Raw genomic sequence first — 57671 nt, 5'->3', positions numbered from 1 at the left:
TTTTCTGCAGGTGGTATTTTAGGTGATGTATTAAGTAACTCCCTGTTGCCTTATTTTTCTTTTGTGGGTAGCACGTTATTATTTGTCACGTTTTGTGGCTCTGGTTTTGTGCTATTAACCGGCTTCTCACTGCTAAAAGCGATTGATAAAATTGGTGAAAGCGCCATTTGTCTGATTGAATATAGCCTGAAACTTCCGTCGATAATCAAATATCATTTAGGCACTCATGTTGAGCGTAAAAGCGCCAGCAAACCTAACAACAAAGAGCAGAACACGCAAACAACCGCTAGTCAAAACGAGCGCGCTGACAAAGAGCATTTTATCGGTTTTGATGAGCCAGATGAAGTCAAGCAAGCATTAGACGCCATTAGTGACGCCGAGCATAGCGATGTATTTGCAAAAAGTGATGACGACAGTGCATTAAATAGCCGAGACAAGGAGCCTTATCTAGATATTGACGACTTAATGGGCGAACCATTAGCCATGAATGTCCAAGAACATGTTAGCGACGATGAAATTGCGGCCGCGTTTGAACCGGTCGAGAAAATTGTCGTTGATGAGCCCGCAACCCTGCATGATAAAATTTATCAGCAATTAGAAAACGACAAAGCCGCTGAGCCTAATTACCATGAGCTACCTTCATTAGATTTATTAGACCGTGCTGATCGGGCGAACAACCCAATCGACCAACAGCAGCTAGATCGTGTGTCTCGCCTCGTTGAAGCAAAACTTTTGGAGTTTGGAATCAAGGCAGATGTTGTCGGTGTTTTTCCAGGGCCGGTTATCACGCGCTTTGAATTGGATTTAGCCCCTGGCGTGAAAGCCAGTAAAATAACCAATTTATCAAAAGATTTAGCACGCTCGCTTTCAGCTAAAAGTGTGCGTGTGGTTGAGGTTATTGAAGGTAAGTCAGTTATTGGCATCGAATTACCCAATAAACATCGTGAAACCGTATTTTTTGCCGATGTTATCGCTTGTGAAAAATTTGCTAGCTCAAAGTCAAATCTCGCCATGGCAATAGGTAGTGATATTTCTGGCGAGCCTGTAATAGCGGATTTAGCTAAAATGCCGCATTTGCTTGTCGCAGGTACCACAGGCTCTGGTAAATCAGTAGCCGTCAACACCATGATAGTGAGTATTTTGTATAAATCATCGCCTGAAGATGTACGCATGATCATGATAGATCCCAAGCAAGTTGAATTATCAGTTTATGATGGCATCCCACACTTATTATCGGAAGTGGTAACCGATATGAAAGAGGCGGCTAACGCGCTGCGCTGGTGTGTAGGTGAAATGGAGCGACGCTATCAATTAATGTCAAAATTAGGCGTGCGCAATCTTAAAGGTTATAACGAGAAAGTGGCTAAAGCTATCAAAGCCGGTGAACCAATTATCGATCCGCTTTGGCAGCCCAACGATGCGTTTAGCCAAACGCCACCTATGTTAGAAAAATTGCCATCAATCGTTATTATCGTTGATGAATTCGCTGATATGATGATGATTGTGGGTAAAAAAGTGGAAGAGCTGATTGCCCGAATCGCACAAAAAGCCCGAGCAGCAGGTATTCATTTAATTTTAGCGACTCAGCGACCATCAGCTGATGTTATAACCGGTTTAATCAAGGCCAATATTCCGACTCGCATGGCACTAAGAGTGCAATCTCGTATCGAGTCTCGCATCATTTTAGATCAACAAGGCGCTGATCAATTATTAGGCATGGGTGATATGTTTTATTTGCCGCCAGGTGAGGCTGTTCCCGTGCGTGTACATGGTGCTTTTGTTGATGATCATGAGGTGCATGCTGTAGTTAGTGATTGGAAGTCAAGAGCCGAGCCTAACTATATCGAAGAAATCCTCTCAGGTGATAGCGAACAAGAAATATTGTTACCGGGTGAGCAAGCAGAAGCCAATGCAGAAGAAGAAATTGACCCGCTTTATGACGAAGCACTTGCTTTCATTAGTGAAACACGTCGAGTGTCTATTTCCAGTATTCAACGTAAATTTAGAATAGGGTATAATCGTTCAGCCCGTATCGTTGAACAAATGGAGTTGCAAGGGGTTGTTAGTCGACCAGGTAATAATGGTGCTCGTGAAGTGTTAGCACCACCGCCAATCAAGGAACATTAAGTTGAAACTATTCAAAAACGTCTCATTGTTAGCAACACTGATCAGCCTAGCACTATCCGCTAACAGTGTGGCGCAAACACCTAGCGCTGAACCAGCATCGTCAACTCAAGGGCTAAGCACAGCTCAGCCATTAATTGACGCTAAAATTGAACTCATGGTTAAGCTTGAAAAAGTCGCATTTTTTAGTGCTGACTTTAATCAACAAATTTTTGATCAAGAAGGTAATTCATTACAACAAGGAACAGGTAAATTTTCAGTCAGTAAACCTAATTTAATTCACTGGCAAACCCTTAGCCCAGATGAGTCTTTAATAGTCTCAGATGGCGAAAACCTTTGGTTTTATGATCCCTTTGTTGAGCAAGTTAGTGTTTATACCTTAGCTAGTGCTATTGCAAATACCCCAATACTGTTACTTAGCAGTAACGATCCGCAATTATGGCAAGACTATGCTGTTAGCAAAATAGCCAAAAATCGATATGCCATAGTGGCAAAGGGGCAAGATAGTCGTGTCAAAAGTCTTACGCTAAGCTTTGCAAACAGTGAGCACACACCTAAACTAATCGCTGTAGAAATGCTAGATACTACTGGCCAACTGAGCGTGATCAAACTGTTAAACCACGGCTCTGCGCCTAATCCAGCGCTATTTAGTTTTTCAGTCCCTGAAGGGGTTTATTTAGATGACCAGCGATAACGGTATGCTTGATTTAGGCTTTGACCAAGACGATCGTTTTAAACCGTTAGCAGCAAAATTAAGGCCTAAATCATTAGCAGAATATGAAGGTCAAGAGCATATTCTTGGGCAGGGCATGCCACTGCCATTAGCGATTGAACAAGGCAAAGTCCATTCACTCATTTTTTGGGGGCCACCAGGTACCGGAAAAACCACCATAGCAGAAATTATCGCTAATCACGCGAACGCCGATATAGAAAGAGTATCCGCGGTGACTTCTGGTATTAAAGACATACGACAAGCCATCGACAATGCTAAAAAGCGCGCTATTCACCAGCAGCGTCGAACGGTACTTTTTGTTGATGAAGTGCATCGTTTTAATAAAAGCCAGCAAGATGCTTTTTTGCCGCATATTGAAGATGGCACCATCATTTTTATCGGTGCCACCACAGAAAACCCTGCTTTTGAATTAAACCAAGCGATATTATCTCGCGCTCGAGTTTACACGCTGAAGAAATTGAGTAAAGCCAATTTAAGTAATGTTTTAGCACGGGCCCTTAGCTACCAAACTCAAACCGAACAACATGAAATTATTATTGACCAAGACACCAAAAAGCAATTGCTAGCATTAGCTAATGGTGATGCTCGTCGGTTATTAAATTTATTGGAAAATTGCTTAGAAATTACCCCAGTTGTTAACAAGCAACAAACGTTAACGAAAACCCAACTGATTCAAGTCGCGGGCAATAAAATTGCCCATTATGATAAGGGTGGCGATGCGTTTTATGATTTGATCAGCGCCTTTCACAAATCCGTGCGCGGCTCAGACCCTGACGCGGCACTTTATTGGTATGCACGAATTTTAACTGGCGGTGGTGACGCGCTTTATGTCGCTCGTCGACTGCTAGCCATTGCCAGTGAAGATATAGGTAATGCCGATCCAAGGGCAATGCAATTAGCGATTAATGCCTGGGATACCTTTCAACGAGTAGGGCCTAGTGAAGGCGAGCGGGCAATTGCACAAGCTGCAGTTTACATGGCACTCGCGCCAAAAAGTAATGCGGTTTATAGCGCATTTTCACAAGCCAAGGCTTTAGCTAAAGCGACATGTGAGCTTGATGTTCCGCTGCATTTAAAAAACTCAACCAGCGCGATTACTAAAGAGCTTGGCCATGGTAGCGAATACCGATACGCCCATGACGAAGCTGGCGCTTATGCGGCGGGTGAAAATTATTTTCCGGCAGAAATTGCCCACACAACCTTGTATCAACCTAGCGATCGCGGGCTAGAAAAACAACTAGGCGATAAGTTAAACTACTTAAAGCAATTAGATCAACAAAGCGATAATCGTCGATATGATTAATACCATGAGCACTTGGAGCATTTACCTTTTAATCGCCCTTGGCGGCGCTTTTGGTGCCAGCATGCGGTTTTATATTTCACAATTAATGCTAAATTGGCTCGGAAAAGGATTCCCTTTTGCAACGTTGGCGGTTAATATTTCCGGCTCCCTATTAATGGGAGCATTACATGGGTTAATTGAACAAGGTGTTATTGAGGTTGGCGTTTATCGGCCGCTAATTACCATTGGTTTTTTAGGCGCATTTACCACCTTTTCAACCTTTTCATTAGATACTTTATTGTTAATTCAACAAGGTGAAGTATTAAAGGCAACAATAAATATATTACTTAGTGTGACTCTATGCATTTTTGCAGCCGCATTAGGAATGTTTATTGTATCTATTTTTAACAAGTAAATAACAAAGAAAACACGTGACATATCATGCTTGATGCAAAACTACTTAGATCAGATATAGAAAACACGGCAACTGAGCTTGCCAAACGTGGATATACGTTAGACACAGCCCAATTAATTGAGCTGGAAGAGCAACGTAAAGCTATCCAAATGAAAACGCAAGATTTACAAAATCAGCGTAACACACGCTCTAAGTCGATTGGACAAGCTAAAGCGCGAGGTGAAGACATTCAACCTTTGTTGGCTGAAGTCAGTCAACTGGGCGATGCGCTAGAAGCCGCGAAAGAAGAACAAAATAAAATTTTAGCGCGTATCGATAGTATTGCCTCATCGATGCCGAACTTAATTCATCATTCAGTGCCAACAGGCTTGAGCGAAGACGATAACGTAGAAATAAAACGTTGGGGCATACCACGAGAGTTTGACTTTGAAATAAAAGATCATGTTGATGTTGCCAGTGCCTTAGATAAAGGCCTAGATTTCGAAAGCGGCGCCAAACTCGCCGGTACCCGCTTTGCGGTGATGCGTGGCCAAATTGCCAAGTTACATCGAGCACTAACACAGTTTATGTTAGATGTGCACAGTGAAGAGCATGGCTATCAAGAAATGTATGTACCGTATTTAGTTAATCATGACTCACTTTATGGCACCGGACAATTACCTAAATTTGGCGAAGATTTATTTCATACTGAGTTAAATAATAAAAAGCTATCATTAATACCCACCGCCGAAGTGCCGTTAACGAACTTGGTACGCGATGAAATTATTGACGAACAAGAGTTACCAATTAAAATGTGCGCTCATACGCCGTGCTTTCGCAGTGAAGCCGGTTCATACGGACGTGATATTCGTGGCTTAATTCGCCAACATCAATTTGATAAAGTTGAAATGGTGCAAATCGTAAAGCCTGAAGACTCCTTTAAAGCCTTAGAAGAGTTAACCGGTCATGCAGAAAAAATTCTTGAGCAGTTAGAGTTACCTTATCGAACTGTGGTTTTATGCTCAGGTGATATTGGCTTTAGTGCCACTAAAACTTTTGATATTGAAGTTTGGTTACCTGCACAAAATACTTATCGAGAAATTTCATCTTGTTCTAATATGGGTGATTTTCAAGCACGTCGAATGCAAGCAAGGTATCGCAACAGCACAAGTAATAAACCTGAATTAGTACATACCTTAAATGGCTCAGGTTTAGCGGTAGGGCGGACCTTAGTAGCGGTATTAGAAAACTATCAACAAGCCGATGGCAGTGTAAATGTGCCAACTGTTTTACAGCCGTATATGAAAGGTTGTACTAACATTCGTTAGGCTCTTGGGCTGAGTTTTCTGATTAAAGCCTAATGGCCTAATGTGAACACAGGTTTTAGGATAGAGCACACAGAAAAAAGCATCAACCATAGGTTGATGCTTTTTCATTTTTACCACTAGCTTAGAAGTTGCGTGGGCTATATCGGCAGTATTTATTCGGCTAGGCTTTTTTCTTAACTCTGCGTGATGCTAAGCCGAGTAAACCTAAGGCAAATATAGCAAGGGTTGTTGGCTCAGGTACCGTTTGTCCTGGGTTAGTAATCGAGCCAGCATTAGTACCGATAATTACTGCAATACCGCTATTATCTGTTGCCAGCACGGTTAAGCCGCCAATATTGCTAAAGCGATTATGGCGTGGGCCGCTGGTTAAATCTCCGTTGGTTAAGCCCGGAAATGCTGCCATGCCTGCCGCGGTTAGGTTTGCGCCAGTACCACCACCGTTGACAATAGTTAAACCTGGTAGTAGCGCATTCACCCAAGCGTAACCGTTTGACTGGCTAAACAAGCCGCCGCCGTTAGCCAAGAAGGTATCTATAATTCCGGCATTGGTGGTAAATAGGTTTCTTTCACTGACACTTGAACCGCCACTAACGTGACTGCCCGAGTCCATCATAATGATCCCGGTATTATTAATATTAACCGCACCGTTACCGGCAAAATAATCCGTTATTGCCGCATCACCGTCAATATTGGTAAAGCTCCAAGTTCCTGCCAAAGAAGAAAAACCAAACGCTGAAGTTGCCGCGTTTAAAGCGCTCCCTGAGCTGCCTAAATTAACCACGTTTAAATGGCCATTGGTTAACGATGCGGCGCTGGCTAAGTTTTCAAGTACCCGCTGCATAAACAACCAACCCGTCAAGTTAGCTGTAGCAGTGGCCCCGCCATGATCATCGGCGTCAGTACCAGCCAAAATTATTGGCCCACCTAAGGCTGTAAAGTTAAAGCCAAATAGAAAGGCTATCAGTAGATAAATATTTTTAAGTTTCATAGACAAGTTTCCATGTTAGTTAATTTCAAAAATATCAGTTAACGATAAAATAATGCATAGCGTTTTAGTGCCAAGGCGTCGTTTTATCCCAATGGTTATTGTTTTTAACTGCTGAATTATCAACGTAACGACAAAAATCTACGTACAACTAATAACTGACTGAGGTAGGTCAATGCATATACTGTACCTTTAATACAAAATCAACTTAATTCAAATGCTTATATTTTTTAGGATTATAAGCAACTTCCTAATTGTAAAAAAATCAGACACAATTACCCCGCTAGCGCACAATAAAATCTTGGCTTAGTCACGAAAACAGGCTATTAACCTTGTACAATTAAGTTATTGATAACGATTGCGGCTTTTATGAAGCTAAAAGCCAGTTTGTCGGGTCTTTATCATTATGATTAAACGTTTAAGGTGTTTTTATTTTGTTACGAAGTCTTAGTTTACAAGCGGTTGTTTTCTTTTTTATTTTTCATGCTATATCCATGCTCAGAGAAACCAGTATGCTCTCTAGTAGTAATGGCGAACTACCAATAATCCATCAACTTAGTACGTTAGATAATAAAACATTGAGTTTGCAGGCCAATGGGCAAAAAACGATTGTTTATTTCTTTGCTCCTTGGTGTCAAATTTGTCACATGAGTATCGGTAACTTGCAAAGCTTGTTTGAACGAAAGCCGCATATCAAAGTGATAGCGGTGGCGTTAGATTTTGTCGACCAAAATGAAGTGGCAGCATTCACTGAGCGTCACCAGTTAACATTTCCAGTTGCGTTAGGAAATGAGGCAGTAAAACAAGACTTTCAAGTGCAAGGTTATCCCAGTTATTATGTTTTAGATGAAGAAAATACTGTTATTAGTCGCTCTCTTGGCTATTCTTCTGAATTAGGCCTGTATTTAAGGAGCTTTTAGACTTCTGATCTTTTACGCGTTTGTGTACACTAGGGCTATCTTCACTAATTATGAGCAATAGCCCTTATGCAAATTTCCGCGAACTTTGACTCAGGTAATATCGAAGTTATCTCAGCGCAAGACCCAAGTAACATAGAGTTAGCCATTAAAAAAGATCATCAATCCGATTTCTATCAGTGGTTTCATTTTAAATTGCATAACACTGAACATCGCGAACATGTCATTCATCTAACCAACGCCGGTAAGTCTGCTTATGTAGAAGGCTGGCATAATTATCAGGCCGTTGCTTCACATGATCGTCAGCATTGGTTTCGTGTGCCTACCGAATTTGATGGTGAGAAACTTACCATTACTTTTACGCCAGAATGTGACGCGACTTACTTTGCTTATTTTGCGCCGTACAGTTATGAGCGCCATCAAGACTTAATTCATAGTGCACAGCTCGATATTGATTGTCAGTTGCAAGTGTTGGGACAAACACTTGATGGCCGTGATATGTCGTTATTAAAAGTGGGCGAAGCAGGACCTGGCAAGAAAGTTATTTGGATCACCGCACGCCAACACCCGGGCGAGTCTATGGCTGAGTGGTTTATGGAAGGGTTTATTGACCGCTTGCTTGATGAAGACGATGGTGTTGCGCGTTCACTTTTAAATAGTGCGGTATTTTACTTAGTGCCCAATATGAATCCTGATGGTTCAGTGCGAGGTCATTTACGCACTAATGCGGTTGGGGTTAACTTAAACCGAGAATGGCAAAACCCAAGCATGGAGCGCAGCCCAGAGGTTTATCTAGTGCGTGAAAAAATGTTAGCAACTGGTGTCGACATGCATTTAGATATTCACGGTGATGAAGCCTTGCCATTTAACTTTGTCGCCGGCACCGAAGGCGTACCTTCTTATAATGACCGTATTAAAGCCTTGGAAGAAAAGTTCAAAAATGTGTTACTTGCAATAACCCCTGAATTTCAAGACGACAAAGGTTATGACAAAGATGAGCCTGGTAAGGCCAACTTAACCGTCGCCGCTAACTGGGTTGGTGAGCAGTTTAAATGTTTGGCCTATACCGTAGAAATGCCATTTAAAGATAATGACTTACTGCCAGATTATAGTGTAGGTTGGTCTGACGAACGTAGTAGTTTATTTGGTCGAGACGTACTTAGCGCTATTTATCATGTGGTTGGTGACTTACGTTAACTAACCAAATTGCACAACATTTTAGCAACTAAAACGAACATAAAAATAATAATAATCAGGAGTCTAACGTGCAAGAAATTGTCAATACATTAAACGCGATAATCTGGAGCCCAGCATTAGTCTATCTATGCTTGGGCGCTGGATTATTTTTTTCTGTTATAACTCGGTTTGTGCAAATACGTCATTTTCGTGAAATGTGGCGCTTATTAATGACAGGCAAAAGTTCAGAGCAAGGTATTTCCTCGTTTCAAGCATTAGCAGTTTCGTTATCCGGTCGTGTTGGTACAGGCAATATTGCCGGTGTTGCCGCGGCAATTGGCTTTGGTGGCCCAGGTGCCGTATTTTGGATGTGGGTAGTGGCGTTTTTTGGTGCCGCAACTGCCTACATTGAGTCAACAAATGCACAAATTTACAAAGAAGAGCAAGAAGGTTTATATCGTGGTGGTCCAGCTTATTATATAGAAAAAGCTTTAGGACAGAAGTGGTATGCGTGGATCTTTGCTATTGCGACTATCATCGCCTGTGGCGCTTTATTGCCGACAGTACAGTCTAATAGTATTGGCGTTGCTGTTACCATGGTTTTTGGCAGTGGCAGTACACTAGATACCGCGCTTGGGCCGATTGAAATGACCAAGCTTTATACCGCGGTATTTATTGTCATGTTACTTGGCTTTATTATCTTTGGTGGTGTTAAGCGTATTGCCAACTTTACGCAGGTTGTGGTGCCATTTATGGCGCTTGCTTACATTATCATTGCTTGTGTCATGATCTTTTTGCATATTGACCGATTATTTGATGTTTTTATGCTGATCGTTACTGATGCATTTTCACCTATGGCCGGCGTTGGTGCTGCCATTGGTTGGGGTGTCAAGCGCGGTGTATACTCTAATGAAGCCGGTCAAGGTACAGGCCCACATGCGGCGGCGGCAGCAGAAGTTGCTCATCCTGCACAGCAGGGCTTAGTACAAGCATTTTCGGTATATATAGATACTTTATTTGTTTGTACCGCGACAGCTTTTATGATTTTAATTACTCAATCTTATAATGTAAGATTAGAAGGTGAAACTAGCTTTATAGTACAAAATATTGCCGGCGATATCGCCGCTAATAGCCCAGCCTTTACGCAAATTGCTGTTGAAAGCATGCTTACCGGTTTTGGTAAGCCTTTTATTGCTGTTGCATTATTCTTCTTCGCATTTACGACGATTTTAGCGTACTACTTTATTGCAGAAAATAATGTCTCCTACATAAAGCGCACCTTTAACTTTCCGGCGTTAACGTTTTTATTAAAAGTGTTGATCATGGTTGCAACCTTTTATGGCACAGTTAAAGCAGCGGATATTGCATGGGGAATGGGGGATATCGGTGTCGGCATGATGGCATGGTTAAATATTATTGGCATTATTGTTATATTCTTTATGGCTAAACCTGCGGTTAAAGCATTAAAAGACTATGAAAGTCAGAAGGATGCCGGTGTTGAGCACTACAGTTTCAATCCGAAAAGATTGGCGATAAAAAATGCTGATTTTTGGCAAAAACGTTTTGATCAAGAAAATCAAAAATAATTGTAATATACTGGCAAAAAACGCCCGCAAGGGCGTTTTTTTTAGGTAAAATATGACTGCAAAAATGAGGTAGAAAATGGCTGTTATTAATTGTCCAAGCTGTAAGAAAAAAATTTCAGATAAAGCAAAGTCCTGCTCGCATTGCCAATTAGACTTAACGGCGTTAGATGCCGATAAAATTGCTAACATAAAGCGAATAAATGCCGTAAAAAAATCACAGCAATTAATGACTCATTCGTTTATCGCTATGCTGTTGTTCTGTGGTGGCTTTTTATCGTTTTATTGGTTAGATGCCGAAACTGGAAGTTGGCAATATTTGACCTCAATAGCCAGTACCATACTTGGTTTTATTTTATATATAGTAACGCGCATCCGATTAATTTTAGCGAAACGTGGGCGCTAAGTGACAATTGTTGTTTAATCATTATTTAAAGAGACATTCATGGATATCATAGAGTTAGTCGAACACATGTCAGAAGACATGTATTTACGTTTAAAATGTGCGGCGGAAACCGGTAAGTGGCCTGAAGGTGTCGCGGTTGATAAAGCACAACAGTTATCGGCAGTACAAATTACTATGGCCTATCAAGCGAAACATTTAGAATCTGATCAAACGCTGTCTATTGGTCCCAATGGTGAAATGATCATGAAAACCAAAAGCGAATTACGCGCTGATTTCCCCGCAAAAAAAGACAGCAATGATATTGCTAGGTTTTCAGATCTATGATTTTTGCAAAATTATTTAAAAAGCCGTGGCAACATAAAGATAGTGCCGTTAGGGTAGAAGCGATAAGTAATAGTTTATCGCTTGGTGAGCCAGAGCATCGTTTTATTATTGAGCAGCTCGCAAAAAATGATGAACATGAAAATGTTCGACGAGCGGCACTAATCAAATTAGCAGACTTTCAAACTTGGTTGCTTCATAGTCAAGAAAACTCGATGGAAAAAGTGAGACGTTATGCCGAGCAAAAAGTTAGCGCCATTTTAACTGATCAAGATGAAATAACCTTGTCTATGCAGGAAAAGCTCAGTTACATTGCAGCACATCAGCATTATCACCGTTTTGAGCTCTGGTTGAAAAGCACGCAAGATCCAACACTAGTTATCGCCTTATTTGAAAAGTTAGCAGAAAAACCACAGCCAGATAACAGCAAACCTGTGCTTAAACCACAGTTATTAATTAATTTATTTGCTCAAAAACAACATGCTAAAGTGCAAGCTTATATCGTGGCTAAACTTAATGATATTGCAAGTTTAGAAAAGCTAAAGAAAAAAGCCTGTAATGAGCAAATAACGCAACAAATAACAGAAAAGTTGACGCAATTACAAGCTGTTATTGAGCGACCAATAAACCTGCGTAAACAAGTCAATTTAGTCTTGGCAAAGTTGCAAGCTTTAAAAGAGCAATCGGACTTTGTTGTTTATCAACAAAAGCGTGAGTTATTAATACAAGAATGGCAAACATTAAACGATAAGTTTGCGGTTTTTGATTCGACAGAACAAAACCGGTTTTCACAAAAGTATTGCAAAATACTGACGCAGTTAGAGCAATTGTTTGCAAGTAAAGCCGAGCAGCATGCACAAGCCGAAATAGCACAAGCGTTAGCGCAACAAAAACAGCACGCCATAGCGCATTTTCAAGGTGTACTGCAAGAGATAGATCAAGCACTAAGTACTAGTATTTTCGAAAATGAGCGTATCGACGAGCAACAATACTTAGCCGTATTTAAGCAACTCGCCCAAGAAATAGCCGACTCGCCATTAAGCCTTAAACAGCAAGAAGACTTGCAAGGCAAAGTTGCACAGCAACAGCAAAAGTTACAGCAGCTGCCCTTGATAGCGGAATCTGTTGCCGAGGCTACGCAGCTGATATCTAAAGTATCGCAATTAGCCTTACCAACAACGCTTATTGAGATGAACGAGCGTTTACCTATTTACCAGCAATGGCTGAGCGATTGGCAAGCAGCAGAAAAGAAGTCGGCAGGGGCTTTACCTGAATCAATTAAAAGCGCCGCGCAAGAGATTGAAAAAAACTGGCAAAGTGCATTAAAACCTTTACAAACTGCCCAAAAACAAGAGTTTTCTGTGACACAGAAAAAACTAAGCGCTACCAGAAGGTTAATAGCCGCTGGTAAGTTTAATGCGGCATTTGGCGTTTTTAAAAAGGCTAAACAACTGTTTAACGCGCTATCTGAGCAACAGCAGCAACGCTTGCAAAAAGATTATCATAGCTTAAATGAAAAAATTGCTGAGTTAGCGGATTGGGAACATTATATCGCGACCCCGCGTAAGCAAAAACTATTAACAGATATTCAAGCGATTGTTGATACACCCTTAGATAACCCGAATGAGCAGGCAGAGAAAGTTAAGCAATACCGAAAACTTTGGAATAGCTTAGGGCATGCAGAAGATGACGCTGAACAAGCGTTAAATACCCAGTTTAATGCATTGTGTGAAACGGCATTTGCCCCTTGCCGTGTTTATTTTGCTGAGCAAGAAAAACTACGCGAACAACATTTAGGCTTGCGTCGTCAACTGGTCTCACAAGCACAAGAGCTTGCCGATGGCTTAGCGGTTAATGATGCTGAAAACACGGTAATAGATCATAAACAATTAGCGCACTCCTACCATGATCTTATCAAGCAATGGCAACAGGCAGGGCAAGTTGATAGAAGCGTTTATCAAGCGATAAATACTGAGTTTAATGCGATATTAGCACCGGTAAAATCATTGGTTTATGGATTTTACCAAGAAAATAAAACGGCAAAACAAACCTTGATAACCAGTGCTGAAGCTTTACTTAGCAACGAGGATATTTACGCTGCCATTAATCAGGTTAAAAACCTGCAAGCACAGTGGCGAGAGTTAGGCTATGCTGGTGCAAAATATGAAAACAAACTTTGGCAAAAGTTTCGTAAAATAAACGACCAAATTTTTGCTAAGCGCGCGCAGCAAACTGCTAAAGAAGAAGCCTTATTATTAGCAAAAACAGCTGAGTTGACAGCTAAATTTGATCAGCTACTTGAGCAATTTTCAGTGGCTAAGCAACTGGACGAGCTACAAGCGTTTGCGCAGCAATTACAGACATTAGCGTCCGATGTTTCAGCTCAAAAGCCGGCTATGGTGGCATTAGAAAAACAAATAAGCGCTAAGAAAAGTGAGCTTACCAAAAAAATAACCCAGGCAAAGCAAGCAGGTGAAAAACAGCAATGGCAACTTGTCTTTGCTTTGTTATCAGCAAGTGCAGTTAATGGTCAATGCGTTACCGCGCAAAATCAGTTTTTGCAATTAAATGCATTTTGGCAGAAGAAGCTTAAAGAGTTAGCCAGCAAAAATAGCCTTGTTAGCCGCGACCAAGCGACGATAGCACTTGAAGTATTAGCTGGTATACCTTCACCCGTTGAATTACAGCAACAACGCATGGCAGTGCAGGTAGAGCTAATGCAAAGTCGAATGTCTTCAGGTGCGGATATTGATTTAACGAAAGAGTTCAACCAGTGGTTATTATTAGGCAAGTTGTCTGAACAAGACTTACCCTTACTTGAACGAATAAAGCCTATATTTTTATAGTTTTTTAGTTTTATGCCCTGAAAGCGAGTTAAGTTAGCTTTCAGGGCTATGACTTGTTAGCTTTTTTCGCGCAGCAAACTATTACTCTGTGCTTAATTCACCGCGTAAGTTTAGCTCAAGCAGTTGTCGAACTTTTGCTTGGCTGTAATTCTTACTTAATAAATAATGTAGCTTAGTCAGCGTTGCTTCAAGGGTCATATCATGGCCGCTGATCACGCCAATTTTGCTTAAGGCATGGCCGGTGGCATAGCCGGTCATATTTACCGTGCCTTTAACACATTGACTGCAATTGACAATCACTATCCCTTCATCATTTGCTTGTTTTAAACACTCAAGCAATGCTTTATTTTGTGGAGCATTGCCAACCCCATAACTGCGAATGATAAGTGCCTTTACCGGCTGTTTAATAATATTTTTAATCAGCTCTACAGATATGCCAGGGTATAAATGCACTACGCCAATGGGCTGCGGCGTGATTTGTGCTAACGATAATGGCGTAGATATCGGCTGAGCAACTTTACCTTGATTTAACCTAATGTTAATACCCGCCTCAAGTAATGGTGGTAAGTTTGGAGAATCAAAAGCATTGAATCCATCTGCATAGGCTTTAATACAGCGATTACCACGGAACAGTTTATTGTTAAAATATAAGCCAACTTCATGAATGGGATAATTTGCCGCAATATAGAGTGAATTTAGCAGATTTTCCTTACCATCTGAACGTAATTGGCTAAAGGGTATTTGCGAGCCAGTAACAATAACCGGCTTGCCTAAGTTTTCTAACATGAAAGATAAGGCAGAGCTAGTGTAAGCCATAGTATCTGTGCCATGTAACACTACAAATCCATCATATTGATCATAATGTTGTTGAATGTCATTGGCAATTTGTTGCCAATCGGCGGGTGACATATTGGAAGAGTCAATTAAGGGATGATATTCATTGATCGTAAACTCAGGCATTTCTTGGCGATGAAAGTCAGGTGTTTGCATGATGGCATCGGTTAAATGCTGTTTCTGAGGCACATAACCGTTTTCACTTGGCTTCATGCCTATGGTTCCGCCGGTATACGCGATATAAATACGTTTTTTCATAGTAAAATCTTATTGTTCAAGTGGCATCAGCTGCCAGGCTATAGCAAGCCTAAATGGAGAAATCGCGCAAGATTGTAACATATTGCTATTGTGAAAATGAGTCTCTGACGTCGCAATCTAGCATAATAAAGCCTCGATAAATTGAGGCTTGATAAGTCACGCTATGAATACGCTAGGTTATTCGATTTCACAGGTAAGGCAAAATGAGTAAATTCCTTGCGGATCATTTAATTGTGCCAGTTGATTAAGTTCAAGTGAAAGTTTTGCAATTACACGGCTTAAACTATTGTCCGTATAGCCTGTATTGTCATCGGGCGTCGCAAACCATAACGATGCTTGACCAAATAAACTTTGTAGAAATAAAGCCCGTGGGCTTTTTTCTCTTTCAATTAATAGCGTGTCGTAACTGTCTAAATTTGCCAAATTCGCAGCGGCTAGAATCGCACTGTCAAGGTCCCCTAATGCATCCACTAAGCCAAGCTCAACCGCTTTGGCGCCAGACCATACCCGTCCTTGAGCGATAGCATCCACTTGGCTGATACTCATATTGCGATTACTGGCAACAAGCTCGAGAAAGTCTTGGTAACCGCGCTCAATATTTAATTGTACAAGCTTAGCCATGCCAGGGCTTAATGCACGAGTTACGCCAAACCCTGAAATATCCGTTGTACCAACACCATCAGTGTATATACCCAGTTTACTTAAAGTGTTTTCAAAGGTCATAAAGAAACCAAAGATGCCAATAGAGCCGGTAATGGTACTAGGGGCCGCGTAAATCTTATTGGCAGCAGCAGATATCCAGTAACCACCGGACGCGGCATAGCTACCCATTGAGGCGATAACGGGTTTACCGGCAGCCTTTAATAGCTCTACCTCTTGGCGTATCACGTCAGAGGCATAAGCGCTGCCGCCAGGACTATCAACACGCAACACGACAGCTTTAACCGCCCGGTTTTCACGCGCTTTGCGCAGTAACTTTGCGGTGCTACTGCCGCCAATGTTACCGGCTTTTTGTTCGCCATCTAAGATAATGCCTTTCGCTACAATGACGGCTACTTTATCGGCTGCGGTATTTTGTGGCTGCTCTTGGTTTATAAGCGTTAAATAGTCGTTAAAAGTTACCTTTTTATCCTGCCAATTACTCACATCTAAATGTTTATTTAACGCTAAGGTCATTTCATATTGAGTTTTTAAGGCATCGACCCAATTATTTGCTAACGCATATTCAGCTATGCTGCCATTTGCAGCGGTTAGCTTGGCAACTAAAGCGTCAATACTTTCATCAAAATTGTCGGTAGAAAAGCGGCGCTGTGCAGCAACATCTGTCTTGTATTGGTGCCATAAGTCATTGAGCCACAATTGATTTGCTTCTTTCGCTGCCGCTGACATGTCGTCACGAATATAAGGCTCTACCGCCGACTTATAGGTGCCTACGCGAAAAACATGTTGGCTAATTGAGAGTTTTTCTAAGGCCGATTTAAAGTAAAGTTGAAAGCGACCATAGCCATCGAGTAGTAGCCAGCCCTTAGGGTTTAGCCAAATTTCATCGGCAAAACTCGCTAAATAATATTGGTTTTGATTGAAAGACTCACCAATGGCAATCACTTTTTTGCCTGTTTGTTTAAATTCGGTGAGCTGCTTGGCAATATCGCGTAACTTAGTCAACCCAGAGCCTTTGAGGTTTTTCAAATCGAGTACTATTGTGTTGATCCTATCATCATCGCGCGCTTGCTCGATAACGGCAAGAATATCGGCCAATAACACCTCTGTTGTTTGTTCTGGTTGCGCCATAGCTTCACTCATAAAGGCATCTACCGGATCGATTTCGCGTTTTTGTTCGACAATATCACCTTTAATATCTAATACTAGAGCTGAGTTTTGCTGCACAAGAATATTGTCGCCGTCGCTGTTAAGCGCGATAATGATTATTGCAACAACAAAAAACACTAAGTTAATGATGATTTTACGCGTGGTATTGAGAACGCTAAATATGCCTGAGCTAATTCGTGCGAAAGTGGTCTTATTTTCTTTCATAAACCTTATCTATTGCTTGTGCAGAAAGTTAACCCTATGCTACTGAAATTTCGTCGCTTTAAGTAGTCGTAAATGTAAATATTTTTGTCATTCAAATGTAACAGCGCAAATGTTACCGTAGCGTAAGCTGAAAGAAGTTAGCGATAAATAGGTTCTGTTATAACTAAGGGGAGTACTTGATAGGGCAAATTTTTTATCCGTACCTGAAATAGTGATATTTTTTAATGATAATTTTTTATAAATGTTTATGATCACAAAGAGATAGTGTGCTAATTAGCACTTTGTACGCGTTATCAATATCAGTTACGCGTTACCAAATAGTAAAATAAACTTAAAAGGAATGAATGAATTTATGAACGTATTGGAGTTTTTACATAGCCGTCAGTCTAACCCGCACTTACAAGGTCAGGCCCCTAATGAGGAGAGCATCAATGCGATTCTCAAGGCGGGTATGCGTGCCCCAGATCATGGCGGTTTAACACCGTGGCGATTTACCGTGGTAAAAGGTGAGGGCTTAAATAAACTCAGTAAAGCGTTTAAGTCAGCTGCGATCAGTGATGGCAGTGACGAAATAAAAATAGCGAAAGCGGAAAGAATGCCGTTTCGTGCGCCATTAATTATAATTGTCAGCACTAAATTCCACCAACACATTAAGGTGCCTAAACAAGAGCAAGTAATTGCCGCAGGTTGTGCCACTCATGCCATGCAAATGGCGGCCACGAGTCTTGGCTTAGGTGCTATGTGGCGTACAGGCGAAATGAGCTACCATCCCTTAGTAAAAGAGCGCTTAGGTATCGAATTGCATGAAGAGATCGTGGGTTTTTTATATATCGGCGAAAAAGCGAAAGAGTTGCCATTAAAAGCCGATAAAAATTTGGCTGAATATGTCAGCTATTTGTAAGTTTGGTGAAATGTCTAAACAGAAAAAAACCCTCTAAAAGAGGGTTTTTTTCGTCTAACTTAAAACGAGGCGTTGTTTGGTGTTCTAGGGAAAGGTATTACGTCGCGGACGTTTTGCATGCCTGTTGCATACGCTACAAGGCGCTCAAATCCTAAACCAAAGCCTGAGTGAGGCACAGTGCCGTAGCGTCGTAAATCACGGTACCAGCTATAATCATCGGCATCTAAGTTCATTTCAGCTAGTCGCTTATCTAATATTTCTAAACGTTCTTCACGTTGACTACCACCAATAATCTCACCGATACCTGGCGCTAAAATGTCCATAGCGGCCACGGTTTTACCATCATCATTTAACCGCATATAAAATGATTTAATGTCTTTAGGGTAGTTTTGTAAAACAACTGGGCCGTTAAAGTGCTCTTCAGCTAAGTAACGCTCATGCTCTGAGTTTAAATCCACGCCCCAAGACACTTTGTTTTCAAACTTTTTACCACTGTTTTCTAGAATGGTAATGGCATCAGTATAATCTAAACGTACAAAATCATTATTGATCACAGATTTCAGACGCTCGATAACCGTTTTGTCGACACGTTGCTCAAAGAAAGCTAAATCATCTGGGCGCTCATCAAGTACGGCTTGTAAAACATATTTCAGCATTTCTTCTGCTAGATCAGCGGCATCGCTTAGATCGGCAAAGGCGATTTCTGGCTCAATCATCCAAAATTCCGCTAAGTGGCGTGAAGTATTTGAGTTCTCTGCACGAAAAGTCGGGCCAAAGGTATAGACTTTGGAAAGTGCACAACAATATGTCTCAACGTTTAGCTGACCAGAGACGGTTAAAAACGTTTCTTTGCCAAAAAAGTCTTGGTTGTAGTCAACTTTACCTTGTTCATTGCGTGGTAAGTTTTCCATATCTAGGGTACTAACACGGAACATTTCACCTGCACCTTCACAATCACTGCCGGTAATTAAAGGTGTTGCAATCCATAAATAGCCTTTGCTATGTAAAAAGCGATGTACGGCTTGTGCTAAGGTATTGCGTACACGCGTAACTGCGCCACCAATATTAGTTCGAGGACGTAAATGCGCTTGCTCACGCAAGTATTCAATACTATGACGCTTTGCGGCCATAGGGTATGTATCAGGATCTTCTACTAAACCTAATACTTCAACCTGTTCGGCTTGAACTTCAAACGATTGTCCTTTGCCAGGAGATTGCACCAAAGTGCCGGTGACTTTGACCGCAGCACCTGTGGTTAATTTTAATACGTCAGTCTGATAATTCGCTAAATTATTCGGCGCAATTGCTTGAATAGCATCAAAACATGAACCGTCATGTATGGCTAAAAATGAAATACCTGCTTTGGAATCGCGACGCGTGCGGATCCAACCATGGATAGTTATTGATTCATCTACAGGATATTTTCCTGCTAAGATATCAGTAATTGCAATGACTGACATTTAGAAACCTCTTTGCTGTCAAAAATGTTCTCAAATTTTAAGGAGTGTTATGTTACCTTGCTCGTTAGGTTTAACAAGTAAAAGTTACGCAATACAGGCTATATTGAAATAAAAAACAGCAAAAAAATGGCATGATTAACTGCAAAAGGTGGTACTAAGCATGAATAGTGTAAAAAAAGAACGAAGAAATGCTGCAGATATCTGGACCTACATCCTCAGAGTGTTAGCAATCGTTGGCTGGGGATTATTTATATTTGCTTTAATTGTGGCGTATTATGCGGCTCCTGAAACTGACTATGGCTTGCTACGTTATCACGGTATTGAGATCAGAAAGTTTTGGTTAACACCATTGACTGGCTATCTATACATAGTTTTATGGTTAAGCGCCCTTAGTAGTTATTTTTGTTTAATTTTGGATAAGTATCGTAGTCGCCGAAAAAGCGACGGCAAGCACTTTAATATTCTATTACTATTAGTGATCACCGTTGCTTGGGTAAGCTTTATTTTAGTACAAATTTCAGAAGCCAATGTTGGTTAAACACTGATAACAGAACGTAGCCCGTTATTGAAAACAAGCATCGTCGCTTAATACGGTTTTGATTGCCGCAGACAATTGCCTGAGCTGTTCAAGATCAGTAATAAATGGCGGCATTATGTAAATAAGCTTGCCAAATGGCCGTATCCAAACCCCTAATTCAACAAAGCGCTTTTGAATCGCGGCCATATCCACCGGCGTTTTACTTTCAACTACACCAATCGCCCCTAGCACGCGTACGTCAAAAACTCGGGTATGGCTTTTAAGAGGTAGTAGCATGTGTTTAAGCGCCTGCTCAATATCAGCGACTTGTTGTTGCCACTCATTGCGCATTAAGATGTTAAGGCTGGCATTTGCCACTGCACAAGCTAACGGATTTCCCATAAAAGTAGGGCCATGCATAAAGCAATTTGCTTCACCTCGACTAATGGTGTTTGCGACATCGTCAGTACACAAAGTGGCCGCTAATGTCATATAGCCACCGGTTAAGGTTTTGCCAAGACATATAATGTCGGGACTGATATCGGCCCATTCACAGGCAAACAGTTTACCCGTTCTGCCTAAACCCGTGGCAATTTCATCAGCAATCATAAGTACATCATATTGATCGCACAACGCACGGCAGGTTTTTAAGTAATTGGGGTGATAGATGCGCATACCACCGGCACCTTGAACAATAGGCTCTATGATAAAGGCTGCTATTTCATGATGATGTTTGGCAAACATGGCTGCTAACTGTGCGCAATCGTCTTGTTGCCAAGTTGCGCCAAACGCCGTTTTTGGCGCGGGTGCAAATAGATTTTTCATTAGCACAGGTTCAAAAAGTTGGTGCATACCATTGACGGGATCACACACCGACATGGCTGCAAAGGTATCGCCATGATAGCCGTTTTTAACGGTAAGTATTTTATGCTTTTCAGTATTATTTTTACTGTGCCAGTATTGGATAGCCATTTTTAACGCAACTTCAACGGCAACTGAGCCACTATCACTTAAAAAAACTTTATTTAACCCACAAGGTGTCATTGCCACTAACTTTTGCGCAAGCTCAACCGCGGGTTGATGCGTTAAACCACCAAACATAACGTGAGAAAATTTTTCACTTTGCTTAATTAAAGCGCGATTTAATTCGGGATGATTATAACCATGCAATACTGACCACCATGACGACATACCGTCGATCAGTTTTTCGCCACTACTGAGCGTTATGTGAACGCCTGCAGCGGAGTCAACTAAGTATGAAGGTAGCGGATTTGTCATTGAAGTATAGGGGTGCCAAACATGATTTTTATCATATTCGAGTATTTCTGTTTGATTTTTATTCATATGTAAAGTTTTCTTGGGTGAATTAGTTGACATCCAACGGCTCGCGCATAGACTACTCGTTAACATGACCAGATGCAATTTCAAAACGAGTGAATAACTATGAGCCAACAAACTACATCGGCACAACAAACTACGGCTAATAGCCTTGCCAGTTCAAGTCAACATCGGCTGGGTGAAGTTCGCCATAATTGGCAGGCGCATGAAGTAAAAGCGCTGTTTGATATGCCGTTTAATGACTTAATGTTTAAAGCGCAAACCATTCACCGTGCCAACTTTAACCCAAACGAAGTGCAAGTGAGCACTTTATTGTCAATTAAAACCGGTGCTTGCCCAGAAGATTGTAAATACTGCTCTCAAAGTTCGCGTTATAAAACGGATATTGATAAAGAACGCTTGATGGAAGTGGAAAAAGTGCTTACGGCAGCGAAAGCGGCGAAAGCACAAGGTTCAACCCGTTTTTGTATGGGCGCTGGCTGGCGCAACCCTAAAGCCAGAGATATGCCGTTGGTGGTTGAAATGGTGAAAGGCGTAAAAGCACTGGGTCTTGAAACCTGTATGACACTGGGCATGCTATCGGCAGAGCAAGCAGATGAACTCCAGGCTGCCGGCTTAGATTACTACAATCACAACCTTGATACCTCGCCGGAGCATTATAATCAAATTATCACCACCCGCACGTATCAAGATCGGTTAGATACATTATCTAACGTTCGCAGCTCAGGTATGAAAGTATGCAGTGGCGGTATCGTTGGGCTAGGGGAAGAAAGTAAAGATCGGGCATCACTGTTAGCGCAGTTAGCCAACCTATCACCACAACCTGAAAGTGTCCCAATTAACATGCTAGTGAAAATTGAGGGTACGCCATTATCAGACGTCGCTGACTTAGATCATTTTGAATTTATTCGCTGTATTGCGGTGGCTCGAATTATGATGCCAAAAAGTCACGTTCGGTTATCGGCTGGCCGCGATGCCATGAATGAGCAAATGCAAGCTATGTGCTTTTTAGCGGGCGCAAATTCAATTTTTTATGGCTGCAAATTATTAACAACCGGCAATCCAGAAGCAAATAAAGACATGCAGTTGTTTGAGCGCTTAGGTATTAATACTGAAACGGTCGCTAGTAACACAGAGAATGAGCAACAGTTACATACCGCCGTAAGCGAGCAACAACATAGCGATTTATTTTATAACGCTGCCAATTAATACCTATGGCGTTTGAGTACTTAAGCCAAGAGGTTGCACAGCAACAGCTGCGCAACCGTTATCGTGCACGCCAATGCGTTGCTGAACAAAGTGGTCGCTATGTTAGCGTTAATGAGCAACGTTATTTAAACTTTTCCTCGAATGATTATTTAGGTTTGAATCATCATTCGGCTATTGGGCAAGCGTTACTCGAAGGAGCACAACGTTTTGGCACTTGTGCGAGCGGTTCAAGCCTAATTACTGGTTATTCCTATGCACATCAAGCATTAGAAAATGATATTTGTGCTTGGCTTAATCAGCCGCGCTGTTTACTGTTTGCCAGTGGCTTCACCGCGAATATTGCCATAATGCATGCCTTAGGTCATAAAACCAGTCGACTTTATTTAGACAAATTAAGCCATGCCTCAATGATAGACGGTGCGATGAGCAGCGATGCAAGTGTTAAGCGCTTTTTGCATAATGATATTGCGCAACTCAAACATTTGATCAGCCAAGCACAACAAAGTAAACCAGCTAACAGTAATGAACTCAATCATGTTATAGCATCGGAAGGGGTGTTTAGCATGGATGGCGATCAAGCCGCGATTGCTGATCTAGCGCAAGTTGCCAAACAATGTCATGGGCTATTATATTTAGATGATGCGCACAGTATTGGTGTTGTAGGTGAATATGGCCAAGGCAGCTCTAGCCTAGCTGAACTCGATGTAGTGATGGCAACCTTTGGTAAAAGTTTGGCAACCAGTGGTGCTTTTGTCGCGTGCAGTCAAACGTTGGCAGAGTATTTAATCAACTTTTCTCGGCATTACATTTATTCTACCGCGATATCGCCAGCGCTTGCTTGGGCAACACGAGCCAGTATTAAAATTGCCCAAACCGAGCATTGGCGGCGTGAGAAAATTAACGAATTAAGTAATATTCTGGCGTCAAAATTAACCGATAAAGTTAAGTTACTTGATACTACTTCATCAATTCACGCCATAGTGATAGGTGATGAGTCAACGGCATTACAGGTAGCTGAGAAACTACGAGCAAAGGGGATTTGGTTGACAGCCATTCGCCCGCCAACGGTTCCAAAAAACAGTTCGCGGTTACGCGTTACCGTAACCGCCAGTCATGAAGTTAAAGATATCAATTACTTAGCAAATTGTATCAACGAGGTTATAGCATAATGCCCCAAGGCACTAATCGTTACAAAATAGCAAAATCTTTTGGCTCAGCTAGTACATCTTATGATGTTTCGGCACGTTTACAGCGTTATTGCGGCAAGCATTTAATGCCTTGGCTACCCAATAGAAATGATTTAACGGTTTTAGATTTAGGCTCAGGGACAGGTTTTTTTACCGATTTATTAGCCGCTCGTTATCAACAAGTCATTGGTCTTGATATTTCGAAAGACATGCTTAATTTTGCCCAACAAAGTCGCCAGAGCAACATTGCTTGGCTGGCAGGCGATGCTTATAAAGTACCGCTGCAAAGTCGAACGGTTGATTTTGTTTATTCAAATTTAATGATCCAGTGGTGCGAGCCATTAGAGCCGGTGTTAAATGAATTGATGCGAGTATTAAAGCCAGGTGGGCTTTTTATTTTTTCAACCTTGGTTGACGGCACTTTATTTGAACTAAAATCGGCTTGGGCACAAGTCGATGATGATCAGCATGTTATTGATTTTAAGCCCGAGCAAGAGATCACGGCCTTACTCGATGCAACAGATCGCAAGTTACTGAATGTAAAGCAACAAGATATTGTTTTAGAGTATGAAAACGTTTTGCACCTTGCGCACGAGTTAAAGGGCCTTGGCGCTAATCATGTACCAAAAAAGCAAGCTAAAGGGCTTGCGGGTAAAGACAAGTGGCAAAAAATGACGCAAAGCTACCAAGACTTTATCGACCCAGGTGGTATTTATCCTGCGACCTATAAAGTGCTCTCTGGGTTAGTGGTTAAATTAGCAAGTTAAATAGCGTATGAATTGCAATGCGTATAAAAATCTCAATAACGAAAAAGAATGAAGGCTGATGTTAAAACTTTTTATTACCGCAACTGATACCGATGCAGGTAAAACGTATGTGGCACAAGCACTGGTAAAGGCGTTAGTCGCCAAAAACAAAAAAGTCGCGGTTTATAAACCTATTTCTGCGGGCTGTGAGCGTATAAATGATCGCCTAGTTAATGAAGATGCCTTACAACTGCAAGCGCAAGCAAACTGTCAGCAATCAATTGCAAACATTAACCCGATCGCGTTTGCAGAGCCTATCGCACCGCATATTGCCGCCTTAACTCTGCAACAAACTATCACTATTGCTGATATCGAGCGTGGCTATAATGAGGTACTTGCGTTACAGGCTGACGTGGTGATTTGCGAAGGTGCTGGCGGCTGGCGCTTGCCCTTGGGTCAAGGTAAATTCCTTTCTGAGTTTGTACAGGCTAGTGCCCAACAGGTCATTTTGGTGGTGAATATGAAACTTGGCTGCTTAAATCATGCCGTATTAACTTATCAAGCGATTATTGCTGATGGCCTAGACTGCCTTGGTTGGGTCGCTAACTGCCCTGAAAATATGCCTTATCTTGCGGAAAATATTGCAGAGCTAGAACGTCTGTTACCGATAACAAAATTAGCAGAAATGCCGATGACAAACGATATCAGCAAAGCAGCAGCGCAACTTGATATTGCCAAGATAACTGCGCTACTGTAATGGCCAATAAAGGTTAGTATTTTATAATAAGTGATCTAACTTTTCATTGGTGGTGAATTTTAATTTATCCCCGGCTTTAAATAAGTAGCCATAAGCCTGATCAGCGCTGCTCGCGACTAATTTCAGACGATTTTCTTGAATATCTAAGCCTGTGCCTTCAACAATGGCAACAATAGGGGTAGTGGGGTTTAGCACCATAAACTCAGCCAAACGTTGTGCACGGGTTTCACCATTATGGCCCGGTGGCTGATAATCTGTGTAATGTGGATTTAATTGAAAATTAACCAGCTGTAACGCATCGAAACTAGGCGGCGCTATGATCGGCATGTCGTTTGTGGTGCGGATTGAAAGCCCCGCAATATTAGAGCCGGCGCTCCAGCCAATATAAGGCATACCTTGTGCCACCTTAGCTTGTATCGGCTCTATTAAGTTATATTGATATAACTGGTGCAACAAATGAAATGTATTGCCACCGCCAACCGCAATAGCTTGGGCTTGTTCAATTGCATTAACTTGGTTGTCGTATTTATGAATACCATGCACCTTAATTCCTAACTCAGTAAGCGCGCTTTGTACCATAGCGGTATATTGGTCATTATTTAAGGTTACACCGGCATAAGGTATAAAAAGCAATTCTTTTATGCCTTTAAGCTTTGCTTCTATCATGGCTAACGCGTGCTGCAAGTATGCTGTTTCGCCAACGCGAGAGCTACTCAGTAACAGTAGGTTTGCATTTTCTATGGTCAATTTTTTCACCTCTTTTGTTTCGTTTATGTCAGTAACTTTACCAGATCTAGCTTCATAAGTTGATGTGTCTATGGTGGCTAATTGACAATAATGCGCAATTGCTGCCGTTAACAGGTTAACTCTTCTACTAACGTGCTAACTCGTTAACACATGCAGCGGCGATAAAGCCAGAGCGGGTTTTGTAATGTGACGATTTAGTTACCCGATCATCAATTTGCTTAATTAACAACTCGGGTAAGGTGACATTGATTTTATGGCTTTTACCTAAATAGGGAACAATATCAAAATCAAGTAAAGCCCAAATAGGCGCTATTGTCGTGGACAACTTCATATGCTCATCAATGGTTTTCGCTTTAGGTATGGGTTCACCATATTCAACCAAAATTTTTAAATGCGCACTCATGGCGTCATTTAACAACAAAAATCCTTCATCGATACTGGGTGCTTTTACCTGGCAACCAGGTAAATCAACCACGGATAGCAAGTAGCTATTTTCTTCATGAACTGGCAGTACTTGTACTGGATATTTCATAAATAACCTCATTTAAAAACTTGTAGCCACTATAACTCCGGCAACCCTAGAAGTAAATATCAAAATAACTCTAGGAGTTATGATGGTTTTATTTAAGGTAACTCTGATAACTCTTTCTAATTTCCTTTGGGTAACTCTAGTAACCCTAAGCTTTATTGGAGTGAATATTCACTTACTCAGGTAAGTAGTAGTAGCGCGAATTATATTTTCACTAAAGTGATAGCGCAGCTGTAGCAAGGCTTGATAGGTCAAAAAGTTAAATCGCCGTTAAGTAGAGTTATCAGGGGAGAAGTTTTCATGAAAAGTTAATGTGGGTTAATTGGCGAAGGCTGCAACTTTAACGTTAGCTTTTATGTTTGACGATAATACAAGCTTACTAAATACCGATACGTTAGCGTAAAAATAAGTTGCTATATCGCCTGGTCAATGCATGGCGCTAATGCGCCACAAATAAAAAATTTCGCATGGGTTTGATGTTATTTTGTATCTTGGTGGCGGGTATTTAAGCCAAGCTAAAGTATGAAAAATGCGTTGTGGGTATTAATTAATAACAGCAACTTAATACACGGGGCGCTAAAGTGTGAGACCCGTAAGAGCATAAAATACGCCTATTTGCGATAATGTTTTACCAGTAATTTTCAGAGCTAAAATGACCAGGTGATCGTCTTAAGTGTTTTTCAAAGCCTAATTTGCTCAGCACAGCTCGGGTGTCACGCACCATGTCAGGATTGCCACACAAATAGAAAAAGCTACTGGTTTTGCTGGCGTTTAAATTAACAGCTTGCATTAAGCGGCCGTCACTCAGTAAGTTTGGAATTCGATCTGAAATAATATCTGGGTGCTGTTCGCGTGATACAATGGGCAGATAGATAAGGTTACCACGGTATTCGTGCTGTAATTTGGCTATAAGCTCTTGATAGACTAGCTCTTGGCGTGTTCGAACTGCATGTACCAAAACAAGTTTGCTAAAACGCTGCTGACATTCTGGCTCAGCTAAAATTGATAGAAAAGGACCTATCGCTGTGCCCGTTGACAGCAACCAAAGATCAGAAACCCGTTCAGGTATTTCATTTAAGGTCATAAAACCACTGGCTGTTTCTCCAACATATATTTCATCGCCGAGTTGCAGTTTTGCCAGCCTTGGGCTTAGACCCCCATTGGGTACATCGATAATCAGAAATTCCATCACATCAGGGCCTAAGTCATGATTAGGAGAGTTAACAAATGAATAAGCGCGTCGCAGCCATTTGCCCGCTTGGTCTTTGAGTGCAAGTTTAGTAAATTGACCTGCTTGGTAGGGGGCAATATTAGCTTTGACTTGAATTGAAAACTCGTGCTCAGTCCATTGTTGATAGTGCGTTACTATACCCGGTGTAAAACCCTTTAAATCAGCAGTCATGGCAGTCTCCTATGCGAACGTTAATTACGCTTGCCAAGCATTGACAAAAAGTAATGCATTGACAATAAGATAAGCTTATCAAGGTTTAGTGTTAAAACAATACGATTGATGGTTAACTGTCATGCTGATCCTAGCAAATTGGCACGCGTTTATCATTAACCGTCACGCAACTTTTAGCCTAGCTTAAGTTTTTGCGCTCAACGCACTGCGCTATGAATGAAATGATGATTCGTGATTATAACTTGTGTTTTTTGATTTCATTTAGGTTAATTTTATAAGCGTTTCTACCTATGCCATGAAACTCCTCGTCGGTGAAGATAATGGTGTTTTCATCACGAAAGGTAATGGCTTCTTTTTGCGTTACTATGCCAAGGTCGATACGGTATTTATCGCCAGAAAAGAAATCATCACCGTGCCAGTTTTCAAATAACCATATACGTTGTGAATCAAGTAGCGCTAGTTTTTTCTTGCTTGGGCTTAATGCGGCAGACGTTATCCAGCAAAGTTTTACCGCAAGCGTGCAGGTTTTAAATTTACTAATCTTTTCAGCGTCATAATTAGCCGCATGATCGCCAATTTTATATAACGTGGTGATGCCGTTAAAAGGTACCGAACGATTTTTCGTGAACAAATATAAATGTTTTTTATAAAAGACAAATGCTTCAACATCAAACTCCATTTCATGTGCTTGTGGTGGAAAGCTAGTATGTTCAGGGTAGCGAAACTTAATGATTTCTGCTTCTGTAGTTTCACCTTTGATATCAATGGGGTTTTCTATTTTGTAGATGGTTAACCATTTGCGCAAGTTTTCATTATTCCCAAAATCGCCCAAAAAAAAATGACCAAAATCGTCTTGAGTCATATCTTCCCAGTCAATGTTTTTGGCATTACTTACTGTGATTGCTCGCTCAATCGCGCCTTGATTATTAATTTGGTATAACGTGGGCTGGTCGCCACCGTCATTTATCGCCCAAAGTTTATTGTGCTTGTCAAATTCTATACCTGATATTTCTCTTAAATGCGCATCGATGGTGGTGGTTTTGTGTTGATATAATTGATGGCTAGTCGCTGCAATAATAGCACTAACGGCAATGGCACTTCCGGTTACAAATCCAGCGAGCGTTTTTTTCATAAACTTAAAACCTAAAAAATATCTATATGACGATCAGCAGAGCATGGCAGCTTGCACTTTGCATCTTACGAGCGCAACCCCTTAGTGTAAATTTTGTCGCAGCATAACAAGTGCAAGCATAAAATAGTGTTTTAATTTGTAGCAAAATCAAAGCTAATGATTAAATTGTAATTTTTTATTAACAGCTCGTGATTGGTAGCGGTGAATGAGCAAATGTTTTCTATGCTTAATATAGGCGTGTTCGGTTGTCTTGGAGTGCATATGAAAAGTTTTACTGGTCAATTATCGATGCTAATGCTGCTTGCGTTGGTTATGTCCTGTCAGAGTAATAACTTGACTAAAACACAAGCTGCAAACGTTAGTCAGCAAGGTATCTATCTGGATAAAAGCTTTCAAGGCTATCAACATGTGACAATCGAAAGTGAAGCAGAGATATTCGCTTTGACAGCAGAAATGAAAGAAATGGCGCGCAGTATTACCATAGAGCGCGATGCGCGTAAAAAAGCTAAAAAGTTATTAGCGAATTTTTTTGATCCCAACAATATCAATTTAGCCTACAAGGCGGGGGCGAATGTTGTCGCTGCGCAAGCATTTAGAAATAGAGAAGCTAACTGTCTTTCGTTAACCATATTAGCGTATGCCATTGCTAAAGAAGCGGACTTAGATGTAGCTTTTCAACGTGTCGATGTTCCGGAGTATTGGGTGCGCAATGGTGACGTCAATATGTTAACAGGCCATATCAACTTAAAAGTCATCGAGCCCAAAACTGCACAAACCTTATTATTTTTCGAACCTGCGAGCATAGAAATTGATTTTGACCCTTTTGTGGTAAAACGATCCTTTCCTAAACAGCGAATAAGTAAAAATACAGTGCTTGCGATGTTTTACAATAACAAAGGCGCTAATGCGTTAATTAATGGTGACGCAACCACTGCCTATGCCTACTTTAAAGCAGCCACGCAAGTTGCACCGACATTTTCTTCAGCATGGGGAAATTTAGGCATCCTGTATCGTAGTCGGGGTTATCTTGCAGAAGCAATGAAGAGTTATCGCTATGCAATCAATATTAATCCTAATAATTTAACAGCAATGGAGAACTTAAGTTTATTGCTGCATAAAAGCGGTGATTTTGAGGCCGCGAAGCAACTCGATGCCTACATTATGAGACAACGTGCTGATAACCCCTATTATTACGCGTTACTTGCCGATGAAAAGTATCATCACGGCGACTATCAACAGGCAATTCGCCATTTTAGAAAAGCCATTAAACTCAACCAGAATATTCATGAATTCTATTTTGGGCTAGCAAAAGTGTACTATATGTTAGCCGATCACACTAAAGCCGAGGTTTATTTAAAAAAAGCATTAGCAAAGAATCGATACGCACAGCAAGAGCGGCAATATCTTGCGAAATTAAATCTGTTGAAAAAGATCTAACGCTATTCGTTTTGTTAATCGTGACATGGCAAAGTATTGGTTATGGGTGATCATTACCTTGTCTTCTTCTTGCAGTATCAAACCGCTTGATACTGTGCCGTCTGCGCCAACACCGTATAACGCATTACTGCAGCACTTGCATTATCTTTCGTCAGCCAATTTGCGTGGTCGGCAAGTGGGCACAACAGGTAATAAAAAAGCGCAAAACTATATTGTTCAACAACTTGTAACGGCAAATGTTGCACCGTTTGCTGGGAGTTATTTAGCGCCATTCTCCATTAAACGCGCTTTTAATACTACCCAAGCCAGCAATGTGATAGGGCTTATTCGCGGCCGTGAATTTGATGATAAATATATCGTACTTTCAGCGCATTTTGATCATATTGGCGCCCGAGGGAGCAAGATTTATTCTGGTGCGGATGATAACGCATCTGGCACCGCTGCATTACTTGAGTTTGCCAAGTGGTTACAACGCGAGCCACTAAAACATAGTGTTATCTTACTTTTTACTGATGCTGAAGAAGTTAATTTAAATGGCGCAAAATTTTTTATAAAAGACAACACGCATTTAGTTAATAAAATAGTACTCAACATTAACCTAGATATGATAGCGGGCACTAAAGCGACTAAACGGCTACATTATGTAAGTCGTAAGCTCAAGCAAGTATTAAGCGATGAAACCATTAGCCGCTTACAGCAAACAACGTCTCCTATTAAAATAGTCAAAGGTTTTAAATCCAAAGGGCGCAGGCTAAGCCAAGTAACATCTTGGCAAATGGCAAGCGATCATGGCGCATTTTATCAACAAGGCATTCCATTTATTTACTATGGTGTAGGACTACACCATCACTATCACCAACCCAGTGACAGCTACGAAAATATCAACCATGAATTTTTTACCTTAGCCAGCCATGTCATTTTAAAGCAAATACGTTTTATTGATGAAAATCTATATTTTAATGCCCAGCGCTACTCAGAAAGATAAAAATCACGTTATAATGCAGCACAATTACATAACATTTAATTTAATGAGGTAAACTCATCAATGGAAAAGCGATTTATAACAGCGCAAGAGTTACTAGAAGATTCGTTTCGCGTGGCGGCAAAGGTTTATGAAGACGGCTTTAGACCACAGTTTATTGTTGGCATTTGGCGTGGCGGCGCACCAATTGGTATTGCGGTACAAGAATTTTTTGATTTCAAAAAAGTAGAAACAGATCATATCGCGGTTAGAACTTCATCCTACTATGGCATTAATAAACAAAGTAAAGAAATCAAAGTACACGGTTTACATTATATAATCGAAAATGCGAATGCTGAAGACAGCTTGCTGATTGTTGATGATGTTTTTGATTCTGGTCGCAGTATTGATGCATTGATCAAGCAATTAAAGAAACTCACCCGAAATAATATGCCGAAAGATGTCAGAATTGCTTGCCCTTGGTACAAACCACAAAACTCAAAAGTTGACATAGTGCCAGACTATTACGTTCACGAGTCTAGCGAGTGGTTAGTCTTTCCACATGAGTTATCAGGGTTGTCAGCGGATGAAATTGCTCATGGTAAAAAAGATTTAACCAATATATTAAGTTTATTCAGTTAATCAAATAACATTTCATTGCCAACGTCGCTCATATTAAAGTGGCGTTGGTCATTTACGCAAACCGCTTTATCAAAGATCATAGAAATATTGACGACTAAATCATTTGTCTGACTAAAAGATATTTAATTTATCATGCTATTAGTGCTAAATTGTGGTCATGAAAATAAAAACGATAATCTTGATTTGCGGCATCTTGCCCATCGCGACTTGGGCAAAAACACCATTAATTCTTTTATCTATTGATGGTTTTGCTCAACACTACATTGAACGCTATCAACCGAAAACGATCTTGTCGCTAATAAAGCAGGGCACCAGCGCAAAAGCTTTATTGCCAGTTTACCCGAGCAAAACCTTTCCTAATCATGTCAGTATCATCACGGGTCGTTACCCGATTAATCATGGCATCTTACATAATGAATTTTATCATCGTGATTTAGGGAAAGTTTATCAAGTCGGGGCAGGTAAAGATGAGCCACATTGGCTTACCGCTGAGCCACTTTGGCATATAAATGAAGCACAAGGTAATATTTCAGCTGTATACTTTTGGCCGGAATCAGAAACGCCAGTCAATAATAAAATGCCTAGCTATTATTACCCTTATCAACACTTTACAGAGAACCAAGTTAGATTACAGCAGATTATCAACTGGTTACGCTTACCTGAGGACACACGACCAAATTTTATCAGTGCTTATTTTGCCTCAATTGACGACGCAGGTCATAGCTACGGCGAAGATTCAATACAGCTGCGTAATGCTATCAAGGAGTTTGATCAATTACTTGCTGATTTTATTCAGCTACTTCATCAAGAGTTTGCCAATCAAGTTAATCTTGTTATTGTTTCCGATCATGGCATGACTAAAATTAACCTAGAACATGTGATTAATTGGCGAGACCAGATACCCCAAGGGGTAACCGTGGTTAATGGCTCTACTCAGCTATACTTGTATAGCGAAGATAAAGCGCAATTACAGCAGAGCCTTGAGCAGTTCAAGCAAGGGCAATTCCAAGGACAAAATAAACGTTATAACGTTTATACCTTTCCAAACTACCCGGAGCATTGGCATTTAAATCAAGAGCATGCCGCAGTACCTGATGCGATTATTGATGCCTTGCCATCTTATATATTTAGCAAAGGTCAGGGGGCTGTTGACCCAGCAACCCATGGTTATGACCCGAGATTATCTGCAGCGCTTAATGCCATTTTTATTGCTGTTGGTCCAGCGTTTGCGCCAAATCAAGTGATTAATGCTTTTGAAAATATTCAAGTCTTGCCTATTCTCACCCGGGCACTAGGTTTAAAAGACCTAGACAATATAGACGGCAATTATAAAATTGCTGAACAAATTGTGAAGACAAATTAAATACGATGGTAGTAGATTTTACCCTAGTACAAGGGCATCGCGTAGCATCAGGCTTGGCGAATGATAAACGTTTTCCAAAGGGCACTATCGCGGCACAACAGCCTTACTTTAAGTCATTAGGTTTAGATTTAAGTCCATTTCACTTTGCCACGCTTAATGCCAAGTTTAACTGTGATTATGTGCAATTAAATACCTATCACTATTACTTTAAGCAAGTAAAATGGCATCAGCAGATGCCAGCTGAGGATTTTAAGTTTTGTCACTGTCATGTTGTCGTTGGGGAACAAAGTGTTCCTGGACTTATTTATCAGCCAATGCCGAGTACTAAAACCGCACATTTTCAGCCAAAAAATCAATTAGAATTATTAGCGCCATTTATTGCGAATTTACAATATGGCACTGTCATGCAATTAGAAGTTGCAGATTTTGCCATTACATTGCGCTAATGCGATATAAAAGCAAAAAAAAGAAAGTACAAAACAAATCTTGCAGGAAGCAGGGTAACGTGATCGCTTTTCGCTGTAAATTTACTAACATTGCTTTTCTTCATTGATATAATGCGTTATGTTCTAGTATCCTTAAGTTTTTAATCAGGTATTTATGCAAAATTGTTATCTTGCACGTCAGGCGATACTTGACAGAAATAATCAAACAGTAGGTTACGAGCTATTGTTTAGAGACAGTCCTGAAAATAAATTTCCTGAAATTGATCAAGACATCGCTAGTTCAAAACTTATTATACAAAACCATTTTCAAGGTGATATACAAGCCGTTAGTTTAGGCAAACTGGCTTTTATCAATTTCACCGAAAAATGCTTAGTTGAAAAATATCCGTTAATGTTTGATAAATCAACCATAGTTATCGAGTTAGTTGGGCATAAAACGCCGACCCAGCACTTGTTAAAAATTGTTAAGTTTTATCATGACAAAGGCTATAAAGTCGCCTTAACGGAATACGATCTCGATAAAAAATGGGATGTATTATTCCCCTACATTGCCATGATAAAAATTAATATCGAGGTTATTAATGCTAAACGCATAAGACCATTACTTGATCGCATAAAATCATTAAATATTAAGTTGATTGCTGAGAAGGTTGAAACAAACTTTCAACTGCAATCACTTGCTGAAGTTGGCTTTAATTATTATCAAGGCTTTTTTTACCATGAGCCAGAAATTATCGCAGGACAAACCTTAGCGCCCATCAAGTCTCAAATGCTGCATTTGATCAGTGAAACATTTAATAAGCCGTTAGACTTTGCCCATATTGCAGAAATTATTGGTCACGATGTCAATTTAACGGTAGGCCTACTTAAATTAGTGAATAATGTTGCAACCGGTACGCGGGTGGAAATTACCTCATTAAAGCAAGCGGCGGCCTATTTGGGTGAAGATAAGCTAAAGCAATTTGTTACCATATTAGCACTATCAAAATTAAGCTCAGATAAAACGAATGAAATTTCAAAACAATCGCTAATTACGGCAAAATTAATGTCGAGTTTAGCCAAAGAAAGTGCGTTTGTTGAGATCAGTGAATTTGCCTTTATTACAGGTTTACTCAGTGGTATTGAAGTTATTTTGAGTATGCCCATGGATGACATATTAAAAACCATGCCATTAGCAAAACCAATAAAAGAAGCCTTAGTAAGTCACACCGGTTTGTTGGGCGAATTATTACAACTAACCACGAATTATATTATTGCTGATGGTGAAAATATTCAGCAGTTAATCGATTACTATCAATTAGATGCAGACGTTATTCACCAAGAATTTGTTAAAGCCAGCAATTGGTGTCAATCGCTCGGCATCTAATTTCAAACGCCGAGCAAGTACACTGAATTGCAATAATTTGGCATGGCTTTAACTCAATTGACGCTTCAATAAATTAGCGCCATGATTAAGCTGATGGTGGAAAGTCGCTGGCATTATGACGCTCAGGTAATTGACCCGATAGCTCGCCCCAATTTTTATTCACCATAACACCACGATTAACGGCAGGGCGTTTTTCGAGCAATGACGCCCAACGCACAACATTCTTATAACTGTCGGTGTCTAAAAACTGTCCTGCATCGTATAACTGGTTCAGCACTAAAGCGCCATACCAGGGCCATATAGCTATATCAGCAATACTATAGCTGTCACCACAGAGGTAAAGGTTGTTTGCTAGGTGTTTATCGAGCACATCTAATTGTCGCTTGACTTCCATGGTAAACCTATCAATGCAATAGGCGATTTTTTCTGGTGCATAACGATAAAAATGGCCAAACCCGCCCCCAAGATAAGGCGCGCTGCCAACTTGCCAAAATAACCAAGACAGGCATTCTGCGCGTTTTTCATTTGGAATAAGGCAATTAAATTTTTCTGCTAAGTAAAGCAAGATAGCGCCAGATTCAAAAAGTCGTACGTCAGTTTCACCACTTTGATCTACCATAGCGGGTATTTTCGAGTTGGGATTAACGTCTACAAAGCCGCTAGCAAACTGCTCGCCTTGGCTGATATCGACGAGAAAGGCATCATATTCTGCGCCGTCAAATCCTAATGTTAGTAGTTCTTCTAACATTATGGTGACCTTAACGCCATTAGGTGTCGCCATAGAATAGAGCTGAATTGGGTGTTTGCCGATTAAACGTGCTTTTTGATGTGTAGCACCTGAAATGGGGCGATTAATATTGGCCCATTCGCCACCATTTTTATTTTGCCAGCGCCAAACTTTCGGCGGAGTATAACTATTATCATCGTTCATAATATTACTTCAATATTCTAAAAGATAGGTAGCGTTACGTTAGCCAGTTCAGAAAAAAATTGCTAGTTTTAAAAACGTTATATTGCTTAGTAAGTGCTATGGTATTCAAGTTTGCTCTTGGTAACTTGTCTTTATTATGTAAACAATAAACTCTGCATAAGCAATTACATCGCTTTATATGATGTCAATCAAGTCGATGGCTGGCTAAAGAGTTTATAACTGATATGCTGTTAGTACTTAAACATATTTAGTGACTAAACAGGGGGCTAAACGATGAGTAAACCTTTATATCTAGTTGCAATAGATGGAAGTGAATGCAGCCTGAGAGCCGTTGAACATGCGATGGATATGGCGGTAAAATCACAAGCTAACGTAAAAATATTAACAGTAAAAGATTGGTCGTATTTACAGCCTATGGTTATTCGCGGCGTCGCGCCACCGATTTTAGATCAAGCGACTGAAGAGAAAAATACCATAGCGCAACTCTTAACTCCGTTAGCAGAAAAGTACGCAAACCTAAACTTAGATATCAGTACCGAGTTGCTTTGGGGTGATCCGGTGCTTGTGATCATGCAAGAAATCAACAAGCTATCCGTTGATATGCTTTTTGTTGGCCGGCAAGGGCGCTCCAGTATCGTTGATATATTGCTCGGCAGTGTCGCGAATAAATTAGCGCACCGTGTCGATATACCCATTGTATTAGTGCCTTAATAAAGGTAACCAACAAACTCTAGTAAAATGTGAGTAGCAAGAGCAGATGTTTGCTACTCACAATCTAGGCTAATTTTGTTAACAAGCTTAATCAACTTTTCTGCGCTTGCCACTTTCAGCGCGCTTTTTGTTTTCACTTTGCACATAAACCGTGTCAGTAGTGGCCATACTAGCATGGCCTAAATCTTCTGAAATATCTTTAAGAGGGCGGCCACGCTCGATTTCCATACTGGCACCGGTATGCCTTAACCAATGCGCCGTTGCTTCTTTAAGTTTTAACGCTTTGTTCGGTCCTTCATAAACACGCATATTTTCATAGGCTTGATCAAAAACATTTTGCACTAAACGCCGTAAATGGCGCGAGGTCATGCCGCCTTGGCCACGTACTTTTTCAACTAATACGGCATTCTCGTTACTTGTAGGTAAAGCCGTTAAGCCTCGAGAAGTGCGATAGCGTTGCAAAAATGGTAAAAAGTCAATGGGCACAGTAATATCACGTAATTTACGGCTTTTACCAAAAACCTTAAGCCACCAGTTTTCATCGTCGTCTTGCCAAAAATGTCCCATAGTAGGCAACCAATTTTCCCGTTCAGAGAGTTCAGAAATTCTTAAAAATAGCGTTTTTAGCGCGGCAATGACAAACAAATTACGTTCAAAAATAGGGTTTTCATCGGCCATTTCAACCGCGGTATCTAACACATATTGCCATTGGCTAGCGGTTAAGCGCTTAATTTCTTTTACTTGTGAGTCAATGATGAAATGTCGACAATCTTTTTTGGCAATTTGTGCTGGATTACCAATACAAAAATCTTCCGCCATTAAATAATTATAAAAAACGATTAGCGCGGTAAACATAGATGACAGTGTTTGTTGTGATGGCCGATATTTTTTCTTATCAATTACCTGCAAAGATTTTTGGCTTTTTGGCGCTTGCATTTTAAATGGAAACCAATGTTCGTTGGCTGATGAGTAACCATGGGTGACTTTAAAGCGTTCTTGATTAGATGTGCCAATCCAAGTTACTGGCGGCTGCCAACAAAAGTCTGCATATTCGAGCAAATCCGATTTTCGCAATTGGTCGATAGGTTTTTTCTTTTCAATAAAGGACCATAGCAAAAAACGCTCAACGTCATTTCTAAAACGCTCATAAGTGTGTTGAGATTTATTTCTGCCGATATAGGTAAGAAAAACTTTTCCCCAATTAAATTGCTCAAGCCACCAAGGCTCATTAGCGGAAAATAATTTATCTAACTCAGGGTAATCCTCAAAATCAAAATCACACAAATCTAAATACGGCGGATATAAAGGCACAGGTTTTGTTAATTGCATTATTATGAATACCTAATAAATTTTTATATTGTCATGGATTACAGCTACGAACCGAGTTTAATACACCTATTACACTATGTCCAATACTGAAGAGTATCGGACATAGCAGGGTGTATTTATTGAGAGAGCACTTACCTTATCTTTTGTTAATTTAAATTAAGCACTTGATCAGTTCCAGTCTTCGCTTGATATCCATCTTATTGAATTAGTTTAAGTATTTGATGTTTTAGCTTACTGACATTTTAACGTTTGCAAGTTAACTACTCGATCTTATATTCGTAAATTCATGTTCTGCTATGTGCATGAAATATCTTTTTGTGACTATTCCCTAGTAAATTTTGCGTAGCGTCACGTCCTTACTTTTTATTATTCGTATAGTTAAATTCTGTTTTTAATCTCTCAATTGTATGAGACCACTTAGGTGTTGTTGGTTTACATACTGAGTTTTGATTACTAAACAATCCTGTCTCACTAATTGCAGATTTTATGGATTTCGTATCATGCCATTTAACTGGCGCTAAGTATTCAGCATTATTATCATCTAAACTTTAAAACGTTAAATAATACCTATCGGTTGTTAATTTATTAATGGTTTTATTGTCGAATTTTTCAAATCAAATTCTGCTACCAAGGTCTAAGCTGTTCAAAGCATTTGAATACCAGCAACCATGACCAAACGATACATAAAATTCTCCGTTCCTAGGCTCTTTGGCTGGTTTTGAAATAACACGCGCTTGTGTTTCTTTAGGCAAAATCATCCAAGCACGGCTCAAATAATTATTGCCGTTATCTTCAAAAATACGAAAGAAAACGGCATTGACTGGTATTTTTGTTTTATCGTACAGATAGTTAATAATACGTTCTGTACTAGCTTGTTTAATTTATAAACCAATTATACAAACCAGTTTGATATAAGATTGTTGGCATCTGTGGCAATGTGCAGTTTAAGTTGGTCGACACTAAAGCAGCTATAAACTGAGTTATGTTCTAAAAATATTGCTCAAGCTAGTTATTGCTTAGTTGGTAACTTAGCTAGTACAGCTTAAGTTTTCTTTTAATAATTTCGATTTCCGATCATCATATGCGCTAATAAAATTTAGTTCGCTGCCAATATATATGCTATTTTACCAAGGCCCTTTATAAACTTATCGAAAATTTAATCAGGTATTATCTTTTGCGTATTGGATTAAAAAACGATCATTTTACGCAATATTCATGCGTTTATCATAACAGCAGTGATAAATTAAATTTAAATGTTTTGCTGGGCATTTTATTGTAACTGTTGCTCGTATTTTACGATACTTGATGGCTAAAAACCTCATTAGTATTGAGCCAAGATCTAATATTTGCAATTATACTTGAGTTATACCCACAACTAATTTAAATAAATATTTGCTTTATAATCAATATGTTAACAATAAGTTTTGGTAACGCGTAATCAAAAAGCCTAGCAAATTTGCTGAGAGTTTTACAAAAAAGCCTGCACTAGCCATTACAATGGCGAGCCGCCTAAATATTTTGATTTTATCTCTTCCCAACGCTCGCTTTCTATCACTTGTAATAACCGCTCGTTAAACTTTTCGCGTAATGGGCTGTTATTGGGTAATCCAATTGCGTAATCTTGCTGGCCAATTTCGCCGGGTAAAACGTATAAGTTATCACTAGAGCTGGCGTTAGTGAGATAACGTAAAATAGGCTTATCATAAACTACCGCATCAATTTTACCTGACTCAAGTTGTGCCAATGCACTGGTAATGTCGTCTGCGGTTTTATATTTTACGCTGATAGACGTTAAAAACTTTTCACTTGCCGAATTATCTATGGTCACTACATTGGCGCCATAAAGATCATCAACGCTTTTGATGCTAGTGCCAAGATGGCTTACCGTTAAGCTACTTGCAATGGCGGCGGTAAAACCACTGATAAGTATGATTGCCATAAACATCCAAATTAAGCCCACTACCCTGCCACCTAAGGTTGTTGGCGCTTTATCACCATAGCCTACTGTGGTCATAGTAACCGCTGCCCACCAAAAGCTTGCGCCTAAACCACTGGCGATTGAGCCGCCAAACATTTCTTGGTTTTTTTTACGTTCAAATAACCACAATACAAAACCCACCGCTAGCAATAACATACATAACGCAAAAAGCACGCCAATAAATTGCCAAGAAAAAACGCCAGATAAGGCATTTAACCAACCTCTGTCACTTTTGGTGGCGGCAATAGCAAGGCCGGTTGTAAAATATGGGTGAGTAAAATCAATAAGTTTTTCTCGGTTCGCAGTAACGGTAATTGCCGCAATCGAGGCATGATATTGGCCATCTTGTAGGCCACTAATTAATAACGGTAGTTCCGCTTCTTCAAAACGATAGGCTACATCTAGCTCTTTAGCCATTTCCTTCCATAAATCGATTGAAATACCGTGAAATTCACCCGCTTGATTCTTCATCACAAATGGCGGCGCTACTTTAGTCCCTATGATCAAAAGCTGCTCATTTTTATCTGCGGCTGAAACAATCGCTGTAAAAATACTGAACAGTAAAATAATGCTGATAATTAGTGGCTTGTTTTTCATTAGCTTCCTACAGTAATTAAGTTATTTCTCTAATGGTATTAGCTTAACCTGCAATTTTAAGCGGCGCTAATCTTTAACCAACTTTTTTACAATAAATAGTTATAGATATCATAGCGTTGATTTTTAAAGGTATGATTGTTGGCGAAGTTACTGGAAATAGCACGATTTTGTAAAACATTAACGGCTTTGGTTTTGCTTCACATTTATTACGGGCTTGGCGATAACAAGGTTCATGGATTCGCTTAATAATGGTTGACCAAAGCCTTAATCGTTAATTTATTAAGCTTGCTACAACGCAGAGCAACCAAACTTGTAGCTAACTAAATAAGGGCAATTTTTTATCTGTGTACAGCTAGGCTAGATTGGGCTGTAGGCACCATTTTAACTGAAATATCAAACAAACTAGTCCTAATAGACGATTTCATGTGTTGGCAATTGGATAAATATTGAACGGTAGCAATGATATTTAAAGCGAATGTGGCAAGGTTTTTAGTCGTATCAAAAAGCCAGTGTCATACCCATAAAGGATTAAAATATGAGACGCCAAACAGCAGTTAATAGCTTAACCGGTCAACTGGTAGTGTGGAAATGGTTTGCACTTTTAGCGCAAAAAATTTCTAATATTGCCGCTAAACTTAACCATCTTGACCTTGCCTTTTGTGTAACGCACACCTGCCACTCTGCTGTTCTATTGCGCGATAACGAATTCAATAATAATAAATTTACAACCCCCCTTACCGTTAAATCAATAACAACAAACCAAATACAACATAAAATACAATAGAGGCGTTAGTATGAATATTAATGATCAAAAAAGTAGCGTAAATCTAGTTATAAAGCCACTAGCATTTGCCGTTGCTTGTGCTCTTTCTGGTTCTGCAGTAGCTGCTGAAGAACAATCAACCCCTGAAAATGTCGAGCAAGCCAAGGCGAAACCTGGTATTAAACGCATCACGGTGAGTGCCCAAAAGCGCATTAGTACACTACAAGAGACGCCTATTGCTATTACCGCATTTGATGCCAGCTCTATTGAAAATATGGGGATTAAAGATATCAGTAACGTCAATAACCTTGCCCCTAATACGCAAGTGGTGGTTCCTATTGGTAGTGCTTATAATGTTGGCGTAAATATTCGTGGTTTAGGTACTAATGAACCATCGTTAGGTGTTGACCCTAAAGTGGGTATTTATGTCGACGGTGTTTACTTAGCTCGTAACTCAGGTGCAATATTTAGTATTATCGATTTAGAGCGCATGGAAGTATTGCGTGGTCCTCAAGGCACACTTTGGGGGAAAAATACCACAGGTGGTGCCATTAATATGGTCACTAAAAAACCATCTGAAGAGTTTGGTTTTAAACAAACCTTTACCTTAGGTTCAGACGGCCTGTTCAATTCAATCACCTCGATTGATACCGGCGAGTTTAATAATTTTACCGCTAAGTTTACCTACATGACAGGTGAAGAAGATGGTTGGGCGAAAAATACCTTTGCTGGTGCTAAAGAGAAAAACCTTGGCGCTAAAGAAACTGATGCCATGCGCATTGCTTTACGCTATTTAGGTGACGATTTTTCAGTTGAATACAGCTATGACGAAACCGACGGCAGTTCTGTTTCAATCCCAGTACAAGTCAGTAATGTTGGCGCCTTTTTTACCGACCCAACGGTTCCTACCTTACACATGGGTACTGGGACGTTTTACGGCGGCAACGTGTTTGCCATGATCGCTGCTAACGAATTTACCGGTGGCCGCCAAGAAACTTTTGAATTAGATAGCCATGGTCGCGAGTTTGTGAAAATTTCAGGTCATAATTTATCGTTTGAGTGGGATTATTCAGATCACCACAGCTTTAAGTCTATCTCTGCTAAGCGCAAGTATTCTTCACGTTTAAACGACGGCGTTGACCTTGATGGTGGTGCATATTTTGGTGCCGAGCTAGATGCTACTTTCCAACCCACAGGTAACTTTGGCCCTATTCCGGCATTTACCTATAACAATAATAAAGACCAAAAGCAGTACTCACAAGAATTTCAATTCTTAGGTGAATTGATGGATGGCCAACTGGAATATGTGGCAGGTTACTATTACTTTACGGAAGAAGGACAAGAGATAAACCCTTGGAGTATCAATATTTTTACCGGCCAAGGCGCAAACTTATTGTTTGCTGATCCGCTACCCTGGGGTGTATTTTATCAGGTCGAAAATGATGCCCAAGCCTTGTTCGCACAATTTGATTACCAGGTTACTGACGCGTTAAATGTAATAGCAGGTATTCGACACACTAAAGATGACAAGTCGATTGTTAATTTAGCTGAGCCAGACGCTATGTTGCGTAATGATCTTTCTGCTAGTAAAGACTGGAGTAAAACCGTTGGCTCGTTAGTGGTTAACTATGTGGTAAATAACGATTTAACCGTTTACGGTAAAGTAGCCCAAGGTTATGCTGCAGGTACTTATAACTCAGGTGCGGTTGAGCGTTTTTCTTACTTAAATCCTGCAAATGGTGGCGAAGCAAACTACGAAGGTACGCTAACACCGGCTGATCCAGAAGATACCACCGCTTATGAAATTGGCGCAAAAGCCATGTTTTTTGATGATCGGATAATGTTTAATACTGCGATTTTCTATAACGACAATACTAACTTACAAGTTACTGTACTTGATGGTGGTAACGTAAGGCGCTCGTTGAATTCTGGCGAGTCTAAATCTATTGGTTTCGAATTTGATGCTAAATTTGCTGCTACAGAAGATTTAATGTTTACCGCAAGTTATGGCTACCGTGATACCGAATATAGCGATGATACTTTCAGTGACCTTAACACCTTCTCTGCGGCTATTGCCATGAGTTGGAACATGGTTGAGTTTGATTGGGGTAACTTAAGTCTACATACTGACTTTTCAATCAATGATGAATTTCAATTTAGTTTAATTGACCCAAGCATGGTAGCGGATTCTTATAATCTTCTAAATGCGCGATTAACGTTATCTGAAATTAAAGTAGGTGACAGATCTGAGCTTAAGATTTCTGCCTTTGGTCGTAATATTACCGACAAAGAGTATGTATTACATGGCGCAAACATAGGCTTTTTTGAAACGCGAACTTACGGTGCTCCTGCTAGCTATGGTGTCGATGTTGTTTTTACTTTCTAACGTAAACAGACGCATAATTAGCACTTTTTATATCAAGTAATTATTCGATATAGGGCCTTAGTATTGATTTACTAAGGCCTTTTTTTCACCTTAAATTTTTGGAGTTTTTTTATGAGTAAGTTTTGTAATAAAACGGTATTTATTACTGGTGCAGCTTCAGGTATTGGGTACGCCACGGCAATAGCTTTTGCTGCAGCAGGCGTAAATTTAGCCCTGTGTGATATTGACCATTCAGGCTTAGCGGCGGTTGCGCTAACTTGCGAGAAAAAAGGCGCAACAGTGACGATAATAGTGGCGGATGTTGCTGACTACTCTGCTTGTCAAAACGCCATTGAAGTATGTATTAAGCACTTTGGCCAGCTAGATATATTGTGCAATATTGCCGGTATTGCCCAGCTCAAGCATTTTACAGATATTAATGTTGAAGAATGGCAGCGCATGTTAGCGATAAATTTATCTGGGGTATTTTATTTATGTCAATTAGCCATGCCACACTTGATAAAAAGCCAAGGCAATATTGTCAATATGGCGTCGTCTGCAGGCTTAGTTGGCCAAGCCTATACCTCGGCCTACAGTGCTTGTAAAGCGGCGGTAATTAACTTGTCTAAATCGCTGGCTATTGAGTACGCGCAACAACAAGTACGAGTTAATGCCATTTGCCCAGGCAGTGTGATCACGCCACTTACCAAAAGTATCAGCATGCCAGCAGATATTGATCAAGCCTTACTTGCTAAAATGATGCCGCTGTTAGCACCAGCGCAAGCAAATGAGATTGCTACAGCGATCTTGTATTTGGCCAGTGAAGAGGCCCGCTATATCACGGGCACTTCTTTGGCAATTGATGGTGGGCAAACCAGTGGTTAGCTTATTGGTTAGCCGCGCTATTTTCCAAATCGCGTGCTAATTTTTGCGCCTGAATTGTTTGATATTGCAAAGCATCTGCGGCGCTATCTTGGGCAAGCCATAATAAGGCGTTAGCAATGACCTCGGGCTCGGCAACCGCTTGTCCTAAGCCCTTAATACCCTGCTCGCCAATAGTTGCGCGTAAGGTTTCAGTATTGACCACGCCGGGATTAACAGTAAATGCACGGATTCCTTGTTGGCCATGTTCGCGGCTAATGATACCCGATAAGCGCGATACCGCGGCTTTGCCCGCACCATAGGCGTAACCCCACCCGCCTTGCTCGGCGGTAATGGGTGGATCTTTTTCACCGGCTCCTGAAGTAATGTTAATGATACAACCGTTTTGCTTTGCTAACATGGCTGGCAATACCGCTTGGCTAATTTGCACAGGCGCGGCTATGTAAGCTCTGGCTATTTTGTCTAATGTTTCAGGGGTTAACGCCATCAGCGGTGCATTTAAATCTGGCCCTTGATAAACAGCATTATTAATAACGACATCAATTGCACCAAAGTGCGCCAATACCTGTTTGATGGCCTTATCAACTGACTCAGCGCTCAGTAGGTCCATTGTTAGCGCCAACGCTTGCCCCCCTTGTGCCGTGATCATTTGTTCGGTTGCTCGCAAACTGCCACTGGCATAACTACTAGCGGAAATTTTATGTTTTTCACTGCTATCTAGCTCGCGGGCCGTTATAGCCACTTGATAGCCGGCTTTTGCAAAGGCGAGCGCGGTTGCCCGACCAATGCCGCGACTGGCACCTGTAATTAACGCAACTTGTGTCATTTTTTTATCCTTTTCAAGTTATGATTGCTAAATTGGCATTGCTGCCTTAGCCAAACTGCAGGCTAAGCGTAAGACAAAAAGCGAGATAAAACATCGTTTAAACAGACGTAATAACCGTGCCTAACATAACCGAGGCGCTAAACTTTTTCAGGTCTGAAGTGCTAGCGCCCTGTACAGCCATGTATGGATAAAAATTTTACACTAATTGTATTACTCTACCTCAAATGGTCGATGTTCAATCATCGATATCAAGCCTTAATAGGATCTATCGAGCTTGCAGTTTCGCTTTCATAAGGTCAGTGACTAAGTTGCCTGTGCAAGTTGTCGTCACTAGCGTTTGTTACTACCGACACCATTTAATCGTGTGAGCATAAGTTGCTCCCAATAAGTAAGGAATCATCATGCGTGAAGCAGTTATCGTATCTACCGCCAGAACCCCTATGGGCAAAGCCTTTCGTGGTGCCTTTAATGACACTGAAGCACCTGCACTATCAGGCCATGTTGTCGAGCAAGTTGTAAAAAGAGCCGGTATTGACGGGGCAGAAGTTGACGACGTTATTATCGGCTGCGCTGCACAGCAAGGTACACAGGGTTATAACTTGGGGCGGTTAACCGCGACCGCAGCAGGTTTACCGAATAGTGTGCCGGGTATGACTTTAGATAGACAATGCTCGTCTGGATTAATGAGTATAGGCTTTGCCGCACAAAATATTATGCTCGGCAGCATGGATATTGTTGCAGCAGGCGGTGTTGAGTCGATTTCTATGGTGCAAAATAAACATAAAAATAGCTACCGCAATGTTTCAAAAACTGTGTTGTCAAAATCAGCGCATGCTTATATGCAAATGATTGAAACCGCTGAAGTAGTGGCAGCGCGCTATAACATTTCTCGCTTAGCACAAGATGAATACAGCTTGCAGTCTCAACAACGCATTGCCGCTGCACAAGAAAAAGGTTTATTTGATGATGAAATCGTTGCGATGGCCTCTACCAAGTCAGTATTTAATCGCGAAACCAAAGCAGTTACTTATGAAGAGGTTTTACTCACAAAAGATGAAGGTAACCGTCCTGAAACCACATTGGAAAGTTTACAAAGCTTAGCGCCAGTCTGGAAAGATGGCACTGTTATTAAAGAAGGCAAGTTTATAACCGCAGGTAATGCCAGTCAGTTATCTGATGGTGCCGCCGCTTGTTTGGTGATGGACGCTAAACTGGCCGCGCAAAAAGGACTAGCGCCTATGGGTATCTTTAGAGGCATGGCTGTGGCTGGTTGTGAACCTGATGAGATGGGCATAGGACCTATTTATGCCATTCCAAAATTATTGAAACAACATCAACTTAGCATTGATGACATAGGTTTGTGGGAAATTAACGAAGCCTTTGCTTGTCAGCTGATTTATTCGCGTGACTATTTAGGCATAGCTAACGATAAGCTCAATGTTAATGGCGGTGCCATAGCCATTGGTCACCCGTTTGGCATGAGTGGCGCGCGTATGGTGGGACATGCGTTAATCGAAGGTAAGCGCCGAGGTGTTAAATATGTGGTGGTTAGCATGTGTATTGGCGGCGGTATGGGCGCTGCCGGCTTGTTTGAAGTGTGCTTGTAACTAGGCTTTTTTGGCTAAATTAACCGTTAAAAAAGGGCTATTGGCCCTTTTTCACGATCAGTAGTAATTCAAAGAGGAAACAGGACATGGCGAGTATTTTAGATCGATTTAATTTAAGTGGCCAAGTTGCCATAGTTACCGGCTCGGGTCGCGGTATAGGTGCCGCGACTGCGATTGCTTTGGCGGATGCAGGTGCCGATGTAGTGGTTACGGCGAGAACAATAGCGCAACTCGAAGATACCGCCGCGCAAATACGTCAACGCGGTCGCCAAGCGCTGATAGTTGCCTGTGATGTACTTGAGCAAACACAAAGGCAGCAGTTGTTAGATAAAACCCTGAATCACTTTGGTCGCCTTGATATTTTAGTGAATAATGTTGGCGGCTCTGGCGCCATTAAGCCGACCTTATTAACCAGTGAAGAAGAGCTAGAGCAGTGCTTTAAACTTAACACCACTACAGCGTTTGCCATGTCACGTCTTTGTGCACCAGCCATGGTAAAAACGGCAAACAAGGGGGCAATCGTTAATATTAGCTCTGTCGCCGGCCATATCCCGCAATCGGGTTTTTTAAGTTATGGAGTTGGCAAAGCCGCAATGAATTTTATGACCGCAAATTTAGCACAAGACTTTGCTCCTCATGTTCGGGTAAATGCGATCAGTGTTGGCTCTACTCTCACCGATGCGCTAAAAGGCGTGATGAATGACCAATTAGCAGCAAAAATGGTGGCGCAAGTGCCGATGAATCGGCTTGGTCAACCAGAAGATATTGCCGCCTGTGCACTTTTTTTAGCCTCCCCCGCTGCCAGTTATATTACCGGTGAAATCTATGGTGTTAATGGTGGTATTACTGTGCCGCCGATGGCAATGCCCCGCGCGGATTTTAGTGACTAGATCACAAGCTTTTAGCGATTTAAAAAGGCCTAGTTAGCAATAACTAGGCCTTTTTAATATTTACTACTAACGCTTATAACCGTTTAAAATTGATAACCAACTTCTAAGCCATAAGTCGCTGGATCGCCATAGTAATTTATACCACCAATAAAGGCGCCTGTGGCATCACCCATAGGAATACCATTAATACGGTATTCTTCGTCAGTAATGTTTTTGCCCCAAAGCGAAACACTAAAGTTACTACCGGCAATTTCAGTGAGAGACACGCGCGCATTTAAGACATTATAACTTTCAACACGGGTATATTCCTCTGCCGGTTGATTATGAAAGACAAAGTGATCATCAACATAACTGTAATCAGCGGACGCGGTTAAACTAGCAAACGACAACTCAGTGCTATAGTTGACGCCAAGTGACCATTTATTGTCTGGGTTGTAAGGAAATTCTGCACTATCGGTAACATCATTAGCCACACCTGTGTAGACATCATATGTAATAAACTCATCGTATTTACTGTCTAACATGCTGTAGCTGAAGTTTACCGTCAAGCCATCGCTAACCACAGCAACTAGCTCAAGCTCGAGCCCTTTAACTTTGGCCGCACCCGCGTTTTGAATGTCAGAATAAGCGCCTAAAAACTCCGACATTTGCATATCAGTAATATCATTGTAAAACACCGCCACGTTTGCTTGTAGGCGTTGGTCGAACCAACGAGACTTTAAGCCCCACTCATAAGCCAATACTTTTTCTTCATCGTAAGGGTTTACTGCTATGGCAGCGGTGGCTGCTATGGCAGCGGTGGCTGCTTCACCATTAAAGCCACCAGCTTTCCAGCCTTGTGAAACTTTAACATAACTGTTGATATCATCCGCTAACTCGTAGCTTAATGAGGCCATTGCTGAAGTGTTGGTCCAAGTGTCATTGGCGGTGGTATAAGGCAATGGAAAGAAGAAAGCAAAACTAAAGTCATCTGGGTGCTCAATATAAAAGCTTTTTTCTTCTGAGGTCCAGCGTATGCCGCCGGCAACGGTTAGCTTATCGGATAATTGATAATCAAGATTAGCATATGCGGCAACAGATTCAGACTCTACACCATAGTAGTTATTAACCGTACCAAAGCCTAAAATATATGGGTTATCGGCGTCAGAGTCTTCATTGAAATAGAACAAGCCGCCGACATAATTTAACTGATTATGACTCCCAATAAATTGCAGCTCTTGTGAGGTTTGCTCGTGATCAACCCGACGTATGGTATGAAAACCTAACAAGTCAAAACCGTCATAGTCGTTGCCGTCTTCATAATTTATTTCACGATACGCAGAGATAGACTTAATGGTTAAGTTATCATTGGCTTGCCAAGTGACGGTGAGCGCATGTCCCGAGCTTTCTGAGCGATCAAACTGCGCACCGTCAAGTGCAGCGCTTTCTTTCGCTAAACGCTGTGCAGTTGCTGCGCCAATACCACTACCGCCGCCGGTAATGAATGCTACTTTATCTGTAAAACGTGATTGCATGATAATTCCTTATAATTCATTGCTGTACAAACATCTGCACAGCTAAAATTTCTCTGATAATTACTGAAAAAAAAGTTAGGTATATTTTAGTTTTAGCTCGCTTGTCAAAGGCACAGCTTGACAGCTGAGGGTTAGATTATTCGCTAAGTCTTTGTCATCAAGCACATCATTATTATTAAGTTTGACTTGCCCTTCGATGACTTCGCACATACAGGATGCACACATACCTTCACGACATGAATAGGGTAATTCAATGCCCATATCCTCTGCCGCATCAAGTACCGTCTGCCCTGGTTGACAGGCAATAACAAAATGTTCTCCGTCCAATTCAAGTGCGATGGTTGCCTCCGGCAGTTGTGCGTCGTCTACGGCAACATTAAGGCTTGCTTTGCTAGCGTTAGGCGCAGCTTCAATATTTTCGCTTGCCGGCTCTGCAACTTTAGGTACAGCGCTGGTAACGTGACATGGCAGCTCCTTAGCTTAAACAAACGGGTCTGAGTTAGGTAAGCCTAGCATGACGGTGCCATGTGCTCGCATATAAGTGTCGGCATTGTTTGCAACATGACCACGCGCTTGATGAATATCTCTAAATGTGCGCTCAATTGGGTTGCTACGATATAGGCCAGAGCCTGCACACGCGCGCAATATATCATTAACTCTTTCAGCGGTTAGCTTAGGCACAGCAGCAGACTGTGCGCGCTGTAATAAACGGTCATTCACCGGCATCATTGCACCGTTTTTCGTGTGTTTAACCACTTCGGCAAAATTTCGAAACAGTACTAATTTTAATTGATCACTGGTCATCATGGCATCGGTTACCGCCATTTGGGCATTAACATCTTCTGCCGTTTTAGCGCCATGTTTACCCACATGCTCGGCACAACGGATACGAAACTCTCTGATTGCGCCATCTAATGCACCTATACAGGCTGTTGAAACCGCTCGCTGGAAAATTTGAATAAAAGGAATATGGTATAACCAGTTATCGTTGATCGCGCGACCTTTACAGGCTTGATCACTATAGTCATTAGTTTGATGGGTGCGATATTCAGGCACAAACACATCCTCAACCACAATATCATGGCTACCCGTGCCACGAAGACCGTGCACATCCCAGTTTTTAACGATGGTATAGTCTGATTTAGGCAATAAGAATGTTCTATGCTCTAGCTCGTTGCTGTTATCTGATTTGGGTACTAAAGCTCCTAAAAATATCCATTCACAATGCTCAACACCGCTTGAAAAGCCCCAATGGCCTGAAAACTTAAAACCACCCTCAACACGCTCAACCTTCCCCACCGGCATATAAGTTGAAGCAATCAATATTTTTGGGTTTTCTGCTAATACTTCGGTTTGTGCTCTTTCATCAAATAGACCAATTTGCCAGTTATGCACACCAATAACACCGTAAATCCAAGCAGTAGACATACAGCCTTGCGCTAAGGTCATTTGAATAATATAAAAGACTCTGGGATCTAATTCATAGCCACCCCAACGTTTAGGTTGTAACACACGAAATAAGCCCGCATCCGTCATGGCTTTTACTGTTTCATCAGGCACTTTGCCTGCACTATCAGTAGCGTGAGCACGTTCTAATAACACAGGCACTAACTCCTCTGCTGCTGCAATTAAGCGACAAGCTTCAGGGGTAAGAAAATCATCAGCAATACCGGTAAGATCTATTTTATATGAGATACTCATGTTAGTTATCCTTTAAAGAGTTAGCGCATGTATCGTGCTGAACAAAGCACGCTCGCTTTTTTATTACTTAACTCAGATTTTCATAACCGAGCAACTCTCTCATCGTCAATATGGACTAAACAAAAAATACTAGGGGCAAACAAAGCGCGAGAGCGAGCTAACATGCGCTGGCAACCTATAAGCTGAACAGCTAGTTTTTAATCGTAGTGGCTGAGCCAAAATAGCTCGAAAAAGGCATACGCACACTAAGGTAAGACAGTAAAATTGCCAGCATGATATCTTGCCAGCGAAACACTTACGTTTAATAACAACTATGGTAATTAACGACCAGTGGATACATCACAATAGCCAGTCGATAGGTAGCAGATTCAATATCGCCAATGCTGCACGAGAAAACAGGGTCATACCGGGTTCGGTGTTATGGATAGTTTTTGCCAGACCATTAGTTTCAGTCCAGGTTATTTTTTGCTTATCGGTTAAGCTTAGTTGATAGGCCGTTTGGCTTACCTGTTGATAAAACTCTTTTTCTACTTGGCATGCCAACACTGGGCTATCAATGACAAAACCTAACTCGGTATTTAAGTGCATCGAACGTGGGTCAAAGTTAAAGGAGCCAACAAATAAACGCTTTGAATCAATGGCAAATGTTTTGGCGTGCAAACTTGACGCCGAACTACCAAAAGGCCCAATTTTCTTTAAGTTTTCATCAATTTGCTCGACCCCTGCGCGTAATTCATATAACTTTACACCGGCTTTTAGTAACGCCTTACGGTATTTGGCATAGCCAGCATGTACAGGTAAAACATCAGTTGCTTGCATGGAGTTAGTTAAAACACTGATTGCTACCCCACTACTTGCAAGCTGGCTAAATGCCTTGACCCCAGCTTTTGTTGGTACAAAGTAAGGCGTTACCAATAAAATAGACTTTTGCGGTTGGCCAATAATTTCGCTTAACTTATGAAAAAGCAGCGTATCGTTGCGATGAAGGCCTAGGGCTTTAGCGGGATCGTCACTGATCATGGTGGCCGTTTTCCATTCAAATGACAATTGGTTTGCCAATAGGGTTTCAACCAGCGATGATTGCTGCAATGCATCAAGGTAGCGCTTTCGCTTTGGGTTAGTGATTTGCTCAGGTAGGTAATGGGCTGTGCTATAGGTACCCGTATCAGTGCAAGTCAGGAGATCTTCAAGTGGAAACGCTGACGCACTTGCCCAATACTTATCAAAATCAACTGAGACTTGTTCAACAACGCTACCAATGGCCATTAAGTCTAAATCTTGTCTGAGGATCCCCCCCGCAGCGCCAAAGTAGTCATCACCAATATTTCGACCGCCAATAACAGTGACACTATTATCAACCGTAAATGACTTGTTATGCATACGGCGGTTAACTCGGGAAAAATCTGTAATAAAGCCTAGCCATTTAAAGCGCCGCTGCTTGAAGGGATTAAAAATGCGCACTTGCACATTATCCAATCGATTCAACGCAGATAACGCCTGATCAAGCCCATTAATACCATTGTCATCAAGTAACAAGCGCACACGAACGCCACGTTTAGCGGCTGCCGTTAAGGCTTCAAACAATAAGGCACCGGTTATGTCTTTTTGCCAAATGTAATACTGTAAATCTAGCGTTTTTTCTGCGCTTAGCGCCAACAACATGCGCGCGGCAAACGCATCTTTAGCGTTCGCCAATAACCGAATACCACTTTGTTGTGGATGCAATGCTGCCAAGGGGGCTATCGCGCTCCCTAGCGAAGTTTTTTGTGCCTCTGCTTGGCTTAACGACACAGACGATATACGAGATTTTACGCGAGCCAAAAAACACTCTCCTAACGCAAACTATGTTATTGAATATCGCAGTAGCTGCGTTAAGCAGCGGGAACTGCGCAATAATAACTAACCGTTAATTGGCGACTCGATGAAAAAAGCGCCTTTAAATTTTATTTGTCAACCTGTCTATGGTTAAGCGTAGACGCTTTATCATCAGCGCCCAATTTAGCAATCAAAAAACTCAGTATAACCCGATTTATTAGTAGGTCTGAGAATATGGGCTAAACCTGGGTTGATTGCGGCGCTGTACTTGTTGCTAACCCAATGTTTAAGCCTTGGTTATGACTATTTTTATTTAATGCCACATACAAATCAGAATGAATATAAATGCCCTCTTTTCCTGACTTAATACCAACCACTTTAAACCACGCGAGCAATTGTCGTTTACGACCCGCTAACTCTAAGCGCACATTACGCTTTCTAAAAATAAGCTCTAAATCGGCCAACATTGCCATAACACTCAAGTCTAAATGAGTAAAACAAGGCACAGCATCAATAATTACGCATTTAATATCATCATCTTGTCTTGCGTACTCAGTCAGTAAACGTCGCTTAAAATAACTGGCATTAAAATAGGTCAGTGGTGAGTTAAAACGGTAAATAAATAAACCCTGCACGGCTTTAGATTTATCACTGGTATCTAAGGTTCGCACTACACCATTTATGTCGACACCTAAGATTTGATCTGTCGGTCGCATAACCGTGCGGATAAACTGGAATAAGCCCAGTAATACCGCCATAGTGATGCCAGGAATAACGCCAACAAATAACACCGCAAGTAAGGTGGTTAATGCCAGATAAAATGCTTGTTTATCTTTGTATTTTAGCTGCCAAAGTGTTTTTAGGTCGATCAAACTAATCGATGCAATAATCAGCACCACACCAAGCGCCGCACTGGGAATATACTCCAAGGGCGCTGTAAAAAATATCGCAATAATAGCAATAATAGCAGCCGCGATAATAGACACCAGTTGGGTCTTGCCGCCATTAGCATCATTTACTGCGGTACGCGAGTCAGCACCACTAACGGCAAAGCCTTGCGAAATCGCCGATGCGATATTAGCCATGCCTAAGGCTCTAAATTCTTTGTCTGCGTCAATTTCATAACTGTTTTTTGCCGCAAAACTGCGCGCAGTTAGCATCATGCTAACAAAGCTAACAATCGCTAAATTTAGTGCGGGCACTACAAGCTCTCGAACAATACCAATATTAAATTCTGGGGTTTGAAATAAAGGCAAGCCACCCGTAACCACACCTATAGTGGTCACTTGATACTGATTTAAATTAAAGCCCCACACTAATAAGGCGGCAAAAGTAATGGCAAACATAGCGCTAGGCCAGCTAGGCTTTATGCGTTTTATCAGCAAGTAGCTAAACGCTGTAAATATCGCCATAAAAAGGGTCGGCAAATGCGATTGTGTAATATAGCTAGGTGCATCTGCTAAACGCTCTAGTAAGTACCTTTCGTCAAAGGTAACACCTAATACTTTTGAAATTTGCCCGACAATAATGGTGATGGCGACCCCATTTAATAATCCCATTAATATAGGTTTAGATAAAAAGTCGGCTAATACGCCTAGTTTAAATTTACTGGCAATTAAACACCAAAAGCCCGTCATGGCAGTCATAGTGATGACAAGTTGCCAATGCTTTATGGTATCGCCTGCCGCTAATGGCGTCACGACAGCGGCGATCACGGCACAGGTTGCAGCATCAGGACCTACGATTAACTGCTTTGAGCTACCAAATAATGCATAAACCAACATCGGAAGCACGCACGAATATAAGCCAACAGCGGCATTGACACCGGTTAATTGCGCATAGGCAATGGCAACAGGTAACGCCACGGCAGCCACTGACAATGCAGCTTTAACATCAGCCGCCAGCCAGCGCTGACGATAATTAAACAGGGTTTGTAAACCCGGCATAAAATGATAAATACGAGACGACACTCTAATTTCCTTGCAAACAACTATAAAATGATAAGTTGATTAGTAGACGACAATAACAAGACAGCCTAGCGCATGCATTGTATACTTTTCAGTGCTTAATCTTATACTTATTTACACCATTTATAAGCGAAATTTCACCAACATCGGGCTGTGATCAGAAGCATCTGTTAACGGCACCGCCGCACTAACTAATGTTAATTGACGATAATAAACATGATCTAATGCCAAGCCACTCATAAACTGGGTTCGCTTATCTGGGCTAAAGTTTACTGCCACTAACGCTAACTCGCTGAGCATTTGTGTAATAAGCTGATTGCGCTCAGCACTCCAAGTATTTAAATCGCCAGCAAAAATAACCGGACCTTGGTGTTTTTTTAATGCCGCAGTTAAGTAAGCTATTTGTTGTTTATATGCCAAAATACCAAAGCTGAAATTAACAGAGTGCAAATTTACTACCACTAACTCGCGTTGATCAGACAACCGAAAAACAGAATATATTGCTGATTTAGGTAATAAAATCCAAGGTTCGTTAGCAATATACGCACAAGCACGCAATGGCGGTTGTACGGATAGCGTTAATACCCCACTACTGACCCCAAGGGCACTAAATGCATCGACATGACTACTAAACCAAGACGACTGATTGACATAATTTTTAAATGCTGTTGTCATGCTGACTTCTTGCAATAACACCAACTGACTGGTTTGGCTATAATGCTCAAGAGCTTGTCGCCAATTTGCTCGACTTTGCTTGTAGATATTCCAAACTAAAACATCTAGTGCGCCATTTAGGTCAATGCTGGTCGCTGTTAAATTGTTATAGCATGGTAAATGACCTTGTTGAATAACATTCTGATTGACATTTAATTGCGCCGAATTTGGAATGCGCACAACAAGTAAATAAGTAAGTACAACAACAAAGGCAAAAGTTAAGATTATAGCACTGTATTGTTTTAATCGACTCATGGTGAGGCCTTAAACTCCCTGCTAATGACCGCTGAAAACATATGTTTAACCTGAAGGTTTATGCCTTTGTTGACCTTAAATATTTAGTAAAGCAGTCGCTATTGAAAAATAAACGATCACACCAACGGCATCTGCAATAGTTGTTACTAGCGGGCCACTGGCGGTCGCTGGGTCTAACTTTAATTTATGCAGTAAAAATGGCAAAGACAAGCCGACAATACTCCCCACCATCACCACCAAAATCATGGTTAAAGCTACCACGGTCGCTATTTCAGTACCGCCACGCATTAAACCAACAGGAAAAACTAATGCCGCCATGGTAAGCCCTAGTGCCAAGGCAATAGCTAACTCTCGTAAAATAAGCTTACGCCAGTCACTTAATACCACATCTCCGGTTGCCATTGCCCTCACCATTAAGGTTGCCGATTGTGATCCCGCATTACCGCTACTATCAATTAATAATGGTAGAAAAAATACTAACGCTACATAAGCTAAAATAGTTTCTTCAAATAAAGCAAGTCCTGCGCCCGAAATCAGGTTGCCAAAAATTAACAGCGCCAGCCAAACGATACGTTTTTTGTACAATAACCGCATACTGGCTTTCATAACACTTTGCATCAAGGGTTCAACCGTGCCGGTTTTGTGAAAGTCTTCTGTAGTTTCTTGTTGCATCGCATCTGCGGCATCATCATGGGTGACAATACCCACCAGTCGATCGTTTTCATCAACCACAGGTACTGCGGTTAAGTCATATCGGTTAATAACGTGCGCCACAGCCTCTTGGCTATCATTGAGGCCAACTTTTACCGGATCTGTTTCCATTAACGCCATTATGGGCTTATCGTCAGCGGCTAAAATTAAGGTATGTAAACGCAGCGCGCCAATAAGCTTGCGGTCACTGTCGATAATATAAGAGCGATAAATCGTTTCTTTTTCTGGCGCTTCTTGGCGTAATTGTGCGATGGCTTCTTTGGCACGCAAATTAGCAGCTAAGGTAACATATTCACAACACATCAAGGCACCCGCGGTTTTCTCTGCGTAAGCAGATAACCTTCGAATGTCGTTGCGTTGCTCTTCGCCTAAGTCTTGTAATAATTGCTGCTGTTTGGCAGGCTCTAATTGATTAAATAAGTCTACCTGCTTGTCAGACGCCATTAATGAGGCAACTGATGCGAGTTCATCATGCGGCAATAAGTTTGAAAACGCCACTTGACTGCTCAAATCTAAATAAGCAAAAACGGCGGTTTTTTTTGCTAAATCAAGCGAGCGCAAGTGTTGTAAAGCTTGTACTGGCTCTAACCTTTCAATAAAGGCTGCAACATCAACAGCGTGAGCTAACGCAATAAATTCATGTATTGCTGCCTTGCTTGACTGTGCATCTGGCATTAATGCTCGTTGAAATGCTTGATTAGGGGACATTTTTACTCCTTTTCCAACAAAGACTGCCAAGGCAGTTGCTAGCCTA

The 57671-nt window shown here is 41.1% G+C and carries 48 protein-coding genes (1 of these 48 cut by a window edge); 28 read left to right on the top strand and 20 right to left on the bottom strand.

Features of this window, described 5'->3' with window-relative positions; translation table 11 throughout:
• The 5 genes in view from B6K83_RS10270 to serS are tightly spaced (at most 26 nt apart) and all read left to right on the top strand, a layout consistent with a single transcriptional unit that may run on beyond the window.
• Positions 1–2127: the 3' portion of a DNA translocase FtsK gene (locus B6K83_RS10270; RefSeq protein ID WP_233143914.1), read on the top strand. 315 nt of this gene lie to the left of the window's left edge; 2127 of the gene's 2442 nt are visible here — the last part of the coding sequence; the start codon falls outside the window, past its left edge; its stop codon occupies positions 2125–2127.
• 1 nt (position 2128) lies between these two features.
• Positions 2129–2818, top strand: a complete 690-nt coding sequence (gene lolA, locus B6K83_RS10265) for an outer membrane lipoprotein chaperone LolA (protein WP_085284830.1) — start codon at positions 2129–2131, stop codon at positions 2816–2818.
• Positions 2805–4160, top strand: a complete 1356-nt coding sequence (locus B6K83_RS10260) for a replication-associated recombination protein A (RefSeq protein ID WP_269844012.1) — start codon at positions 2805–2807, stop codon at positions 4158–4160. Before lolA ends, B6K83_RS10260 begins: the two co-directional genes overlap by 14 nt.
• On the top strand, positions 4153–4554 hold the full coding sequence (gene crcB, locus B6K83_RS10255; RefSeq protein ID WP_175474826.1) for a fluoride efflux transporter CrcB: 402 nt from the start codon (positions 4153–4155) through the stop codon (positions 4552–4554). Before B6K83_RS10260 ends, crcB begins: the two co-directional genes overlap by 8 nt.
• A 26-nt stretch (positions 4555–4580) precedes the next feature.
• A complete protein-coding gene (gene serS / locus B6K83_RS10250; protein WP_085284829.1) occupies positions 4581–5861 on the top strand; it encodes a serine--tRNA ligase in 1281 nt (426 codons plus the stop codon).
• A gap of 160 nt (positions 5862–6021) precedes the next feature.
• Here the strand turns inward: serS and B6K83_RS18565 are convergent, their stop codons facing one another.
• Complete coding sequence (locus B6K83_RS18565) at positions 6022–6849, bottom strand: PEP-CTERM sorting domain-containing protein (RefSeq protein WP_085284828.1); 828 nt, start codon at positions 6847–6849, stop codon at positions 6022–6024.
• Between the two features lie 431 nt (positions 6850–7280).
• On the opposite strand from B6K83_RS18565, the gene B6K83_RS10240 reads away from it, so the two are divergent.
• The 6 genes from B6K83_RS10240 (at position 7281) to B6K83_RS10215 (ending at position 14095) form a co-directional block, all read left to right on the top strand.
• Complete coding sequence (locus B6K83_RS10240; protein WP_092251316.1) at positions 7281–7766, top strand: TlpA family protein disulfide reductase; 486 nt, start codon at positions 7281–7283, stop codon at positions 7764–7766.
• Between the two features lie 66 nt (positions 7767–7832).
• Positions 7833–8960 (top strand): M14 family metallopeptidase, encoded by a 1128-nt coding sequence (locus B6K83_RS10235; RefSeq protein WP_085284826.1) that lies wholly within the window; start codon positions 7833–7835, stop codon positions 8958–8960.
• A gap of 68 nt (positions 8961–9028) precedes the next feature.
• Entirely contained in the window at positions 9029–10525 is a 1497-nt protein-coding gene (locus B6K83_RS10230) for an alanine/glycine:cation symporter family protein (protein WP_085284825.1), read from the top strand.
• A 76-nt stretch (positions 10526–10601) separates the two neighbouring features.
• Entirely contained in the window at positions 10602–10928 is a 327-nt protein-coding gene (locus B6K83_RS10225) for a hypothetical protein (RefSeq protein WP_085284824.1), read from the top strand.
• Positions 10929–10967: 39 nt separating this feature from the next.
• Positions 10968–11252 carry a YeaC family protein gene (locus B6K83_RS10220; protein ID WP_085284823.1) on the top strand — a complete coding sequence of 95 codons (285 nt, stop codon included), beginning with the start codon at positions 10968–10970 and terminating at the stop codon, positions 11250–11252.
• Positions 11249–14095 carry a DUF349 domain-containing protein gene (locus B6K83_RS10215; RefSeq protein ID WP_085284822.1) on the top strand — a complete coding sequence of 949 codons (2847 nt, stop codon included), beginning with the start codon at positions 11249–11251 and terminating at the stop codon, positions 14093–14095. Before B6K83_RS10220 ends, B6K83_RS10215 begins: the two co-directional genes overlap by 4 nt.
• A gap of 81 nt (positions 14096–14176) precedes the next feature.
• Here B6K83_RS10215 and ansA read toward each other — a convergent pair whose 3' ends face one another.
• Complete coding sequence (gene ansA, locus B6K83_RS10210; protein ID WP_085284821.1) at positions 14177–15187, bottom strand: asparaginase; 1011 nt, start codon at positions 15185–15187, stop codon at positions 14177–14179.
• Between the two features lie 177 nt (positions 15188–15364).
• Positions 15365–17221 (bottom strand): signal peptide peptidase SppA, encoded by a 1857-nt coding sequence (sppA, locus tag B6K83_RS10205; protein ID WP_085284820.1) that lies wholly within the window; start codon positions 17219–17221, stop codon positions 15365–15367.
• Between the two features lie 352 nt (positions 17222–17573).
• Here sppA and B6K83_RS10200 point away from each other — a divergent pair, with 352 nt between their 5' ends.
• Positions 17574–18122 (top strand): NAD(P)H nitroreductase, encoded by a 549-nt coding sequence (locus B6K83_RS10200; protein ID WP_085284819.1) that lies wholly within the window; start codon positions 17574–17576, stop codon positions 18120–18122.
• A 59-nt stretch (positions 18123–18181) separates the two neighbouring features.
• Here B6K83_RS10200 and asnS read toward each other — a convergent pair whose 3' ends face one another.
• Positions 18182–19582 (bottom strand): asparagine--tRNA ligase, encoded by a 1401-nt coding sequence (gene asnS / locus B6K83_RS10195; protein WP_085284818.1) that lies wholly within the window; start codon positions 19580–19582, stop codon positions 18182–18184.
• Positions 19583–19742: 160 nt separating this feature from the next.
• Between asnS and B6K83_RS10190 the strand changes: the two genes are divergently transcribed.
• Entirely contained in the window at positions 19743–20120 is a 378-nt protein-coding gene (locus B6K83_RS10190; RefSeq protein WP_085284817.1) for a hypothetical protein, read from the top strand.
• A gap of 24 nt (positions 20121–20144) precedes the next feature.
• Here the strand turns inward: B6K83_RS10190 and bioA are convergent, their stop codons facing one another.
• Entirely contained in the window at positions 20145–21443 is a 1299-nt protein-coding gene (gene bioA / locus B6K83_RS10185) for an adenosylmethionine--8-amino-7-oxononanoate transaminase (protein ID WP_085284839.1), read from the bottom strand.
• 222 nt (positions 21444–21665) lie between these two features.
• On the opposite strand from bioA, the gene bioB reads away from it, so the two are divergent.
• The 4 genes from bioB to bioD are packed head-to-tail and all read left to right on the top strand — an operon-like array spanning position 21666 to position 25336.
• Entirely contained in the window at positions 21666–22646 is a 981-nt protein-coding gene (gene bioB, locus B6K83_RS10180) for a biotin synthase BioB (protein WP_408607207.1), read from the top strand.
• A gap of 5 nt (positions 22647–22651) precedes the next feature.
• The gene (locus B6K83_RS10175; RefSeq protein WP_085284815.1) at positions 22652–23815 is read left to right on the top strand and encodes an aminotransferase class I/II-fold pyridoxal phosphate-dependent enzyme; all 1164 of its coding nucleotides are present in this window, start codon (positions 22652–22654) and stop codon (positions 23813–23815) included.
• On the top strand, positions 23815–24600 hold the full coding sequence (bioC, locus tag B6K83_RS10170) for a malonyl-ACP O-methyltransferase BioC (RefSeq protein ID WP_085284814.1): 786 nt from the start codon (positions 23815–23817) through the stop codon (positions 24598–24600). Before B6K83_RS10175 ends, bioC begins: the two co-directional genes overlap by 1 nt.
• 58 nt (positions 24601–24658) lie before the next feature.
• Entirely contained in the window at positions 24659–25336 is a 678-nt protein-coding gene (gene bioD / locus B6K83_RS10165) for a dethiobiotin synthase (RefSeq protein WP_085284813.1), read from the top strand.
• A 21-nt stretch (positions 25337–25357) separates the two neighbouring features.
• Here bioD and pepE read toward each other — a convergent pair whose 3' ends face one another.
• The 4 genes from pepE to B6K83_RS10145 all read right to left on the bottom strand — a co-directional run bounded on the left by pepE (position 25358) and on the right by B6K83_RS10145 (position 29146).
• Positions 25358–26083, bottom strand: coding sequence for a dipeptidase PepE (gene pepE / locus B6K83_RS10160; RefSeq protein ID WP_092251315.1), 726 nt, complete (start codon positions 26081–26083; stop codon positions 25358–25360).
• 127 nt (positions 26084–26210) lie between these two features.
• On the bottom strand, positions 26211–26615 hold the full coding sequence (locus B6K83_RS10155) for a type II toxin-antitoxin system HicB family antitoxin (protein ID WP_085284812.1): 405 nt from the start codon (positions 26613–26615) through the stop codon (positions 26211–26213).
• Between the two features lie 625 nt (positions 26616–27240).
• On the bottom strand, positions 27241–28014 hold the full coding sequence (locus B6K83_RS10150) for a ferredoxin--NADP reductase (RefSeq protein ID WP_085284811.1): 774 nt from the start codon (positions 28012–28014) through the stop codon (positions 27241–27243).
• A gap of 235 nt (positions 28015–28249) precedes the next feature.
• The gene (locus tag B6K83_RS10145; protein WP_085284810.1) at positions 28250–29146 is read right to left on the bottom strand and encodes a hypothetical protein; all 897 of its coding nucleotides are present in this window, start codon (positions 29144–29146) and stop codon (positions 28250–28252) included.
• 261 nt (positions 29147–29407) lie between these two features.
• On the opposite strand from B6K83_RS10145, the gene B6K83_RS10140 reads away from it, so the two are divergent.
• The 6 genes from B6K83_RS10140 (at position 29408) to B6K83_RS10115 (ending at position 35361) form a co-directional block, all read left to right on the top strand.
• Positions 29408–30583: a tetratricopeptide repeat protein gene (locus B6K83_RS10140; protein ID WP_158088338.1), complete on the top strand. Its 1176-nt coding sequence runs from the start codon at positions 29408–29410 to the stop codon at positions 30581–30583.
• A gap of 25 nt (positions 30584–30608) precedes the next feature.
• Complete coding sequence (locus B6K83_RS10135) at positions 30609–31568, top strand: M20/M25/M40 family metallo-hydrolase (RefSeq protein WP_085284808.1); 960 nt, start codon at positions 30609–30611, stop codon at positions 31566–31568.
• 60 nt (positions 31569–31628) lie between these two features.
• Positions 31629–32186, top strand: a complete 558-nt coding sequence (locus tag B6K83_RS10130; RefSeq protein ID WP_085284807.1) for a phosphoribosyltransferase — start codon at positions 31629–31631, stop codon at positions 32184–32186.
• Between the two features lie 157 nt (positions 32187–32343).
• Positions 32344–33549, top strand: coding sequence for an alkaline phosphatase family protein (locus B6K83_RS10125; RefSeq protein WP_085284806.1), 1206 nt, complete (start codon positions 32344–32346; stop codon positions 33547–33549).
• 5 nt (positions 33550–33554) lie between these two features.
• Complete coding sequence (locus B6K83_RS10120) at positions 33555–33995, top strand: hypothetical protein (RefSeq protein ID WP_085284805.1); 441 nt, start codon at positions 33555–33557, stop codon at positions 33993–33995.
• 154 nt (positions 33996–34149) lie between these two features.
• The gene (locus tag B6K83_RS10115; RefSeq protein WP_085284804.1) at positions 34150–35361 is read left to right on the top strand and encodes an EAL and HDOD domain-containing protein; all 1212 of its coding nucleotides are present in this window, start codon (positions 34150–34152) and stop codon (positions 35359–35361) included.
• A gap of 85 nt (positions 35362–35446) precedes the next feature.
• On the opposite strand, the gene yghU is transcribed toward B6K83_RS10115, so the two are convergent.
• Positions 35447–36292 carry a glutathione-dependent disulfide-bond oxidoreductase gene (yghU, locus tag B6K83_RS10110; protein WP_085284803.1) on the bottom strand — a complete coding sequence of 282 codons (846 nt, stop codon included), beginning with the start codon at positions 36290–36292 and terminating at the stop codon, positions 35447–35449.
• Positions 36293–36565: 273 nt separating this feature from the next.
• Here yghU and B6K83_RS10105 point away from each other — a divergent pair, with 273 nt between their 5' ends.
• Positions 36566–37003: a universal stress protein gene (locus B6K83_RS10105; RefSeq protein WP_085284802.1), complete on the top strand. Its 438-nt coding sequence runs from the start codon at positions 36566–36568 to the stop codon at positions 37001–37003.
• 87 nt (positions 37004–37090) lie between these two features.
• On the opposite strand, the gene B6K83_RS10100 is transcribed toward B6K83_RS10105, so the two are convergent.
• Complete coding sequence (locus B6K83_RS10100; RefSeq protein WP_085284801.1) at positions 37091–38332, bottom strand: tyrosine-type recombinase/integrase; 1242 nt, start codon at positions 38330–38332, stop codon at positions 37091–37093.
• Between the two features lie 1492 nt (positions 38333–39824).
• Complete coding sequence (locus B6K83_RS10095; protein ID WP_085284800.1) at positions 39825–40907, bottom strand: transporter substrate-binding domain-containing protein; 1083 nt, start codon at positions 40905–40907, stop codon at positions 39825–39827.
• A 794-nt stretch (positions 40908–41701) separates the two neighbouring features.
• Between B6K83_RS10095 and B6K83_RS10085 the strand changes: the two genes are divergently transcribed.
• Together B6K83_RS10085 and B6K83_RS10080 are read left to right on the top strand one after the other, a co-directional pair.
• Positions 41702–44056: a TonB-dependent receptor gene (locus B6K83_RS10085; RefSeq protein ID WP_085284798.1), complete on the top strand. Its 2355-nt coding sequence runs from the start codon at positions 41702–41704 to the stop codon at positions 44054–44056.
• A gap of 111 nt (positions 44057–44167) precedes the next feature.
• Positions 44168–44920: an SDR family NAD(P)-dependent oxidoreductase gene (locus tag B6K83_RS10080; RefSeq protein ID WP_085284797.1), complete on the top strand. Its 753-nt coding sequence runs from the start codon at positions 44168–44170 to the stop codon at positions 44918–44920.
• 1 nt (position 44921) lies between these two features.
• On the opposite strand, the gene B6K83_RS10075 is transcribed toward B6K83_RS10080, so the two are convergent.
• A complete protein-coding gene (locus B6K83_RS10075) occupies positions 44922–45743 on the bottom strand; it encodes an SDR family NAD(P)-dependent oxidoreductase (RefSeq protein ID WP_085284796.1) in 822 nt (273 codons plus the stop codon).
• Positions 45744–46144: 401 nt separating this feature from the next.
• Here B6K83_RS10075 and B6K83_RS10070 point away from each other — a divergent pair, with 401 nt between their 5' ends.
• Together B6K83_RS10070 and B6K83_RS10065 are read left to right on the top strand one after the other, a co-directional pair.
• Positions 46145–47350, top strand: a complete 1206-nt coding sequence (locus tag B6K83_RS10070; RefSeq protein ID WP_085284795.1) for an acetyl-CoA C-acyltransferase — start codon at positions 46145–46147, stop codon at positions 47348–47350.
• Between the two features lie 86 nt (positions 47351–47436).
• Positions 47437–48240: an SDR family oxidoreductase gene (locus B6K83_RS10065; RefSeq protein ID WP_085284794.1), complete on the top strand. Its 804-nt coding sequence runs from the start codon at positions 47437–47439 to the stop codon at positions 48238–48240.
• Between the two features lie 83 nt (positions 48241–48323).
• On the opposite strand, the gene B6K83_RS10060 is transcribed toward B6K83_RS10065, so the two are convergent.
• The 7 genes from B6K83_RS10060 to mgtE form a co-directional block, all read right to left on the bottom strand.
• Positions 48324–49754: a TonB-dependent receptor gene (locus B6K83_RS10060; RefSeq protein WP_085284793.1), complete on the bottom strand. Its 1431-nt coding sequence runs from the start codon at positions 49752–49754 to the stop codon at positions 48324–48326.
• 75 nt (positions 49755–49829) lie between these two features.
• A complete protein-coding gene (locus B6K83_RS10055; RefSeq protein ID WP_233143911.1) occupies positions 49830–50081 on the bottom strand; it encodes a 2Fe-2S iron-sulfur cluster-binding protein in 252 nt (83 codons plus the stop codon).
• Between the two features lie 153 nt (positions 50082–50234).
• The gene (locus B6K83_RS10050; RefSeq protein ID WP_085284791.1) at positions 50235–51455 is read right to left on the bottom strand and encodes an acyl-CoA dehydrogenase family protein; all 1221 of its coding nucleotides are present in this window, start codon (positions 51453–51455) and stop codon (positions 50235–50237) included.
• A 339-nt stretch (positions 51456–51794) separates the two neighbouring features.
• On the bottom strand, positions 51795–53276 hold the full coding sequence (locus tag B6K83_RS10045; protein WP_085284790.1) for a phospholipase D family protein: 1482 nt from the start codon (positions 53274–53276) through the stop codon (positions 51795–51797).
• 233 nt (positions 53277–53509) lie between these two features.
• Positions 53510–55240 (bottom strand): SulP family inorganic anion transporter, encoded by a 1731-nt coding sequence (locus B6K83_RS10040; RefSeq protein WP_085284789.1) that lies wholly within the window; start codon positions 55238–55240, stop codon positions 53510–53512.
• A 120-nt stretch (positions 55241–55360) separates the two neighbouring features.
• Positions 55361–56206, bottom strand: coding sequence for an endonuclease/exonuclease/phosphatase family protein (locus B6K83_RS10035; RefSeq protein ID WP_085284788.1), 846 nt, complete (start codon positions 56204–56206; stop codon positions 55361–55363).
• A gap of 75 nt (positions 56207–56281) precedes the next feature.
• Positions 56282–57625, bottom strand: coding sequence for a magnesium transporter (gene mgtE, locus B6K83_RS10030; RefSeq protein WP_085284787.1), 1344 nt, complete (start codon positions 57623–57625; stop codon positions 56282–56284).
• Between the last annotated feature and the right edge of the window lie 46 nt (positions 57626–57671).

Origin of the sequence: Colwellia chukchiensis (assembly GCF_002104455.1) — a bacterium.
Taxonomy (GTDB): Bacteria; Pseudomonadota; Gammaproteobacteria; order Enterobacterales; family Alteromonadaceae; genus Cognaticolwellia; species Cognaticolwellia chukchiensis.
Note: the sequence above shows the minus strand (reverse complement) of the source record. Positions and strands in the feature narration are given on the sequence as shown.

What these genes read in the sequence shown, in the direction of transcription:
- crcB (WP_175474826.1), top strand. Translation starts at nt 4,153, where the DNA reads ATGATTAATACCATGAGCACTTGGAGCATTTACCTTTTAATCGCCCTT.
- B6K83_RS10050 (WP_085284791.1), bottom strand. Translation starts at nt 51,455, where the DNA reads ATGAGTATCTCATATAAAATAGATCTTACCGGTATTGCTGATGATTTT.
- bioA (WP_085284839.1), bottom strand. Translation starts at nt 21,443, where the DNA reads ATGAATAAAAATCAAACAGAAATACTCGAATATGATAAAAATCATGTT.
- B6K83_RS10145 (WP_085284810.1), bottom strand. Translation starts at nt 29,146, where the DNA reads ATGAAAAAAACGCTCGCTGGATTTGTAACCGGAAGTGCCATTGCCGTT.
- B6K83_RS10115 (WP_085284804.1), top strand. Translation starts at nt 34,150, where the DNA reads ATGCAAAATTGTTATCTTGCACGTCAGGCGATACTTGACAGAAATAAT.
- bioD (WP_085284813.1), top strand. Translation starts at nt 24,659, where the DNA reads ATGTTAAAACTTTTTATTACCGCAACTGATACCGATGCAGGTAAAACG.
- B6K83_RS10105 (WP_085284802.1), top strand. Translation starts at nt 36,566, where the DNA reads ATGAGTAAACCTTTATATCTAGTTGCAATAGATGGAAGTGAATGCAGC.
- sppA (WP_085284820.1), bottom strand. Translation starts at nt 17,221, where the DNA reads ATGAAAGAAAATAAGACCACTTTCGCACGAATTAGCTCAGGCATATTT.
- mgtE (WP_085284787.1), bottom strand. Translation starts at nt 57,625, where the DNA reads ATGTCCCCTAATCAAGCATTTCAACGAGCATTAATGCCAGATGCACAG.
- B6K83_RS10035 (WP_085284788.1), bottom strand. Translation starts at nt 56,206, where the DNA reads ATGAGTCGATTAAAACAATACAGTGCTATAATCTTAACTTTTGCCTTT.
- B6K83_RS10075 (WP_085284796.1), bottom strand. Translation starts at nt 45,743, where the DNA reads ATGACACAAGTTGCGTTAATTACAGGTGCCAGTCGCGGCATTGGTCGG.
- B6K83_RS10135 (WP_085284808.1), top strand. Translation starts at nt 30,609, where the DNA reads ATGGCAAAGTATTGGTTATGGGTGATCATTACCTTGTCTTCTTCTTGC.
- bioB (WP_408607207.1), top strand. Translation starts at nt 21,666, where the DNA reads ATGCCGTTTAATGACTTAATGTTTAAAGCGCAAACCATTCACCGTGCC.
- B6K83_RS10140 (WP_158088338.1), top strand. Translation starts at nt 29,408, where the DNA reads ATGAAAAGTTTTACTGGTCAATTATCGATGCTAATGCTGCTTGCGTTG.
- serS (WP_085284829.1), top strand. Translation starts at nt 4,581, where the DNA reads ATGCTTGATGCAAAACTACTTAGATCAGATATAGAAAACACGGCAACT.
- B6K83_RS10130 (WP_085284807.1), top strand. Translation starts at nt 31,629, where the DNA reads ATGGAAAAGCGATTTATAACAGCGCAAGAGTTACTAGAAGATTCGTTT.
- B6K83_RS10235 (WP_085284826.1), top strand. Translation starts at nt 7,833, where the DNA reads ATGCAAATTTCCGCGAACTTTGACTCAGGTAATATCGAAGTTATCTCA.
- ansA (WP_085284821.1), bottom strand. Translation starts at nt 15,187, where the DNA reads ATGAAAAAACGTATTTATATCGCGTATACCGGCGGAACCATAGGCATG.
- B6K83_RS10070 (WP_085284795.1), top strand. Translation starts at nt 46,145, where the DNA reads ATGCGTGAAGCAGTTATCGTATCTACCGCCAGAACCCCTATGGGCAAA.
- B6K83_RS10065 (WP_085284794.1), top strand. Translation starts at nt 47,437, where the DNA reads ATGGCGAGTATTTTAGATCGATTTAATTTAAGTGGCCAAGTTGCCATA.
- bioC (WP_085284814.1), top strand. Translation starts at nt 23,815, where the DNA reads ATGCCCCAAGGCACTAATCGTTACAAAATAGCAAAATCTTTTGGCTCA.
- B6K83_RS10095 (WP_085284800.1), bottom strand. Translation starts at nt 40,907, where the DNA reads ATGAAAAACAAGCCACTAATTATCAGCATTATTTTACTGTTCAGTATT.
- yghU (WP_085284803.1), bottom strand. Translation starts at nt 36,292, where the DNA reads ATGAACGATGATAATAGTTATACTCCGCCGAAAGTTTGGCGCTGGCAA.
- B6K83_RS10220 (WP_085284823.1), top strand. Translation starts at nt 10,968, where the DNA reads ATGGATATCATAGAGTTAGTCGAACACATGTCAGAAGACATGTATTTA.
- B6K83_RS10215 (WP_085284822.1), top strand. Translation starts at nt 11,249, where the DNA reads ATGATTTTTGCAAAATTATTTAAAAAGCCGTGGCAACATAAAGATAGT.
- B6K83_RS10225 (WP_085284824.1), top strand. Translation starts at nt 10,602, where the DNA reads ATGGCTGTTATTAATTGTCCAAGCTGTAAGAAAAAAATTTCAGATAAA.
- B6K83_RS10190 (WP_085284817.1), top strand. Translation starts at nt 19,743, where the DNA reads ATGAATAGTGTAAAAAAAGAACGAAGAAATGCTGCAGATATCTGGACC.
- asnS (WP_085284818.1), bottom strand. Translation starts at nt 19,582, where the DNA reads ATGTCAGTCATTGCAATTACTGATATCTTAGCAGGAAAATATCCTGTA.
- B6K83_RS10060 (WP_085284793.1), bottom strand. Translation starts at nt 49,754, where the DNA reads ATGCAATCACGTTTTACAGATAAAGTAGCATTCATTACCGGCGGCGGT.
- B6K83_RS10200 (WP_085284819.1), top strand. Translation starts at nt 17,574, where the DNA reads ATGAACGTATTGGAGTTTTTACATAGCCGTCAGTCTAACCCGCACTTA.
- B6K83_RS10175 (WP_085284815.1), top strand. Translation starts at nt 22,652, where the DNA reads ATGGCGTTTGAGTACTTAAGCCAAGAGGTTGCACAGCAACAGCTGCGC.
- B6K83_RS10120 (WP_085284805.1), top strand. Translation starts at nt 33,555, where the DNA reads ATGGTAGTAGATTTTACCCTAGTACAAGGGCATCGCGTAGCATCAGGC.
- B6K83_RS10150 (WP_085284811.1), bottom strand. Translation starts at nt 28,014, where the DNA reads ATGACTGCTGATTTAAAGGGTTTTACACCGGGTATAGTAACGCACTAT.
- B6K83_RS10260 (WP_269844012.1), top strand. Translation starts at nt 2,805, where the DNA reads ATGACCAGCGATAACGGTATGCTTGATTTAGGCTTTGACCAAGACGAT.
- B6K83_RS10125 (WP_085284806.1), top strand. Translation starts at nt 32,344, where the DNA reads ATGAAAATAAAAACGATAATCTTGATTTGCGGCATCTTGCCCATCGCG.
- B6K83_RS10155 (WP_085284812.1), bottom strand. Translation starts at nt 26,615, where the DNA reads ATGAAATATCCAGTACAAGTACTGCCAGTTCATGAAGAAAATAGCTAC.
- B6K83_RS10080 (WP_085284797.1), top strand. Translation starts at nt 44,168, where the DNA reads ATGAGTAAGTTTTGTAATAAAACGGTATTTATTACTGGTGCAGCTTCA.
- B6K83_RS10085 (WP_085284798.1), top strand. Translation starts at nt 41,702, where the DNA reads ATGAATATTAATGATCAAAAAAGTAGCGTAAATCTAGTTATAAAGCCA.
- B6K83_RS18565 (WP_085284828.1), bottom strand. Translation starts at nt 6,849, where the DNA reads ATGAAACTTAAAAATATTTATCTACTGATAGCCTTTCTATTTGGCTTT.
- B6K83_RS10100 (WP_085284801.1), bottom strand. Translation starts at nt 38,332, where the DNA reads ATGCAATTAACAAAACCTGTGCCTTTATATCCGCCGTATTTAGATTTG.